General features: G+C 46.1%; 50 protein-coding genes, 1 tRNA gene, 1 other RNA gene and 1 pseudogene (1 of these 53 running past the window's edge). 33 read left to right on the plus strand and 20 right to left on the minus strand.

Going from position 1 to position 57,671, the window contains the following annotated elements; translation table 11 throughout:
• Window positions 1–35: 35 nt before the first annotated feature.
• The gene (gene clpP / locus HP401_RS03750) at window positions 36–638 is read right to left on the minus strand and encodes an ATP-dependent Clp endopeptidase proteolytic subunit ClpP (protein WP_007720441.1); all 603 of its coding nucleotides are present in this window, start codon (window positions 636–638) and stop codon (window positions 36–38) included.
• 131 nt (window positions 639–769) lie between these two features.
• Window positions 770–991, minus strand: a complete 222-nt coding sequence (locus HP401_RS03755) for a hypothetical protein (RefSeq protein WP_048034962.1) — start codon at window positions 989–991, stop codon at window positions 770–772.
• A 215-nt stretch (window positions 992–1,206) separates the two neighbouring features.
• On the opposite strand from HP401_RS03755, the gene HP401_RS03760 reads away from it, so the two are divergent.
• Both HP401_RS03760 and HP401_RS03765 read left to right on the plus strand, forming a co-directional pair.
• Window positions 1,207–1,680, plus strand: coding sequence for a copper amine oxidase N-terminal domain-containing protein (locus tag HP401_RS03760; RefSeq protein ID WP_041749676.1), 474 nt, complete (start codon window positions 1,207–1,209; stop codon window positions 1,678–1,680).
• A gap of 217 nt (window positions 1,681–1,897) precedes the next feature.
• Entirely contained in the window at window positions 1,898–3,133 is a 1,236-nt protein-coding gene (locus tag HP401_RS03765; RefSeq protein ID WP_173604123.1) for a branched-chain amino acid ABC transporter substrate-binding protein, read from the plus strand.
• A gap of 252 nt (window positions 3,134–3,385) precedes the next feature.
• Here the strand turns inward: HP401_RS03765 and HP401_RS03770 are convergent, their stop codons facing one another.
• Both HP401_RS03770 and HP401_RS03775 read right to left on the minus strand, forming a co-directional pair.
• Entirely contained in the window at window positions 3,386–3,520 is a 135-nt protein-coding gene (locus HP401_RS03770) for a DUF4023 domain-containing protein (RefSeq protein WP_015893478.1), read from the minus strand.
• Window positions 3,521–3,555: 35 nt separating this feature from the next.
• A complete protein-coding gene (locus HP401_RS03775) occupies window positions 3,556–5,424 on the minus strand; it encodes a PAS domain-containing sensor histidine kinase (protein ID WP_173604124.1) in 1,869 nt (622 codons plus the stop codon).
• Between the two features lie 193 nt (window positions 5,425–5,617).
• Here HP401_RS03775 and HP401_RS03780 point away from each other — a divergent pair, with 193 nt between their 5' ends.
• The gene (locus tag HP401_RS03780; protein WP_015893476.1) at window positions 5,618–5,776 is read left to right on the plus strand and encodes a hypothetical protein; all 159 of its coding nucleotides are present in this window, start codon (window positions 5,618–5,620) and stop codon (window positions 5,774–5,776) included.
• A gap of 57 nt (window positions 5,777–5,833) precedes the next feature.
• On the opposite strand, the gene HP401_RS03785 is transcribed toward HP401_RS03780, so the two are convergent.
• Window positions 5,834–6,844 carry an ABC transporter substrate-binding protein gene (locus HP401_RS03785; protein WP_173604125.1) on the minus strand — a complete coding sequence of 337 codons (1,011 nt, stop codon included), beginning with the start codon at window positions 6,842–6,844 and terminating at the stop codon, window positions 5,834–5,836.
• A gap of 263 nt (window positions 6,845–7,107) precedes the next feature.
• Here HP401_RS03785 and HP401_RS03790 point away from each other — a divergent pair, with 263 nt between their 5' ends.
• From HP401_RS03790 to HP401_RS03810, 5 genes are all read left to right on the plus strand, one after another.
• Complete coding sequence (locus HP401_RS03790; RefSeq protein ID WP_142498186.1) at window positions 7,108–8,124, plus strand: FecCD family ABC transporter permease; 1,017 nt, start codon at window positions 7,108–7,110, stop codon at window positions 8,122–8,124.
• Complete coding sequence (locus tag HP401_RS03795; RefSeq protein ID WP_064203205.1) at window positions 8,117–9,157, plus strand: FecCD family ABC transporter permease; 1,041 nt, start codon at window positions 8,117–8,119, stop codon at window positions 9,155–9,157. Before HP401_RS03790 ends, HP401_RS03795 begins: the two co-directional genes overlap by 8 nt.
• Before the next feature lie 392 nt (window positions 9,158–9,549).
• On the plus strand, window positions 9,550–10,029 hold the full coding sequence (locus HP401_RS03800) for a hypothetical protein (protein WP_173604126.1): 480 nt from the start codon (window positions 9,550–9,552) through the stop codon (window positions 10,027–10,029).
• Window positions 10,030–10,071: 42 nt separating this feature from the next.
• Window positions 10,072–10,566: a hypothetical protein gene (locus tag HP401_RS03805; protein WP_173604127.1), complete on the plus strand. Its 495-nt coding sequence runs from the start codon at window positions 10,072–10,074 to the stop codon at window positions 10,564–10,566.
• A 54-nt stretch (window positions 10,567–10,620) separates the two neighbouring features.
• The gene (locus tag HP401_RS03810; protein WP_173604128.1) at window positions 10,621–11,103 is read left to right on the plus strand and encodes a hypothetical protein; all 483 of its coding nucleotides are present in this window, start codon (window positions 10,621–10,623) and stop codon (window positions 11,101–11,103) included.
• Window positions 11,104–11,216: 113 nt separating this feature from the next.
• On the opposite strand, the gene HP401_RS03815 is transcribed toward HP401_RS03810, so the two are convergent.
• Window positions 11,217–11,291: transfer RNA gene (locus HP401_RS03815), tRNA-Arg, on the minus strand.
• Between the two features lie 242 nt (window positions 11,292–11,533).
• Here HP401_RS03815 and rpoN point away from each other — a divergent pair.
• The 9 genes from rpoN (at window position 11,534) to eno (ending at window position 22,085) form a co-directional block, all read left to right on the plus strand.
• Window positions 11,534–12,907, plus strand: coding sequence for an RNA polymerase factor sigma-54 (rpoN, locus tag HP401_RS03820; protein ID WP_172142323.1), 1,374 nt, complete (start codon window positions 11,534–11,536; stop codon window positions 12,905–12,907).
• A 6-nt stretch (window positions 12,908–12,913) separates the two neighbouring features.
• On the plus strand, window positions 12,914–13,186 hold the full coding sequence (locus HP401_RS03825; protein ID WP_173604129.1) for a glutaredoxin family protein: 273 nt from the start codon (window positions 12,914–12,916) through the stop codon (window positions 13,184–13,186).
• 474 nt (window positions 13,187–13,660) lie between these two features.
• Window positions 13,661–14,686: a sugar-binding transcriptional regulator gene (locus HP401_RS03830; protein WP_015893468.1), complete on the plus strand. Its 1,026-nt coding sequence runs from the start codon at window positions 13,661–13,663 to the stop codon at window positions 14,684–14,686.
• A gap of 18 nt (window positions 14,687–14,704) precedes the next feature.
• Window positions 14,705–16,069 carry a Na+/H+ antiporter NhaC family protein gene (locus HP401_RS03835; protein ID WP_173604130.1) on the plus strand — a complete coding sequence of 455 codons (1,365 nt, stop codon included), beginning with the start codon at window positions 14,705–14,707 and terminating at the stop codon, window positions 16,067–16,069.
• Between the two features lie 19 nt (window positions 16,070–16,088).
• Complete coding sequence (gap, locus tag HP401_RS03840) at window positions 16,089–17,093, plus strand: type I glyceraldehyde-3-phosphate dehydrogenase (protein WP_007720484.1); 1,005 nt, start codon at window positions 16,089–16,091, stop codon at window positions 17,091–17,093.
• Window positions 17,094–17,192: 99 nt separating this feature from the next.
• On the plus strand, window positions 17,193–18,377 hold the full coding sequence (locus HP401_RS03845) for a phosphoglycerate kinase (protein WP_173604131.1): 1,185 nt from the start codon (window positions 17,193–17,195) through the stop codon (window positions 18,375–18,377).
• Between the two features lie 21 nt (window positions 18,378–18,398).
• Entirely contained in the window at window positions 18,399–19,157 is a 759-nt protein-coding gene (tpiA, locus tag HP401_RS03850) for a triose-phosphate isomerase (protein ID WP_173604132.1), read from the plus strand.
• A 12-nt stretch (window positions 19,158–19,169) separates the two neighbouring features.
• Window positions 19,170–20,711, plus strand: coding sequence for a 2,3-bisphosphoglycerate-independent phosphoglycerate mutase (gene gpmI, locus HP401_RS03855; protein WP_173604133.1), 1,542 nt, complete (start codon window positions 19,170–19,172; stop codon window positions 20,709–20,711).
• Between the two features lie 87 nt (window positions 20,712–20,798).
• Window positions 20,799–22,085, plus strand: coding sequence for a phosphopyruvate hydratase (gene eno, locus HP401_RS03860; protein ID WP_015893463.1), 1,287 nt, complete (start codon window positions 20,799–20,801; stop codon window positions 22,083–22,085).
• A gap of 165 nt (window positions 22,086–22,250) precedes the next feature.
• Here the strand turns inward: eno and HP401_RS03865 are convergent, their stop codons facing one another.
• The 3 genes from HP401_RS03865 to HP401_RS03875 form a co-directional block, all read right to left on the minus strand.
• On the minus strand, window positions 22,251–23,078 hold the full coding sequence (locus HP401_RS03865; RefSeq protein ID WP_007729437.1) for an ABC transporter ATP-binding protein: 828 nt from the start codon (window positions 23,076–23,078) through the stop codon (window positions 22,251–22,253).
• A gap of 562 nt (window positions 23,079–23,640) precedes the next feature.
• Window positions 23,641–24,678 (minus strand): FecCD family ABC transporter permease, encoded by a 1,038-nt coding sequence (locus HP401_RS03870; RefSeq protein ID WP_173604134.1) that lies wholly within the window; start codon window positions 24,676–24,678, stop codon window positions 23,641–23,643.
• Window positions 24,678–25,685, minus strand: coding sequence for a FecCD family ABC transporter permease (locus tag HP401_RS03875; protein WP_087347813.1), 1,008 nt, complete (start codon window positions 25,683–25,685; stop codon window positions 24,678–24,680). Before HP401_RS03875 ends, HP401_RS03870 begins: the two co-directional genes overlap by 1 nt.
• Window positions 25,686–25,868: 183 nt before the next feature.
• On the opposite strand from HP401_RS03875, the gene HP401_RS03880 reads away from it, so the two are divergent.
• Window positions 25,869–26,864, plus strand: coding sequence for an ABC transporter substrate-binding protein (locus tag HP401_RS03880; protein WP_173604135.1), 996 nt, complete (start codon window positions 25,869–25,871; stop codon window positions 26,862–26,864).
• 41 nt (window positions 26,865–26,905) lie between these two features.
• On the opposite strand, the gene HP401_RS03885 is transcribed toward HP401_RS03880, so the two are convergent.
• The 5 genes and pseudogenes from HP401_RS03885 to HP401_RS03905 all read right to left on the minus strand — a co-directional run bounded on the left by HP401_RS03885 (window position 26,906) and on the right by HP401_RS03905 (window position 30,757).
• Window positions 26,906–28,144 carry a YjgB family protein gene (locus tag HP401_RS03885; RefSeq protein WP_173604136.1) on the minus strand — a complete coding sequence of 413 codons (1,239 nt, stop codon included), beginning with the start codon at window positions 28,142–28,144 and terminating at the stop codon, window positions 26,906–26,908.
• A complete protein-coding gene (locus HP401_RS03890) occupies window positions 28,134–28,658 on the minus strand; it encodes an RNA polymerase sigma factor (RefSeq protein WP_064203217.1) in 525 nt (174 codons plus the stop codon). Before HP401_RS03890 ends, HP401_RS03885 begins: the two co-directional genes overlap by 11 nt.
• A gap of 107 nt (window positions 28,659–28,765) precedes the next feature.
• Window positions 28,766–29,530 (minus strand): annotated as a pseudogene (locus tag HP401_RS03895) (ABC transporter permease).
• Window positions 29,527–30,279 carry an ABC transporter ATP-binding protein gene (locus tag HP401_RS03900; protein ID WP_173604137.1) on the minus strand — a complete coding sequence of 251 codons (753 nt, stop codon included), beginning with the start codon at window positions 30,277–30,279 and terminating at the stop codon, window positions 29,527–29,529. The pseudogene HP401_RS03895 and the gene HP401_RS03900 overlap by 4 nt, the downstream one beginning before the upstream one ends.
• Window positions 30,280–30,361: 82 nt before the next feature.
• Entirely contained in the window at window positions 30,362–30,757 is a 396-nt protein-coding gene (locus tag HP401_RS03905; protein ID WP_026134028.1) for a YqzM family protein, read from the minus strand.
• Window positions 30,758–31,038: 281 nt separating this feature from the next.
• Between HP401_RS03905 and secG the strand changes: the two genes are divergently transcribed.
• The 4 genes from secG to ssrA all read left to right on the plus strand — a co-directional run bounded on the left by secG (window position 31,039) and on the right by ssrA (window position 35,091).
• Entirely contained in the window at window positions 31,039–31,281 is a 243-nt protein-coding gene (secG, locus tag HP401_RS03910) for a preprotein translocase subunit SecG (protein WP_007728789.1), read from the plus strand.
• A gap of 142 nt (window positions 31,282–31,423) precedes the next feature.
• Window positions 31,424–33,955: a ribonuclease R gene (gene rnr / locus HP401_RS03915; RefSeq protein ID WP_173604138.1), complete on the plus strand. Its 2,532-nt coding sequence runs from the start codon at window positions 31,424–31,426 to the stop codon at window positions 33,953–33,955.
• Window positions 33,956–34,103: 148 nt separating this feature from the next.
• Window positions 34,104–34,577, plus strand: coding sequence for an SsrA-binding protein SmpB (smpB, locus tag HP401_RS03920; protein ID WP_173604139.1), 474 nt, complete (start codon window positions 34,104–34,106; stop codon window positions 34,575–34,577).
• Between the two features lie 158 nt (window positions 34,578–34,735).
• Window positions 34,736–35,091: a transfer-messenger RNA gene (gene ssrA, locus HP401_RS03925) on the plus strand.
• A 238-nt stretch (window positions 35,092–35,329) separates the two neighbouring features.
• Here the strand turns inward: ssrA and HP401_RS03930 are convergent.
• Together HP401_RS03930 and HP401_RS03935 are read right to left on the minus strand one after the other, a co-directional pair.
• Entirely contained in the window at window positions 35,330–36,379 is a 1,050-nt protein-coding gene (locus HP401_RS03930; RefSeq protein ID WP_142498173.1) for a DUF3231 family protein, read from the minus strand.
• 58 nt (window positions 36,380–36,437) lie between these two features.
• Window positions 36,438–36,923, minus strand: a complete 486-nt coding sequence (locus HP401_RS03935) for a hypothetical protein (protein ID WP_173604140.1) — start codon at window positions 36,921–36,923, stop codon at window positions 36,438–36,440.
• 750 nt (window positions 36,924–37,673) lie between these two features.
• Here HP401_RS03935 and HP401_RS03940 point away from each other — a divergent pair.
• Window positions 37,674–38,318: a hypothetical protein gene (locus HP401_RS03940; protein WP_173604141.1), complete on the plus strand. Its 645-nt coding sequence runs from the start codon at window positions 37,674–37,676 to the stop codon at window positions 38,316–38,318.
• Window positions 38,319–38,459: 141 nt separating this feature from the next.
• Here the strand turns inward: HP401_RS03940 and HP401_RS03945 are convergent, their stop codons facing one another.
• The 3 genes from HP401_RS03945 to HP401_RS03955 form a co-directional block, all read right to left on the minus strand.
• Window positions 38,460–39,083, minus strand: a complete 624-nt coding sequence (locus HP401_RS03945) for a DUF2306 domain-containing protein (RefSeq protein WP_173604142.1) — start codon at window positions 39,081–39,083, stop codon at window positions 38,460–38,462.
• A gap of 2 nt (window positions 39,084–39,085) precedes the next feature.
• Window positions 39,086–39,496 carry a DUF6220 domain-containing protein gene (locus HP401_RS29805; RefSeq protein WP_173604143.1) on the minus strand — a complete coding sequence of 137 codons (411 nt, stop codon included), beginning with the start codon at window positions 39,494–39,496 and terminating at the stop codon, window positions 39,086–39,088.
• Window positions 39,497–39,676: 180 nt separating this feature from the next.
• Window positions 39,677–41,155, minus strand: coding sequence for a hypothetical protein (locus HP401_RS03955; RefSeq protein ID WP_254456997.1), 1,479 nt, complete (start codon window positions 41,153–41,155; stop codon window positions 39,677–39,679).
• 698 nt (window positions 41,156–41,853) lie between these two features.
• Here HP401_RS03955 and brnQ point away from each other — a divergent pair.
• From brnQ to HP401_RS03975, 4 genes are all read left to right on the plus strand, one after another.
• Complete coding sequence (brnQ, locus tag HP401_RS03960) at window positions 41,854–43,200, plus strand: branched-chain amino acid transport system II carrier protein (RefSeq protein WP_142498167.1); 1,347 nt, start codon at window positions 41,854–41,856, stop codon at window positions 43,198–43,200.
• Window positions 43,201–43,403: 203 nt separating this feature from the next.
• A complete protein-coding gene (locus HP401_RS03965) occupies window positions 43,404–44,051 on the plus strand; it encodes a 2OG-Fe(II) oxygenase (RefSeq protein ID WP_015893438.1) in 648 nt (215 codons plus the stop codon).
• A gap of 166 nt (window positions 44,052–44,217) precedes the next feature.
• Window positions 44,218–45,810 carry a sensor domain-containing diguanylate cyclase gene (locus HP401_RS03970; RefSeq protein ID WP_173604145.1) on the plus strand — a complete coding sequence of 531 codons (1,593 nt, stop codon included), beginning with the start codon at window positions 44,218–44,220 and terminating at the stop codon, window positions 45,808–45,810.
• Between the two features lie 206 nt (window positions 45,811–46,016).
• Window positions 46,017–48,338, plus strand: coding sequence for a S9 family peptidase (locus HP401_RS03975; protein WP_173604146.1), 2,322 nt, complete (start codon window positions 46,017–46,019; stop codon window positions 48,336–48,338).
• 48 nt (window positions 48,339–48,386) lie between these two features.
• On the opposite strand, the gene HP401_RS03980 is transcribed toward HP401_RS03975, so the two are convergent.
• Window positions 48,387–49,460, minus strand: coding sequence for an RDD family protein (locus tag HP401_RS03980; RefSeq protein ID WP_173604147.1), 1,074 nt, complete (start codon window positions 49,458–49,460; stop codon window positions 48,387–48,389).
• Between the two features lie 139 nt (window positions 49,461–49,599).
• On the opposite strand from HP401_RS03980, the gene HP401_RS03985 reads away from it, so the two are divergent.
• The 6 genes from HP401_RS03985 to HP401_RS04010 form a co-directional block, all read left to right on the plus strand.
• A complete protein-coding gene (locus tag HP401_RS03985; RefSeq protein WP_173604148.1) occupies window positions 49,600–50,718 on the plus strand; it encodes a hypothetical protein in 1,119 nt (372 codons plus the stop codon).
• Between the two features lie 188 nt (window positions 50,719–50,906).
• Entirely contained in the window at window positions 50,907–53,477 is a 2,571-nt protein-coding gene (locus tag HP401_RS03990; RefSeq protein WP_173604149.1) for a winged helix-turn-helix domain-containing protein, read from the plus strand.
• Between the two features lie 298 nt (window positions 53,478–53,775).
• On the plus strand, window positions 53,776–54,456 hold the full coding sequence (locus HP401_RS03995; RefSeq protein ID WP_087347770.1) for a response regulator transcription factor: 681 nt from the start codon (window positions 53,776–53,778) through the stop codon (window positions 54,454–54,456).
• Window positions 54,453–56,237 carry a sensor histidine kinase gene (locus HP401_RS04000; RefSeq protein ID WP_173604150.1) on the plus strand — a complete coding sequence of 595 codons (1,785 nt, stop codon included), beginning with the start codon at window positions 54,453–54,455 and terminating at the stop codon, window positions 56,235–56,237. Before HP401_RS03995 ends, HP401_RS04000 begins: the two co-directional genes overlap by 4 nt.
• Window positions 56,218–56,745: a hypothetical protein gene (locus HP401_RS04005; protein ID WP_173604151.1), complete on the plus strand. Its 528-nt coding sequence runs from the start codon at window positions 56,218–56,220 to the stop codon at window positions 56,743–56,745. Before HP401_RS04000 ends, HP401_RS04005 begins: the two co-directional genes overlap by 20 nt.
• Before the next feature lie 223 nt (window positions 56,746–56,968).
• A protein-coding gene (locus HP401_RS04010) for an Ig-like domain-containing protein (protein ID WP_173604152.1) crosses the window boundary here: on the plus strand, window positions 56,969–57,671 show its 5' portion. The gene runs 4,262 nt beyond the window's last position; 703 of the gene's 4,965 nt are visible here — the first part of the coding sequence; the start codon lies at window positions 56,969–56,971; its stop codon lies off the right edge, out of view.

Consider the following 57,671-nt stretch of genomic DNA (forward strand, 5'->3'; position numbering starts at 1 on the left):
AGTTCAGGCACGAGTGCTTTTTTTTACGACAGCTCTTATTTTTTCGAAGACGGTTCGGACGTGATGACTTTGTCAATCAATCCGTACTCTACTGCTTCAGCGGCAGAGAGGAAGTTGTCGCGATCGGTATCCTTTTGGATGCGCTCCAAAGGCTGTCCAGTACGTTCAGCCAAGATGGTGTTCAGATGATCACGCATCTTCAAGATACGTTTTGCAGCAATCTCAATGTCGCTCGCTTGTCCTTGTGCGCCACCCAATGGTTGGTGGATCATGACTTCACTGTTTGGCAGAGCAAAGCGCTTGCCTTTTGCCCCAGCAGCCAGCAGGAATGCTCCCATGGAAGCAGCCATTCCGATACAAATGGTGGATACATCAGGCTTGATGAAGTGCATAGTATCGTAAATTGCCATACCAGCAGTAATAGAACCGCCTGGGCTGTTTATGTACAAGTGAATGTCTTTCTCCGGATCTTCCGCCTGAAGGAACAACAACTGTGCCACAACGATATTGGCTACGGTGTCGTTGATTGGGGTTCCCAGAAAGATGATGCGGTCTTTGAGCAGGCGGGAATAAATATCGTAAGCACGTTCCCCGCGGTTTGTCTGTTCAATGACGGTTGGAATTAAATTCATATGCATCTAGTCTTCCTCCTCTCTTTGTAACAATATCATACACAAAAGGTCAATGAAGGTCAAACACATAAGTGCGCGCCCTCACTACCATGTTTGCCAAATTCCCTTTGTCTAAACCTACTCGAAAAGGAAAACATTCATTCCTTGGAATTCTCATCGGCCTCGGTTAAATCGACGGCGAGTTTCAGCGTGGCTTTCATCTTTTTTCCCTTGATAATCGTATATTCATCGATTTGTTTGGCTTGCAGTTGATTGATGGCTTCCGCCAGCTCCTGTTGATCTTTGTATGGTTCGATGGTCAATAAGCATTCTTCATCACTGGCCTCTTGATAAATGAGAAAAAAACGTTCCCCTGCCATAGCAAGCCTCACTTTCGAAAGTTATCCACAATGTTATACACAGGTTGTGCACAAAAACATTTGTTCGCGGGATATTTATTTTTTTTCCTAGTCTTGTCATGTTTGGGGAGAGAATTACATAGGAAATGTATGGGATAAAAAAGAAGGAAAAAGTTGATTTATGTCGAATCATACAAAATTGGAATTCATTTCATGATATTTAAGGGGTGTTTATTATGCTTCGCAAGTTTTCTACAATGATGCTGACAGCAGCTCTTCTAACAGGAAGTGTAGCGGCAACGGCTGCGTTTGCCCAAACTTCTCCTGCTCCTGCACCAGCTGTACAACAAAAAATCAAAGTTCAGCTAAACGGCAAGGAGTTCCCATTCCCACAAGAAATCGTTACTGAAAATGGTGTTGCGTATGTGAATGCGAGCACATTGGCGATTGCTTTGGGTGGTAGTGCAGCATGGGATAGCACGACTAAATCTCTGTTGGTTGCCAAAGACAACAAGTACGCTCTGCGTATGTACGAAAACCAAAACTTTGCTTATAAAAACGGCAAAGAAACGAGTGTAGCAAATCCGCCACGTCCAGTGACCGGAGCAGTGCTCGTACCCCTCGTATTCATTGCCCAAGAATTGGGTGCAAAAGTAGAGTACGATGCAAAAACGCTCACTTACAAGCTGAGTATTCCAATTAATTCCTAATAATCAATGGGATACTTCTCATGAGGATAGCCACTTCTATGCGTAGAAGTGGCTATTTGCCTCAATACTACATGTGTACACCTCTATTAGCAGACAGCGATAGAGGGTTTTTTTATTGATTCTTCTTTCAATCATTTCTATTGCAAATTTTCTAAAATATCCTACAATAAGATTGTGATTCATAGTTTGCTCATAAATAAAGAGGGGGATTTTTGCTATGAAAAAACAGAAATCATTGTCGATACTGGCTGCAACATTTGCTCTGAGCACAATGCTCGCGGGCTGCGGTGGAGGTGCGGGGACTGGTAGCCAAAGCGCGACACCACAGCCGAGCAACAATAGCGGAGGAAGCACGGGCGGTGCAAGTGGCGCTACTGAGAAGCTCGTTGTTGCTGTAGTTGGTCCGATGTCTGGTCAGTATTCTGATTACGGAAGCACAGCAAAGGCTGGTGCTGAATATGCGTTGAAAGAAAAGGCAGAGGCATTCAAAGCACTTGGCTTTGACGTTCAATTGTCCGCGCAAGACGACCAAGCTGACCCGAAACAAGGGGTAGCAGTCGCACAAATGTTGATTTCGAATCCTGATGTAGTCGGAGTAGTAGGCCATGCTACAACAGGTGCTTCGATCACAGCAGCAGCGCAATACGAGCAAGAGAAGCTCGTAATGGTATCTCCTTCCGCAACGGGATCAGATTTGACTGAGCAAGGCAAACAGATTGTACACCGCATTTGTGCGCGTGATGATCAACAAGGCTCCAAGGCTGCGATTTTTGCCAAAAATCAGTTGAATGTAAGAACGGCATTCGTTATGCATGACAAGGCTGCTTATGGACAAGGTCTTGCGGAAGAAGTGAAAAAGCAATTTGAAAAAGACGGTGTACAAGTTCTCGGCTATGAAGGGGTAACAGCAGGCGAGAAGGATTATAGTGCGATCATCACCCAAATCCTTGCGAAAAATCCAGAGATGATTTACTTCGGTGGATACTACTCTGATGCAGGGATCATCGTGAAACAAGCGCGTGAAAAAGGCTTCAAAGGTGTCTTCATGGGTGGCGATGGCTACGACTCCGCTGACATGGTGAAAATTGCTGGTGCGGAAAATGCCAATAACGTAGTCTTTACTTCTACGGTTGGCGATATTGGTGCTACCGAAGACGGCAAGAAATGGATCACAGACTTCGAGAGCGCGACTGGCAACAAAGTAGGGATCTTCACTTCGTTTGGTTATGACTCCATGGGTGTTATGTTGAACGGTCTGGAAGAAGCGATCAAAGCAAACGGCGGCAAAAAGCCAACACGTGAACAAGTGCTGGAAGCGGTTCACAAAACCAAAGATTACAAAGGAAAATTTGTTAACGTAACATTCAATGAAAAAGGCGACAACGACTTTGCTTCCGTATACGTGTACAAGTATGAGGACGGAAAGAAAGTATTCATGGGTGAAGCGAAGTAATTCTTCATTATGAATAAGCCATTTGGGACATACTACGTTTGGCATGAATACCAGAATGAAAAGGAAGGGATTCTGATGTCAAACAATCGAAATACCAAGAATGGCGGAAACAAAGGACACAGCAGCAAGACCCAAGGCACCCAGAAGCAAAAGTCCGAAAGAGATCGTAACCTGAATAAACAGGATCCACAATAGCAATGACAAAAGCCCACCCGTTTTAGCCGAAGGAGCTAACGGGTGGGCTTTTGCTTGTTAAATACCTTGCTTGCTAGGCAACCGCTTTTCGGGATGACCGTAGCCCTGATGCTGTCTGCTTCGTAGGTTTTTCGCTTGGGATTCGCGAATTTTGGCCACGAACTCACTCGTGCTCATTTTGGTAAAATCCATAGGGCACCTCCACCGATGATGAGATGTACACCTTTCTAGGATGACCCAATTTGGTCTTGTACAATCGGCAGTGTTATCTCTACCATTGTACCTTCGCGCTCTCTGCTTTTGATTTCCAGGCTGCCGTTGTGGTCTTTCATGATTTTGCTGCTGATCATGAGGCCGAGGCCAGTTCCGTTTTCTTTTGTCGTGAAAAAGGGGGCACCCAGCTTGTGAATCATTTCTTCAGAGATTCCACAGCCAGTATCCGTGAGCGTAATGAGCACCTGATGATTGTCTTTTAGGGTGGTGGCAATAATAACCTCACCATGTCCATCGATTGCTTCGATAGCATTTTTAATGATGTTGATAAAGACCTGTTTGAGTTGGTTTTCTTCTCCCGCAATGATTGGATGGTAAGCAAATGCGGTCCGAAAATCGATGTTTTTCAAATTTGCTTCCGATCTCAAAAGTGTCAAAACGTTTTCCAGCAAAGGGATGAGCGGAAGAGGCTTGATTTGAATGCTGTGAGGCTTTGCCAAGACTAGCAATTCACTCACAATAAAATTGATTCGGTCCAGTTCAGAGAGCATGATGTCGGCGTACTGCTGGTTATCATTCATGCTCGGATAAAGAAATTGGATAAAGCCCTTCAAAGATGTGAGCGGGTTGCGAATCTCATGGGCGATTCCAGCAGCCAGCTCCCCAATCACAGACAGCTTCTCAGCCTTCCGTAATAGTTCCTCGTTATGTCGCCGTTCTGTAATATCCCGCGAAACAATGATAAAGCCATCACAATCTCCCGTTTTCGTCAGGATGGGGGCACCCTTTGATTCGAGAACGATCCATTTGTTATTTTTCGTCTGGAAACGGAATTCGCATATCTTTGCTTCCTTGGTCGCCAGCAAGTGATGAAAGTGGTCAATGACAGTTTGGCGATCTTCGGGATGAATCTCGGCAAAGGTGAGCTGACGGCAATGTTCACTCGTTTCGATTACACGTGAATGCGAAGGGGAGAGATAGAGGATATCCCCGTTTTTGTCCGTAATCAGAATAAGATCATCTGTGTATTCTGAGATGATTTTGTTCGTATTCTCGCTTTTAAATAAGGCGGCCTCTGAGTATTTGCGTTCGGTGATATTTCGCGAGACTAACATGACGTTTTGGACGTCCCCTACCGCGTTTAAAATGGGGATACCGCGTGTTTCGAAGGAGACCTCGTTTCCATTCCTATCCATAGAGCGCGTTTCGAAATGAACGGGTTGTTTCGTTGCCATGATCTCTTGAAATTTGTCCCGGAACATAGGGATATCCTCTGGATGTGTGAGCTGCAGATTGTTAGGGGAAGTAACCTCGGCTGGAACAAATCCCAATTGCTCGATTGATGGGGAGGCATAGATGCGTCGCATGGATAAATCATAAATCGTCACGATATCCTGGGTATGATCGATGAGGAGACGATATTTGGCTTCGGTTTGACGCAAGGCCTCTTCAATTTTTTTGCGGTCGGAAATGTCACGGGTAATGCAGGAAGCACCAATAATTTTTCCTGTTTCGTCTTTGATTGGAGCAGCTGACAGAATGACATCCATCTTCGTGCCATCTTTTCGCTGCCTGATGGTTTCGTAATTGGTTAGTAATACACCCATGCTCCTGACCGCATCAAATAACTGTTTGGTCTCGCTCTTGTACTCTTCTGGAATAAAGCAGAGCGGTGAAGCGTAAATCTCCTCCATGGACCAACCGTAGTATTGCTCAAACGCATGATTTACCAAGACGATATTGTTATCGAGATCACTAATCGAGATGGCATCCGTCGTAAAATGAAAAAATGCTTTTAATATTTGATCTGGAAATAACACTTGTGTGATTTCCTTTTTTGAGCGTTTCTTTTTCCATAAGAAAGGGGTTTTAAGCTTGTTCATCAGATTCCCCCGCATAGTCTATCAAGTATTTGAGTGAGATAGCATTGTCGTAACTATTCGAGATATAGGAGCCATTTTCCTATCAAAATTTGGAATAGTTTGTTATTCTATAATGAATTGGTTATGCCTGAAGGTTCTGACTCGCATGGAAATCAGCTATAATGAGAGTTAGAAAAAAGTCGGGGGTGTATGCATGACAACGGGTTTTATCGTTGCGCTGGTGCTCATTTTTATTGTCATCATCGGTGTGACGATTTTGGTTACAAACAAAGCTTATTCACGTAAACCTGAACAAATAGATCCGATTCTGCCCAGTAAGGATACTGCTGGTAGTAAGGAACTCGATCAATAATGCCAGCAGGCAAAAGAGCAGGAGTGGTTATCTCAACCACTCCTGCTTTTTTATAGCCTACAGTTTGGAGAAACGCTCTACGATGTCATCAACAAGCAGTTCGGCAGAAAGGATACCGCCGCCTACGTTCCAGATCACTTCGTCAACTTGGAATGCCTTATTGTTTTTCGCGACATTCAGCTTTTGATAGAGTGGATCTTTCATCCATTCCTCGGTGTATTTATTGGCAGATCCATCACCGGAATAATCGCCGATCCAGTAAAACATAACGTCACCATCCATTTCAGCCATGAGCTCTTTTGGAATGTCTTTTTTGAACTCATCGATGTCTTGGGAGGCTGGTCGAGCAAAGCCGAGCTGGCTCAGAACAACGCCAGAGAAAGTGTCTTTCAAGTAAAGACGGGTTGTGCCTGCTACGAAACGAGCGACAGAGACTTTCATCTTCGTCTTGTCACCCAATTTTCCTTTTGCATCCTCAATCTTCTTATCGAAATCAGCCATTAGCTTGTCGCCTTCAGCCTTTTTATTCAGCGCTTCTGAGTAAAGGGCAAAGTTTATTTTCCATCTGCCTACGAGATCCTCGGAGAAGACGGTTGGAGCAATCGCGGAAAGCTGAGCGTATACTTTTTCTTGCCCTTGACGTCCTTTCGTTCCCAGAATCAGGTCTGGCTTCAGGCTGGCGATCAGCTCGACGTTTGGTTGATTCTCGTCACCCAATTCTACTGCATCCTTCATTTTTTCTTTAATATGTGGATGCCATGGGTCACCGGGTTTACCGAGGCCACTCATGACAGCCCCAACTGGCGTAATCCCTAATGCGAGAACAGCCTCTGTGCTTTCACTGGTGAGAGTGACGACACGTTGCGGAGTTCCTTTTATTTTTGTTGACCCCATAAAGTGTTTTACTTCTCTCTCTTCAGACGCTGCCGGTGCTGATGGAGTTGTTGACGCGGCTGGTGTAGAAGAAGACGAGTCAGATGAAGGCGTTGCCTGTCCTCCGCAACCTGTTACGAACATGACAGCGGAAAGCATAGCCCCGAGCATCAAACGCAGGGAAGTTTTGCGCATGATGGAAAATCCCCCTTTAACTGATAATGATTATCATTTTTCTTCACTACTTTATATGCTCCTATGACAATGTGTCAATATATTTTTTGGAACCAGAGGAAAACTATAGATATTACTGTGATGGTTTTCCAATAGCGATAATAAAAATCAATATCATTGACTAGCCCTATCCGCAAGCTTAGACTGATTAGTGGGAGAAACTTACATACATAGGTAGCGAGTAGACAGAATAGGTAGAATGCAATGGAAAGAAGGGAACAGGCGTGAATGTGATTTTGTCCAGCCGACTGCAAAAGACTACTGTACTCATAGCAGGGCTCGTTGTCCTGGCAGTCGTGATGGTGGCTAGTATCCTTTTCGGAATCAATCGGTATTCGCTCACTACTGCAGTAGAGGCATACACTCAATTTTCCGGTTCGGAGGAACATTTGATTATTACGACTTCCCGAATGCCGCGTACACTGACAGCGGTAGCAGTGGGGAGCAGCCTCGCTGTAGCAGGTGTTTTGTTGCAGGCGTTGACTCGTAACCCTTTGGCTTCACCGTCTCTTATCGGCGTGAACGCTGGAGCTGCAGCAGCTATTGTGACGACGATTGTTGTTTTTGGCTCGCAATTCCCTGTGTCGCAAATGATGTGGGCAGGTTTTATCGGAGCGGGTGTGACTGCTCTGCTTGTATACGGATTGGCCTCCGCTGGGCGGGGAGGCATGACTCCGATTAAGCTGACACTTTCGGGTGCAGCGGTTGCCGCTTTTGCTTCGTCTGTGACTTCGCTGTTTATGCTGTTGCAAGAAAAGACGATGACTGAGGCTTTTTACTGGTTAGTTGGTTCTGTGGAGGGGAGACAGCTCGATCATTTTTTTATGATCATTCCTTATTTGCTCGTAGGCTGGTTAGGCGCTATGGTACTGACCGGCTCGTTAAACTTGATGGTACTTGGTGATGATGTAGCGACTGGCCTGGGTCAGAAGATTATCTTGGTAAAAGCTACTGCGTTATTGCTCGTGGTGCTCTTGGCAGGTGGGAGTGTCGCGCTCGCCGGACCAATTGCATTCGTGGGCATCATCATCCCGCATCTATGTCGTTTTTTAGTCGGGCTTGATCACCGATGGTTGGTTCCCTATTCGATTGTTTTCGGCGGAGCTTTTCTGGTTTGCGCTGACTTGCTGTCTCGCCTTGTATTGATGCCCATGCGTCTGGAAGTACCAGTAGGCGTAGCAACTGCTATGATCGGAGTGGCTTTTATCATCCCGCTGGTCAGGGGGAGGGCGTATGCATAGACATGTAGTCATTCGGACCAAAAAGCCAGCGCTTTCGTTTCATGTAGATAAGCGGGCGTTGGGAATTAATTTCATACTATTTTTGCTGTTATCTGTTGTGATTGTATTGAGTATTGGCTTAGGAAGCTTGCATATTCCTGTGTGGGAGGTCGTCAAAGCTTTTGTGGGAGCGGGCAGTGAACAGAATGAATTGATCGTGCTCGATTGGCGATTGCCTCGCGTTGTCGTTTCAGTCATGGTGGGGGCTTCCCTAGCGGTATCAGGGGCTATTTTGCAGTCCTTGGTACGAAATCCGTTAGCTTCGCCTGATTTGATCGGGACTACAGCGGGAGCAACGGCAGCAGCGGTAGCATTTATCACATTCGCAAAAGATGTAAGTGTACAATGGATGCCATTGGTGGCCTTGATCGGTGGATTGTTAACCGCGACGCTTACGTATCTCACTGCGTGGAAAGAGGGAGTCTCCCCTTTTCGCCTTGCGCTTGTCGGTGTATGTATCTCGGCAGGCATGGGGGCATTAACGATCTTTTTCCTGGTGATCACCCAAACCCACAAAGCATCAAACGCTCTCGGGTGGATGACTGGAACTGTGTACGGTATGTCGTGGGTAAATGTCATGACGTTGCTTCCGTGGACCGTTTTGTTTCTTGGCGCTACGATTTTCCAAATCCGTTATTTGAATGCCCAGGAGCTCGGTGATGATATCGCCAAAGGCATTGGCGTAGCGATTGATAAGAAGCGATTGCTCTTGATTGCGATCAGTGTGGCATTGGCAGGTGCTGCAGTCGGTGTGGCAGGAGGAATTAGTTTTATCGGGTTGATGGCCCCGCATATTGCGCGTAGGCTAGTAGGTTCTGCGTACGGTTACTTGCTGCCGGCTTCCGCTGTTTTGGGCGGGATGCTCGTTGTCTTGGCTGATTTGATTGGGAGAACGGTGTTTTTACCGCATGATTTGCCAGCTGGGATTTTTACCGCAGCGATTGGAGCGCCGTTCTTTGTTTATCTTTTGTATAAAACAAGGAACCATCAGTAGGAATTGGAAGTGTGTTTATCGATAGTTGAGTGAGGATCCCTGAAGGAGAATAGTGCTTCAGGGTTTTTGGTGTTGGCTATCTGTCAATTTATTACAAAATATTACACGATCCGAATTTACAAAACACTTTAAATATGGTAAAGATTAGTATAGATTACAATTATCATAACCTATGGAATTAATCGTTATGGGCTACTTTGTGCATGAGAACTCCTACTATACGGAGAGTAGCAAAGATCGATAATAACAGTGATTGTTCGATAAATGTAGACCTCATTCTAGCGTATTCATCAAATTATTACAAAAAAATACATAACTTATATTTACAATTTAGATATAAAATGGTAAAAATTAATAGTACTTACAATCACAGCTTTTGGAGGGATTTATTCGTGAAAAAAGTCGTAGCAAGCCTATTAAGCCTGTCACTCGTATTATCTGCTTCCGTATCTGCACTGGCAGCGGAACCTGTAAAAATCTCGAAATCATCTCAAAAAGCTGCGGCGGCAAACGATCCTTATGAGCCAAATGACGATCTCCAATTTGCTTCATTTGCTAATTCAAACGTTTCCTATTCAGCAGAGATTGGCCATAACAAAGATGTCGATTGGTTTAAATTTTACGCGAAACCAGGGACACTCCAATTAGCTCTTAGTAGCTTAACATCCGAAAAAGGGAACATTCGGGTTAATATCATGCATGAAAGTGATCTATCAGGGACTCCTTATAAAGCTCAAGATGGAAGGTTGAGCTTTACAAAAGATCTTACAAAAGAGGGCATTTACTATATTATGATTTATGACTACTCTGCATTTGATTCCAAGCCAATCAAACCGATTCCTTATGCATTTAAAGCTATTTATAACCAATAAAATCTCAGATTATTGCTACTAATCTATTCGGAGGGATAATTCATGAAAAAAGTCGTACTTAGTTTGTTGACTCTCGCAGTAGCTTTATCCGCATCTGCTTCCGCATTTGCAGCAGAACCAGCTAAAAATATGAAATCTTCCCAAAAAGCTGCTGCTTCCGTAACCGATCCTTATGAGCCAAATGATGATCCTGCATTTGCTCCTTATATTAATTCGAATACCTCATATACTGCAGCGATTGATCACAATAGAGATGCTGACTTTTTTAATTTTTATGCGAAACCTGGGGATTTTACATTGGCATTCAGTAGATTATCTGCAAGCAAGCACACGTTTAACATCCTTGTGAGAAAGCAAGGAGAGACAAAAGGAGAGACAATAAAAAGCCAATTTGGTATTAAGGGCAATACAACTTTATCAGTAAATATCCCAGAAGAAGGAAGATACTACATCTATATTGTATCTTCAGATGCAGCATTTGATACGACCCCAATCAACCCTATGCCTTACACATTCAAAGCTTTTTTTAACCAATAAAGATCACTTACAAATACTAACAATTCCGTACCTAGTTATTAGGAGGCAACATATATGAAAAAAGCCGTAATTAGCTTGTTAACCCTCGCAGTAGCTCTATCCGCATCTGCTTCTGCATTTGCAGCAGAACCAGCTAAAAATATGAAGTCTTCCCAAAAAGCTGCTGCTTCGGTGACCGATCCATATGAACCAAATGATAGTGTTGAATTCGCTCCATATATAAATTCGAATGTTTCATACACAGCTGCGATTAATCACCATAAAGATGTCGATTTCTACAATTTTTATGCAAAACCAGGAAGCTTTAATTTTGCTTTTAGTAGACAATCAACAAGTTCCGAACCGATTGTTATTTGGGTAAAGAAACAATCAGGGGGGCAAGTAGAAAGAGTTCGTATTACTGGCAATACATCTTTTTCAGTAAACATTCCTGAAGAAGGACAGTATCACATTCAGATTATGGCCCCTGATGCATTATTGGATAATAGACCAATCACCCCAATCCCTTATACTTTCAAAGCGATTTTTAACCAATAAATGTAGCTCAAGAAAAACAGTCCTTAATCGGGCTGTTTTTTTGTTCCCATGAGGGTTCAACATAAAAAAAGCGACCTCTTGAAATTCAAGAGATCGCTTTTGGTTTGAAAGTATGGTACGCCTGAAGGGAATCGAACCCCCGCACATGGTTCCGGAGACCATTGCTCTATCCACTGAGCTACAGGCGTATATTGTGACGACAACTTTTATTATAAAACATCGAGAATCTCAATGCAAACGAAAAAAAGTAGTTCAGCAGAAAAAACTAGCGATAAAATAAGCGAAAGTGAAAAAGTCCATTGGTGAAGATCTTTCGACATTTTTTGTGTTCTGTTTCATCAAATTGGCAGGAAAATTGCATGAGAGAACGAATATAATGAAAATAAAGAGTCATCGAGCAGCATGAGCAAGTGCGAAGGAGGCGAGCTTCATGAACATGGGATTGGGGTTATTTCAAGAACAAACACTGAAATTAGTGATGACGCCGGAATTACGCCAAGCGATTACCATATTGCAGTATTCAGCCATTGATCTCATCTCCTATTTGCAGGATCAGGCCAATGAAAATCCTGTTTTCGACCTTGAAGTGGCTGGAGAAGTCGCTTCTGCAAAAGCAGAGAAACCAGCTCCTGAGATTGACTGGAAAGAAATTGTGGGCAATCGCGCGACAGGTGAGTACGGTTCGTCGAAAAATGAAAGCACTTACAATCCGCTGGATTACGTCCAGCAAGGTGCGGAGACGCTGTACGAACATCTGGAGCGTCAACTCGGCTATGTAAAAGGATTCTCGTCGCTGCAAAAACAGATTGCTCTCTTTTTGATCGGGAATTTGGATGAGAAGGGATATTTGGAAATTACACTGGAGGAAGCAAGTGAGCGCTTAGGCGCTGAAATGCTGGAGATTGAAGACGTGTTGTCCGTTTTGCAGCATTTTGATCCAGTAGGCGTAGCTTCACGCAGCCTAGAAGAATGTCTTTTGCTGCAGCTTGAGCATTTGGCACTCGATGATGAAAAGATCGTGCAGGTCGTTCGTAACCATCTGCAAGATTTAGCGGACAATCGCTATCAGCGGATTGCAGACAAAATCGGATGTACACCGCAAGAGGTACAGACGATGGCAGATTTGATCCGTACGTTGAATCCGCGTCCTGGGGCGGCCTTTTCCTCCGTAGAGACAAGATATGTCATTCCAGATGTGACGGTAGAGAAAGTCGGGAATGATTATGTAGTATTGGTTAATGATGTCGCAGCACCGCGGCTGAAAATCAACAGCTTTTATGAAAAAATGCTGAGCCAGCAAAAAAGTCAGGATGAAGCCAAGCAGTTCATTCACGATAAGCTGAATGCCGCCATGTGGCTAGCAAAAAGCTTGGAGCAGCGCCGCCTGACGCTCATGCGTGTAACACAGGCCATCCTCGATATGCAACGGGAGTTTTTTGATCGGGGAATTCATTATTTAAAGCCTATGACGCAAAAGGAAATAGCAGAGCGGGTCAGCCTGCACGAATCGACAATCAGCCGGGCAACCAGCAACAAGTACGTCCAGACACCGCGCGGAATCTTTGAGTTGAAGTATTTCTTTACGTCAGCACTCTCTACTTCCAGCGGGGAAGCGACTTCTTCTGAGAGTGTTAAGCGCAGAATCAAAGCACTGATCGAGCAAGAAGATCGGAAAGCTCCGTTATCTGATCAAAAGCTGGGTGAGATGCTGCTTACAGAGGGGATTGAGATCTCCCGCCGAACGGTTGCCAAGTACCGGGAAGAAATGCTGATCCCATCGTCGGCTAAACGAAAGAGGTTTTAACGATATATGAATGAAAAGCTTTTTGAAATCGTTTTGTACGGGAGAAAAAAATGCCATTTGTGCGACGAGGTGGAGCTCTACATCCGTTCTCTGGCGGAGGAGTTCCCCCTTCGTATGCGCATGGTTGATATTGAAAGTGATCCGGCTTTGCATGAGGAAATGATGTTTGTCATTCCCGTAGTCGAGATAAATGGAGAGATCGTGTTTCGTTCCATAACGCATGTGGTGACGCTAAAAGAGCTGCACGAGGAACTACATAGACGTACCGCTCTATCATAAATGATTGCTATGGTATTGGCTGTTTTTTAGCTTTAGAAAGTACCGATGAACCAACAAAGCTGGTGAGAAGAAAAAGCACAGGGCTCGTAGACCTTGACAACGCCAACCCAGTCGGAACTTCCAAAAGGGGACCCGCTTGTCGAACACTTCTTCTCTGAGAAACTTCCGCCCGTAGGGTGGCTTTGGCTCGACGGTCCCCTTTTGGAATGGAGACGGACAGTGAATCTTCCCTGCTGGCGTGTCAGAGTCGAAGGGAACTGTGCTTTTTCTTCTCCTCCACAATGTTGACTCAAACCAAAACGACCTCATGATGGTTTGTCTTATAGGTAGAGGGGAACTTGCAAGATATGGTTAAATATGATACATTCAAGTTGTAGCAAGTGATCTTTTTTTTGCACCAAGCGGGACAAAAAATGTATATACAGGGACATAAAACGTCCCGATCAACAATTTGTAACCAAGGAAGAAGGTAAAATGCGACGTTTACTGGAACTGCAACAAAAATTGTTGCCTGACTTGATTCAAGTTTTGCGTCAGCGGTACATGTTGCTCCGATCCATCTATCATTTGCAGCCGATTGGCAGAAGAGGTCTTGCTCAAGCCATGGATACCACTGAACGTATTTTGCGGGCAGAAGTGGAACTGCTAAAAGAGACGGGGCTCCTTCATGTAACAGCTGCGGGAATGAGCCTGAGTGAAGAAGGACAACAAGTCTTGGACGACATGGAGCCTCTCGTCGGAGAGCTATTCGGCCTTACTGACTTGGCAGAGCGCCTGCAAAAAAAGCTGGGCATAGCAGAAGTCATTGTGGTGCAGGGCAATGCAGACCAGTCACCTTGGGTAAAGGAAGAGTTGGGACGGGTAGGGGCACGGGTCCTCAAACAAGTCGTGCAAGAAGGCGACATTGTAGCGGTAACAGGTGGTTCATCCATAGCCAGCGTAGCAAGTCATCTGACCCCTTCTGCTTCGTTCAAAAACGTTCAGTTTGTCCCTGCTCGCGGTGGATTGGGAGAACGCGTAGAGCTGCAAGCGAACACGCTCGCTTCCGCCATGGCAGCGAAAACAGGTGCTTCTTATCGGCTTCTTCACGTACCGGATCGCCTCCATCCAGAAGCCTTGCAGACATTGGTCAAAGAGCCACAGGTACAAGATGTGCTGTCACTATTGGGCGAAACTCGAATCGTTTTGCATGGAATCGGGGATGCCGTCACGATGGCGAGAAGGCGGAATTATTCGGAGGAAGAACTCGCGGAATTAGTGGAGACGGGTGCTGTATCAGAAGCATTCGGATACTACTTTAATGAAGCGGGAGAAACGGTCCACAGAATGCCGACAATTGGTTTACAGCTAGAGGAAGTGCACAAGGCAGAAACAGTGCTCTCTATTGCGGGGGGCGAAAGCAAGGCAAAAGCGATTCTTTCCTTTGCTAAGCAATCGTGTCAGAATGTACTCATTACGGACGAAGGGGCAGCTTATACGCTGTTGTCCGCACGATTGTAACGGAAGGAAGTCGGTCGCATGTCTATCACATCGGTAACACCCATCTTGGCAATGATCGCTGGTATCATTTTGAGCCTATCGCTCGGTTTTCCGATCGCATGGGGGATTGTTTTTGCGATCTTGGTCACACTGGTTAGTGTAAAAAGATTGGGTTATCCGTGGAAGCAGCAGTTCGTGTTTGGCTGGGAAGGTGTCCAAAAGGCAAAGCCTGTCCTTACGATTCTGTTTTTAGTAGGACTCTTGATTCCTCTATTAATGATGGGAGGAACCATTCCCGCCATCATTTACTACGGATTATCGATTGTGAATGTCGAGTATTTGTTCGTTCTCTCTTTTCTGTTGACCGCAGGCGTCAGTTATTTATTGGGTACATCAATCGGTACACTGAGTACGATTGGGCTGTCCTTGATGGGTATAGCGCACGCAGCAGGGATATCACCTGCGATCGTAGGTGGCGCGCTCATCTCTGGAGCGATGGTGGGGGAACGTTTCTCGCCGATATCCAGCAGTCGATTACTGGTGCTTTCCAATGTCGGTATGACAGAAGAGCAGGAAAGAAGAATGCGGCGTCCTGCTTTGCTTACGGTAGCGATTTGCGCGTTACTTTTCCTGATCCTTGATCTGTTTCGACCTCAAGCGAACTCGACGGATACCATTCAAATGTACCAGGAGCTGTTAGTCAGTCATTTTTCTGTACATTGGCTGCTCATGCTGCCTCTCGTGGTGTTAATTGCCTCTTTTGCACTGAGAGTAAAAGCGGTGAAGGCATTGTTTTTCGGTATCGGAGCCAGTGCGATTCTAGTCGGGATCAATGGGAATTTGGATGTGAAGACGTTTTTTACATCAATGCTAGTTGGATTTGAGCTTCATTCAGGAACGCCGCTGGATCAACTGGTCCATGGGGGCGGGATGTTCGCCATCTTCAGTGTTCTGGCGTTAATCATTCTCGCAGGCTTTTTAAACGGCATTTTGAACAGAGCCAATTTATTAACTCCCATCGTAGACAAAATGATGGGTCATACAAAAAATAAGACAGTATTGGTAGCGAAAGCAGCGGCATTGTCGTTGTTAGTGGTCATCATCAGCTGTAATCAAACCATTCCGATTCTGGTTCTCGGCGCGACTCTTCTCGGGAGGTTCTCCCAATGGGAGGGAGGGCGTGAGCTGTTGGGCAAGACGATGCTGGACTCCACAGTTGTCATGCCTGTATTGATTCCGTGGAACGGACTATCGATGATGATGGCGCTCACGTTAGGTGTTTCGACGATCCAGACATTGCCCTTTGTGTTTTTTCCAATCTTATTACCGATTGTGACGATATTATCGACCCGCTGGTTTTCGCCAGAGGGCAGGTTTCTCGCGATGAAGAATAAAGCTAGCTAATGAGCAGGAGGTATACATTATGGTAAAAGTAGGTATTAACGGATTTGGTCGTATCGGTCGTAACGTATTTCGTGCAGCACTGAACAATCCGAATGTAGAAATCGTGGCGGTCAATGACCTGACAGATGCGCACACACTGGCGCACCTTTTGAAATATGACACGGTTCATGGCGTTTTGAACGTGAGTGTTGAAGCTTCCGAAAACACGCTCATCGTAGACGGAAAAGAAATCAAGGTATTGGCAGAGCGCGATCCAGCTCAACTGAAGTGGGCAGATTACGGTGTTGAAATCGTAGTGGAATCGACTGGACGCTTCACGAAGCGCGAAGATGCAGCGAAGCACCTGGAAGGTGGCGCGAAAAAAGTCATCATCTCCGCTCCGGCAACAAACGAAGACATTACAGTCGTAATCGGTGTGAACGAAGACAAGTACGATCCAGCGCAACACACTGTGATCTCCAACGCATCCTGCACAACGAACTGCTTGGCACCATACGCGAAGGTTCTCAATGAAAAATTCGGGATCGTACGCGGTTTGATGACAACCGTTCACTCTTACACCAATGACCAACAAATTCTCGACCTGCCGCACAAAGATTTGCGCCGTGCCCGTGCAGCTGCGGAAAACATCATTCCAACCTCTACAGGAGCGGCAAAAGCGGTAGCACTCGTACTGCCTGAGCTGAAAGGCAAGCTGAATGGTTTCGCTATGCGCGTACCAACTCCAAACGTATCCGTAGTGGACTTGGTCGTTGAGCTGAAGACAGACGCAACTGTTGAAGAAATCAACAACGCGCTGAAAGAAGCGGCAGAAGGCCCTCTCAAAGGCATTCTCGGCTACTCCGAAGAGCCACTCGTTTCCTCTGATTACAATGGAAACCCTGCATCCTCCACAATCGATGCTTTGTCTACAATGGTACTGGAAGGAAACATGGTGAAAGTCGTTTCCTGGTACGATAACGAGTGGGGTTACTCCAATCGTGTCGTAGACTTGTGTCATTATGTTGCACAGCGCGGCTTCTAACACGTAAAATAGAACTGTTGTGGAAAAAAAGGGAGAGCAATCTCCCTTTTCCCATATCTTTTTTCCGAATAAAAAGCCAATGATTTGGGAGGATCGTTCATGAACAAGAAATCTATCCGCGATGTTGAGCTGGCAGGCAAGCGCGTATTCTGCCGTGTCGACTTTAACGTGCCGATGCAGGACGGGGTAATCACCGACGATACACGCATTCGTGCTGCTGTACCAACCATCCGTTTCATGATGGAAGCAGGAGCCAAAGTAATCCTGGCGAGCCATTTTGGTCGTCCTAAAGGCCAAGTGGTGGAAGAGATGCGTCTTACTCCTGTCGCAGCCCATCTGTCCTCGCTCTTGGGCAAGGACGTGCGTAAGCTGGAGGATTGCCAAGGTGCTGACGTAGAAGCGGCAGTAGAACGAATGGAGTCTGGCGACGTCCTCCTGTTGGAAAACGTGCGCTTCCATGCGGGAGAAGAAAAGAACGATCCAGAACTGGCAAAAAGCTTTGCGGCCTTGGCTGATCTGTTTGTCAATGATGCATTCGGGACAGCTCACCGGGCACATGCTTCTACAGCGGGAATCGCTGAGTACATACCAGCCGTTGCAGGCTTGCTGATGGAAAAGGAAATTCGCTTCATGGGCGGAGCCTTGTCCAATCCGGAGCGTCCGTTTACAGCGATTGTCGGCGGTGCAAAAGTAAAAGATAAAATTGCTGTCATTGAAAATTTGTTGACCAAAGTCGATCACCTGATTATCGGCGGCGGTATGGCGAATACATTCCTCAAAGCACAAGGTTATGGCATTGGTGCTTCTCTGTGTGAAGACGACAAGCTCGACCTCGCACGTACATTGATGGAGCAGGCAAAAGAGCGCGGCGTTCAATTGCTGATGCCAGTTGATGTTGTGGTAGCTGACCGTTTTGCGGCAGATGCAGAAAAGCAGGTTGTGGCAATCGATGCAATTCCAGAGGGCTGGATGGCACTCGATATCGGTCCAAAAACAGTGGAACAGTACCACAGCGTCATTGTAGATTCGAAAACGGTTGTATGGAACGGTCCGATGGGCGTATTTGAAATGGATGCTTTTGCAGGCGGCACGATTGGCGTAGCCAAGGCGATGGCCGCATGCAGCGGTACGACGATCATCGGTGGCGGTGATTCCGTAGCGGCTGTGGAAAAAGCAGGCGTTGCCGAGCAGATGACACACATTTCTACAGGCGGCGGAGCGTCCCTGGAATTCATGGAAGGCAAGGAACTGCCAGGCGTAGCTGTGTTGGCAGATAACCAATAAGAGCGAAGAGGGGGAGTTTGCATGCGAACACCAATTATCGCGGGAAACTGGAAGATGTTCAAGACAATGGCCGAGGCAAGAGCGTTTGCGAAGGAAGCCAAGGCAAGCAATAATACTTCCGGAGTACAAAAAGTCATTTGCGCACCTTTTACAGCGTTGACCGCACTTAAAGAAGAGCTGGCGGGCACGGATATTGCCATCGGGGCGCAAAACATGCATTTTGAAGAGCAAGGTGCTTATACAGGAGAAATCAGCGCGTCCATGCTGAAAGAAATCGGTGTGGAGTACGTGATTCTTGGTCACTCCGAGCGTCGGCAATATTTCAATGAAACAGATGAGACGGTGAATAAAAAGGTTGTAGCTGCATTAGCAGCAGGTCTCGTACCGATTGTGTGCGTAGGCGAGAGTCTGGAGCAGCGGGAAGCGGGCGAGACAGCTAACGTAGTCCGTACGCAGACTGAAGGTGCTTTTGCTGGAGTAGATGCTGCACAAGTGGCGGATACCGTTATTGCATACGAGCCGATCTGGGCGATTGGCACAGGCAAGTCTTCCACGGCAGAGGATGCTAATGAAACGATTGCCATTATTCGTAGCGTAATCGGTGAACGCTTTGGACAAGCGACAGCGGAGAAAGTGCGCATTCAATACGGCGGAAGCGTAAAGCCGGAAAACATCGCAAGCTACATGGCACAGCCTGACATTGACGGAGCATTGGTCGGTGGAGCGAGTCTCGTAGCTAATAGCTACTTGCAGCTTGTGGCAGGAGCAACGTCGCGATAGGAGGAGAAAGCAATGGCACAAAGACCAAAACCGGTTGCCCTTTTGATTGTGGATGGTTTTGCTCTGCGGAACGAAACGTATGGAAACGCAGTAGCGCAAGCCAACAAGCCGAATTTTGACCGTTACTGGAACCAATACCCTCACGCGACACTAGAGGCAAGTGGGTTGGCTGTTGGGCTGCCAGAAGGACAGATGGGGAACTCCGAAGTAGGCCATCTCAATATCGGGGCAGGGCGTGTCGTTTATCAGGATTTGACGCGCATTACCAAGTCGATTAAAGAAGGCGCTTTTTTTGAGAACGAAACACTGATTGCTGCTTTCCAGCACGCGAAGCAAAACGGCAAGCAGCTCCATCTGTTCGGACTTTTGTCCGATGGTGGTGTACACAGTCATATTGACCACCTGTTTGCGATGCTCGAGTTGGCGAAAAAGCAGGACTTTGCGGATGTGTTCATTCACGGTTTCCTCGATGGCCGCGATGTATCGCCTGACAGTGCAGTGGGTTATATCGAGCAGCTACAAGCCAAAATCGCTGAGCTGGGTGTTGGCCATATTGCTACCGTACAAGGTCGCTACTATGCGATGGATCGTGACAAACGCTGGGAGCGCGTAGAGAAGGCGTATCGCGCCATGGTGTATGCAGATGCTCCGGCTTATCGTGATCCGGTTCAGGCGGTTAAGGAATCCTACGAAAAGTCCATTATGGATGAGTTCGTCATGCCAACCGTGATTCTCAATGAAAACGGAAAACCAGTGACGACCGTTCAAAGCGGCGATTCGATTATTTTTTATAATTTCCGCCCGGATCGTGCGATTCAAATGTCGCAGGCATTTACGAATGAAGATTTCCGTGGATTTGACCGCGGAGATGAGCGCCCGCGCGATCTGCATTTTGTGTGCCTGACGCATTTTTCCGAGACGGTTAATGGGTATGTCGCTTACAAGCCTTCCAATCTGGATAACACATTGGGAGAGGTACTTTCCCAGCATGGCTTGAAGCAGCTACGCATTGCCGAGACGGAGAAATATCCGCATGTGACGTTCTTCTTTAGTGGCGGGCGTGAGAAAGAGTTTCCTGGTGAGAAACGCATCCTGATTCCTTCGCCAAAAGTGGCGACGTACGACCTCCAGCCGGAGATGAGTGCACCAGAGCTGACAGACGCTGTTGTCGCTGAGATCGAGGCAGATAATTTTGACGCGATCATCCTGAACTTTGCCAACTGCGACATGGTTGGTCATTCCGGAATGATGGAGCCAACAATCAAAGCAGTCGAGACGGTGGATGCATGCTTGGGCCGAGTAGTCGATGCCATCGTAGCAAAAGGCGGCGTAGCCGTCATCACAGCTGACCACGGCAACGCAGATCTGATGCTGGATGAAGCGGGACGACCAATTACTTCACACAGTACGTATCCGGTGCCTGTAATTGTGACAAAAGACGGGGCTGCCCTGCGCGAAGACGGTATTTTGGCCGACTTGTCGCCAACGCTTTTGGAGCTTTTGGGAGTAGCGCAACCCGTTGAAATGACAGGTAAATCGTTACTTGCAAAATAGGCTTCGCTGGGACACACTGTAAGGGTAGCTTGGCGTTTAAATCGAAATAGATTGTAAGTGCACTTGAAAAAAGGAGATGGACGAGAAATGGCAATGATTACTGACATTTATGCACGCGAAATTATGGACTCTCGCGGTAATCCAACTGTGGAAGTAGAAGTATATCTCGAGGATGGCTCGATGGGTCGCGCAGATGTTCCATCTGGAGCATCTACAGGTGCGTATGAAGCGGTTGAGCTTCGCGACGGTGACAAATCCCGTTACTTGGGAAAAGGTGTTCTGAAAGCCGTAGAAAACGTGAATGAAATCATTGCTCCTGAACTGATCGGCATGGATGCCCTGGATCAAGTTGGCATCGATATGGCGATGATTCAGCTCGACGGCACGCCAAACAAAGGCAAGCTGGGCGCAAACGCGATTCTTGGTGTGTCCATGGCAGTAGCACGTGCGGCTGCAGAATCTCTCGGCGTTCCTCTCTACAACTACCTCGGCGGCTTCAACGCGAGAATGCTGCCAGTTCCTATGATGAACATCCTGAATGGTGGTAAGCACGCAGACAACACTGTAGACATTCAGGAATTCATGGTTATGCCAGTAGGTGCTACTTCCTTCAAGGAAGCGCTGCGTACAGGTGCGGAAATTTTCCACTCCCTGAAAAAAGTATTGGGTGAAAAAGGCTTGAGCACAGCAGTAGGGGATGAGGGCGGTTTTGCTCCAAACCTGAAATCCAACGAAGAAGCGATCACAACTATTTTGGATGCGATCAAGGCAGCAGGCTATGAGCCAGGCAAAGACGTGTTCCTTGCGTTGGACGTAGCAGCTACGGAAATGTTTAAAGACGGCAAATACCACTTCGAAGGCGAAGGCGTTGTGAAAACAACAGAAGAAATGATCGCGTTCTACGAAGATCTGGTAAACAAATACCCAATCATCTCCATCGAAGACGGTCTGTCTGAAGATGACTGGGATGGCTGGAAAGCGCTGACTGACAAGTTGGGCAGTAAAGTTCAGCTGGTAGGTGACGACTTGTTCGTAACCAACACCGAGCGTCTGGCTCGCGGAATCGAGACCTCTACAGGTAACTCCATTCTGGTAAAAGTAAACCAAATCGGTACGCTGACAGAAACCTTCGAAGCAATCGAAATGGCGAAGCTGGCTGGTTATACTGCGGTGATTTCGCACCGTTCCGGTGAAACCGAAGACTCCACAATCTCTGATATCGCAGTGGCTACAAATGCGGGTCAAATCAAGACTGGTGCGCCTTCCCGCACAGACCGCGTAGCGAAGTACAACCAATTGCTGCGTATTGAAGACGAACTAGCTGATACAGCTCGCTTTGGTGGTCGTTCTGCATTCTACAACTTGAAGAAATAAGCTTGCATGCGGCAGTTCAGGACGCAAAAAAGTCCGGGACTGCCGCTGTTTTTTGGATGAAAGACATATGCCACCAGAAGCCTCGATTCTTGCATGTTCAAGCTTTTATCTACGAAAAAAGACTGCCCATACTACGCGATGGACAGTCTCTTTGCTGTTTGAGGCTTATGACATGGCGAATGCTTTTCGTTCGGTTTGCACAGTGCCCAGACGGCTTTTACTGTACGGGATGCACATAGGAGTTCCGTACAGGGGGTCTTGCGTAATTTGGCAATCCATATCGAAAACGGTACGGACAAGGTCGGTCGTCAGCACTTCGTTCGGAGCTCCTTCTGCCACGACGGTCTGATTGTGAACGGCAACGATATGATGGGCATAGCGGCAAGCGAGATTTAGATCGTGGAGAACCATGACGATGGTGCGCTGCTCCGTTTGATTGAGTTCAAACAACAGGTCCAAAATCTCAATCTGATGGGACATATCCAAATAAGTCGTAGGCTCATCCAGCAAAATGGTTTCGGTTCCTTGAGCGAGCGTCATCGCAATCCAGGCGCGCTGACGTTGGCCGCCAGAGAGACTATCGACGGCGCGGTTAGCCATATCTGTGAGTTGAGTAGCTGCCAATGCTTTGTTGACCATCTGCTCGTCTTCTTCCGACCATTGCTGTAGCCAGTTTTGATAGGGATAACGTCCTTGTTTGACTAATTGCAGGATCGTCAATCCTTCTGGTGCAGATGGGCCTTGAGGAAGGATGGCAAGACGCTTGGCTACCTCTTTGGTAGAGCGTTTCGCGATCGATTCTCCTTCAAGCAGGATGGCGCCTTCCTTTGGTTTGAGTAAACGTGCCAGAGAGCGCAGTAATGTCGATTTGCCACTGCCGTTACTGCCGATGAAAACGGTGATTTTTCCACGCGGGATGTTTAAATCTAAAGCTTCAATGATGTTGCGTTCTCCGTACGATAACGTAAGCCGTTGGGTTTCCAAAGCTTGCATATGGGTTGGACTCCTTTCAACGTATAGGAATTAAAAAATATATTCAGGGTCGCATGTGGCTGCAGTGGGGAGAAGAATATTTCCAGTCTAGGCTCAGTGCTCCGTCCCGCTGAGGGTTGGGACTGTCCGCTCCGAAGGGATTCGCGGGGAAACGCAAAAGTGGTAGCCGCTACGTCGTATAGGCACGGTTGCGTTTCTTTTGCCCGCGAATCCCTTCTCCGCTCGGTCGGACTCCACAAGTCGCTACGTCTGGAAATATTCTTCTCTGGCGTAACTGAGCACATTCTTCAATCTTTTAAAGGCTTTTTAAAATTCGTTTAGCACGAAAGCTCGTAGAGGAAACAGGAGAAAACAGCGAAGATCTTTGGTACACCGACCGAGACGGAATGCAAAAAGTGAAACACGCTCTTAAGCGTCCACCTCTGAAAAACATCCTGAAAGAACTACTTTGGACGCGGTTTCGCTTTTTGCATGGAGTCGGGCAGTGAATCCCTCAGCGGGTGGGACAAGAATCTGAGCGTTTTCTCCTGTTTCCTCCCCACCACAGCGGGACTAAGTTCTTCTAGCGATTTCGGTTTTTATACAGCAAGTAGATGAAAAACGGAGCGCCGATGGCAGAGGTGAATACTCCTACAGGCACTTCGATTGGTGAAAAAGCCATGCGGGCAATCAAATCCGCAAGCAATACGATAATGGCACCCAAGAAAGCCGAGAGTGTCATGGCACCGCCAAAGGAAGGACCAATCAGTTGCTTGGCAATGTGGGGGGCCAGCAAAGCCACAAAGCTGATATCGCCTCCAACAGAGACGGCTGTTCCCGTCAAAGCCGCGCAAATCATGAGGAGGAGGAAGCGATCCAATTGTAAGGAACTGCCGAGACTCGTCGCCAGATCATCGCCGAGCTGTTGAATGTTCACGCGCCTTGCAAGCAAGCACGCTACGAGAATCAGTCCGACTACCCACGGCAAAATCATGAATACGTCATTCCAGTCAACGCCGTAGATGCTTCCAGTCAGCCAGAGCAATGCCTTATTTTGCAGCAAAAACGGACTGAACATGATCAGCATGGTGACAATGGCACCCGCTGCGATTTTGATTCCAACGCCGATCATGACGAGACGAAGCGGTGTGACGCCTTTTTTCCAAGAGAGGGCGTACAGCAGGAATGTCGTCAATGTTGCTCCCAAAAAAGCGATGGGAGGAAGCCACTTGATGCTCACTGTTTCAAATAGCATCAAGAAGCCGACTGCAAAAACAGATGCTCCACCCGATATCCCAAGAATATCCGGAGAAGCCAATGGGTTGCGGACGAGACCCTGCATGATGGCACCGGCGACTGCGAGTGCGGCACCTACCAGAATGGCAATGACGATGCGTGGCAGGCGAAACTGCTCTACAATCAAAGCATTTTCTTCTGAACCGATTCCCAACAAAACCTTTACCACATCGAGCGGAGCAATTTTCATTTCACCCATTCCGAGACTGACAACCGCTACGGTGATGACGATCAGCAAGGCGAGTAGCGAAAACCAGAGCGTCTTTTTATGTAGCTGAAACGATGAAAAGCGCTTACCGATGCGAAGAGACAGGTAGTCTTTCATTATTTATCCAGCCCCTTGCGTGCGACATAGATGAAGAACGGAATCCCGATCAGGGCTGTCATTACTCCAATAGGAACTTCAGCAGGCATTGCAATATAACGAGCGCCGATGTCTGCTAACAGCAGCAGGATGGAACCAAGCAGACCGCTGTACAAAAGTACCCAGCGAGTGTCTATTCCGACGAGATAGCGGGCCAGATGCGGCGTGACCAAACCGACAAAACCAATAGGTCCAGCAACAGCAACTGCGCAACCGGATAAGAGAACAATGACGATTCCGACACTGAATTTGACCAATAATGTGCGCTGTCCGAGACCTTTTGCTACGTCATCACCCATCAACAACGTTTGAATTGGGCGTGCGAGGACAAATGCAGCGATCCAGGCGATGATCATATAAGGAAAGACAGTGGCTAAATACTCCAGCTTTCTGCCTCCGACTGACCCTGCCAGCCAGAAAAGCACCTCGTCTGTGGCCTTTTCATTCAGGACCATCATGCCGTGTCGGATCGAGGAAGCCAAAGCGGTGATAGCTGCACCCGCCAGAACCAGCTTCACAGGCGAAAGTCCATCTCTGCCGAATGAACCGAGCAAGTAGACGATCAAACCTGCTACAGCGGCTCCTAAAAAGGAAATCCACGTAAACTGGGTCAAGGAGCTGATCCCGACAAATGTAACGGCGAACACAACAAAAAGAGAAGCACCTGCATTAAGACCGAACAGTTCAACGTCTGCAACAGGGTTTCTCGTCAAGGATTGGAGCAGAGTTCCGGCCAAGCCGAGGCAGAAACCGACCGTTAGCGCATTGAGCACACGCGGTACTCGCACTTCTTTAATGACGATGTGTTCATTAGAGCCGTTGAAATTCGTGTAGGCATCAATCGCAGTTTGCCAACTCGTGTCAACGACGCCAAAGATGAGGCTGGCATAACTGAGGTATGTCATGAGGAGAAGGGCGAATACCAGTCCCAGAATTTTACGAAAGTTGCTAGCTAAAAAAGTATTCATGATGGCTACATCCTTATTTCTTAGATGGTTTCATAGTTAAGTGTAGAGCTACATAAAGGAAGTGTCAATGACGTTGATAGTCATTATCAATTTGTGATTGACTTTTGACAGGCAGGGGAGTAGGATAGACTCTGTCATTGATATGAATTCTCATTATAGAAAAGGGAAAGGGGTCCTTTCATCATGTTTTCTCGTACATATCGGACCGCAGGCGGTAAAGCTTTCTTTGCTGTCTTAATGGCGACCTTGTTGGTTGTTACCGGTTGCGGTACTCCGCAAGCAACTGAACAAAAGCCTGCTGATCAAGCCAAAGGCAATTCGGAGGGTTCCGGCCAAAGCTATACAGTAAAACACGCGATGGGCGAAACGACCATCAAAGGTACACCAGAACGTATCGTCATGTTGACCAACCAAGGTACTGAAACTCTGATGGCTCTCGGTGTGAAACCAGTAGGGGCTGTAGGTGCAGCTAATGATCCAACACAATTCTACGATTTCACCAAGTCCTTCCTTGAGGGTACAAAATCAGTTGGTACAGAAGGACAACCTAATCTGGAAGCAATCGCGGCACTGAAACCTGATCTGATTCTGGGTATGAAATTCCGTCATGAAAAAATTTATCAACAATTGACTGCAATTGCTCCAACCGTATTCGTGGAAGAGCCACGCGGCGACTGGAAAGAAAACTTCTCCTTGTTCGCAGAAGCAGTAAACAAAAAGGCTGAGGGTGAAAAAATCCTCGCTGATTGGAACAAGCGCGTAGAAGAGTTTAAAGCAAAAGCGGGCGACAAGCTGAATACAAAAGTATCCGTTGTACGCTTCATGCCTGGTAAAGTTCGCATCTACTACAAAAATACCTTCACTGGCGCGATTTTCAAAGACCTTGGCCTGGCACGTCCAGCTTCCCAAGACAAAGACGATTTCGCAGCAGAAGTAACCAAAGAGCGCATTCCAGAAATGGACGGCGACATCATGTTCTACTTCACGTACGAAACAGGCAAAGGCGATGCTTCCAAGCTGGAGCAGGAGTGGACAAACGATTCACTCTGGAAAAACCTGAACGTCGTGAAAGCAGGCAAAGCGTTCAAAGTGGATGACACTATCTGGAATACTTCCGGTGGCGTAATCGCAGCGAATAAAGTACTGGATGAGCTGGAAGGCTACATCATCGGTAAATAATGAGAAAAGACGGGACTGATGCTCCCGTCTTTTTTGTGTGGTTACCCCGCCATGTTGTTGAAAGTTCCACGTGGGTAGTAAATGTTTACGTGATCGATGTAGATTGTGTTTGGATCATCGGTCATGATGCCTGAGAAAATGAATTTCAATTCGTAATCAGGAGTCACCTTGTAGGTGTAGATGGTTTGGCCGCCCGTTGTGGCTTTGCTTGTTGGCTCTCCAAGTGTTTTACGCACCTCGGCAAGTGTGATTGCTTGCAAGCGTGGGTCATAGGAACGAATATCGACGATCTGCATTCCTTTGTTAAAGGCAAAGACAAGATTGAGATTCCGGTACGTATTGTACGTGATGCCTTTGACGAAAGAGACGACATCCGGTTTGCCCAGCTCTTTTTCCGCGTCATCGAATACATCCTTTTCTAAACGATACTGACTGCCAAAGATTTGGCCTTTCCCTGCGAGATCACGCACGCTTTGTAACAAATCGGCATTGTTCCCATAAAGCATGAGATTTTTATTTCCTTGCGGGTAATACAGCTGGTATTCAACAAGAATCTGGTCTTCCTTGCTCGTGCTTTTTGTTCCTTGGAAGATTAGCTTGACCTGATAGTTGCTCGTCACGTCATAGGTATAAATCGTACGATCGCCAAACTCGCTGATACGGCTCGGTTTTCCCCAGCTCTTTTCGACGGCAGACAGGCTAATTTGCTGCAAGCGAGAATCTGTCCTGTGCATGTCTACGAGCTGCATGCCTTTGTTGTAGCCAAACACGACTTCTTTTTTCGGATAGGCGGAGTAGATCAGTCCATTTGCTGTGTAGGTTTTCTCAGGCTTTCCCCAGCCCTTTTCTATATCATCTATCGTTTTTTCCAGAACGAATGGAAGGGAGATGACTCTGCCTTCTTGAGCATTTGAGCGAATTTGTGACAAGAGCTCCTCTGACTGCGGAATAGGCTGTGTTGTTACGCTGTTGTTTTGAGCTGGTCCCGGAGAAGCGGTAGGAGAGCCAGGAGCAATAGGCCCAACGGTGTCTGGCATTGTACTCTGCGGTTGATTCGTAAGGAGTGAGGCTCCCAGCCAGACGGTCACAGCAAGTACCGAGCAGAGGGCCAATCCCTTGCCAAGCGCAGAGAAACCACGAAAAGAAGCAGTCCCCCCAGATTTGCTCACATTTGTTTGGCGAATAGCAGAAACGATCTCGTGCTTTTGTTCTCCGTTCATTTTCATATCAGGCATCCCCTTCAATTTAGCTAGTAAGTCATGGTCTGAATTAGATTGCATCGCCAATCATCTCCTTTTTCTCACGCTCAAGTATTTCTCTGACGGCTTTCATGGCACGGTGCAATGTCACGTTGACTTTGTTTTCGGACCACCCCAGTATTTCAGCAGTCTCCTTGGAGGACAGTCCTTTGACTCCACGCAAAATGAGCACCTCCCGAAAAGCGGGTTTTACGTCACGGATTGCATGGTAAAGTGCCTGCTGTTCCTCATGTACGTGCAGAATTTCTTCCGGTGTTTTTTCTTCCGTTTCTACATTCGCCAGCCATTTATCTGGCAGCCAGTTACGTAGACGTTGCTTTCGTTTATGATCGATGGCGGTATTCCTCGCGATCGTCAATAGCCAAGTTTTCGGTTGCGATCTGCCTTCGAATGCGTCCAGAGACCGAAGCGCTTTTAAAAAGACATCTTGAACGAGGTCCTCTACATCGCGGGTTCCTGTGTAGTAAATAAGAAATTTGTAAATATCATCGCCATAGCGAAGGAACCATTGCTCCATTAAACCGTTTTTGTCCATAGCTGAACCACCTTCTGTACGTTCTACTTGTAATTTGACGACTCAGGGTGCATTTCATTACAAAAACAAAAAAACTGCCGGAAACAAAGGTCCGACAGTGTGTGCATTTAAGAGTGGAGCATGGAGTCCCGCGTAAACCAGAGCTGATAGCTGAGCATGCTGATGAGAACCGCCGAAATGGCAGCAGAGGAGCTGAAGCTGAGCATAATGAGGATTTGGTAGCGTACGGCCTCGATGGGACTGGCACCCGCGACAATCATGCCGGTCATCATCCCTGGCAATTGGACGAGTCCGATTGTTTTCATCGTGTCAAAGGTAGGGATCATGCTCGCTTTGACGGCGCGCTTCAACACCACATGCACGGCTTGGCGAGTAGTGGCTCACAGACACAGCAGTGTTTCAATTTCCCCACGAGAGGCTTCAACTTCTCTGTTCATATGCGTGAGAAAAAGGCTCGTGACGATCATAGAGCTGCCTATAATCATGCCGCTCATCGGAATGAGGTACTGCGGCGTGGGAGAGACAAGCCCGAGTATAACCAACAGTCCCAGCGTGATGATTTGTGTTATCGCAAGTGAAAGGGAGATCCGCCAAAAGATCCCCGTTAATTGCTTCGCTCTGCTGGCAGCGTTCCACGAAGCGACCAAGATCATCATGAGAATGATCAATAATATAAACCAGACACTGTCGGCAGCAAAGACAAAATGTAGGACGTAGCCGATCGCAAGCAATTGAACAGTAGAGCGGATGGTGCCAATCAAAATGTCTTTTTCCAAACCGAGCTTCTGCCAAACAGAAAGCAGGAGGGCAATGAAAACAAAGGCATAGGCAAAGAGTAGCCACATGTATGAACCCGTAAACGTATGTGTCATCGCTGCACCTCACTCAGGGCAGCATGGACATTTCCATCTTGCAAAAATTCACGAGCTTCCACGGATTGGGGCGAGTGGAAAAACGCTTCACATTCCGTGTCCTCTGCGAGCTGGTGGTTGGCCATGAACCAAATGCGCTTGCAAGCGACTCGTGCTTCTTCTAAATCGTGCGTGACCCAAATTAAGGTCGTGCCCATTTGGTGGTGCAAATCGACGAGGAGCCGCTCAGCTGCCTGCTTGCTTTTCGTATCGAGGGAAGCGGTGACCTCATCTAGCAGCAGGACAGATGGCTGTAGCATCAGGCTGCGAACGAGAGCGAGCCGTTGCTTTTCGCCGCCGGACAGTTGAGTGGCTGGTTTTGACCAATCGATTTCTTCCATATATAACTGCTCCATCAAATCGGAGGCGAGCTTCATATCAAAAGGACGCTGATGCAGGGTACTTACTGTCCGCAGGTTATCTTCCACGCTGCCTGGCAGCATAACAGCCTGCTGTGCCACATAGCTGATTTTCATTCGCCAAGCTCTCGGGTCCCACAGTGACATTTCTTTCTTTTCCAAGAAAACCGTACCGGCGTCAGGTTGCAGAAGACGACCTAAAATACGAAGCAAGGTGCTTTTTCCTTGGCCTGATTTTCCCAGAATTCCAATAATCGTAGGCTCCATAATGCTAGCGTTTACGTCACGGAACAACCATGTACTCGTAGAGGAGTGGATTTGTTTCCCCAAAGCTTCAATCTGGATGGTCATATATAAAAGCCTCCCCATTAACGCGGAAAACACCGAAGAGGACAAGTCTTCGGTGTTTCTTTCTTACAGGCTATCTATGTACTTATTTCTTCTCCGACAGCCACTGTGAAACCGCTTGAATTTCTGGTTGTTTCTTTAGCATTCCAGGGGGCATGCCGCCTTTACCTTCTTTGATGATTTTAGCAATGTCGTCAGCGCTGAGCGTTGCTCCAATTTTTGTCAGGTTTGGACCTGCAATGCCTTCGAGATTTTGGCCATGACAGGAAGAGCAATTTTGTTTAAATACAGCAGCAGCGTCAATTTGTGCAGTTGGTGCGCCGCCACCATTTGCTTCTTCGCCATGTTTTGGTGGGAAAATGATTGATCCTACGAGTGCAATGAGAAAAACAAGAAACAAGATACCAAACGAAGTGAAAAAGGCCTTCGCGGAATCAATTACATCGTTTTGATTCATGTCTTTTTTGTTGGACCCAGCCATCTGACAAAGACCTCCCAAAGCGAATTATAAAGTTTCATTGTAATTTTACGGCAAAAGTTTGACAATATCAAGGCGACTACCCAACAAGACAAAGAAAGTACACAATTTGCCATTTTTTCGTAAAAACACGTTGCTCTTAGTCTACCTTATAACAGTCAATATTATTTGAGAGAATTTCTCTTATAATGGAAGGGTTAGCGGGTTGCTGTTACCAGACAAGTGTGATAAAGTTGTTGTATTGGTTTTTTCCGCCTTGGAAATACGTTTTGAGGTGAATGAAAATGGCATTGGCTGCGAAAATTTTACTTGTGATCGCAAGTATTGGCTTAATTATCGTCGTGTTGCTGCAATCGGGAAAAAGTGCCGGCCTTTCCGGAGCGATTGGTGGCGGCGCAGAGCAACTGATGGGCAAACAAAAAGCCCGCGGGATTGACGCACTTTTAGGGAAACTGACCGTTGTATTTGCGGTTGGCTTCATGATTTTTGCGATTTTGCTCGGGTATTTCTTGAAATCAGGAGCGTAATAGACGAATGGCCGGAAGACAGCGAGTGCAACTTGCTGTCTTTTTCTCTATTCCGATTGCGATATGCGGGAACGGTGAATACTACATAATAGGATGGTCATAGAGAAACGCGGGAATGCCACGCGAAAAAGGAGGTTTGTGAATGGAAGATCAAGAAAAAATACTCGCGTTTATGCGAGAGCAAGCATACCACCCGATGACGGTGAGGGAACTGGAAGAAGCATTTGGAATCAAGGATTCTGCTAAGTTCAAGGAGCTTGTGAAAACACTGAATGCACTGGAAGCGAGCGGAGAGGTGATCCGCACCAGGGCGAATCGGTATGGTGTGCCTGAAAAAATGAATCTGGTACGTGGACGTCTGCAAAGTCATCCGAAGGGCTTCGGATTTGTAATCCCGGAGACACCTGACTCGGATGACGTATATGTACATGCGAATGATATGAATGGGGCGCTCCATGGCGATACGGTTTTTGTCCGCGTGGAAAAAGAAGCGGGCGGCAATCGTCTGGAAGGGCAGATCATCCGCATTGTCGAGCGCGGGATCAAGCAGGTCGTAGGGACATTTAAGGACGAGAGGCATTACGCGTTTGTAATCCCCGACGAAAAGCGAATCGGCAAAGATATTTTTATCCCGAAAGACTCCTTCAACGGAGCTGTAGATGGTCATAAGGTAGTCGTGAACATCGTTCGTTATCCAGAGGGGCGAGTGAATCCTGAGGGTGAGGTCGTCGAGATTCTTGGCCATAAGAACGATCCGGGCGTCGATATCCTGTCGATCATCCGCAAGTTCAACCTGCCAGAAGCATTTCCAGAGGACGTGTTAGCAGAGGCAGAGGCAGCACCAGATGAGATTTCCGAGGAGGAAATCAGCGGTCGTCGTGACTTGCGTGAGCGAATGATGGTTACGATCGACGGTGCGGATGCCAAAGACTTGGACGATGCCGTTTCCCTGGAGAGGCTGCCAAACGGAAACCTAAGACTCGGCGTGCATATCGCTGACGTCAGCTACTATGTTCGTGAAAAGTCTCAGCTGGACAATGAGGCGTATCGTCGCGGTACCAGTGTCTACTTAGTTGACCGCGTGATCCCGATGCTGCCACATCGCTTGTCCAACGGCATATGCAGTCTCAATCCGCAGGTAGATCGATTAACGATTTCCTGCGATATGGAGATGGATGCGGGCGGAAACACCGTCAAGTACGACCTCTTTTTGAGCGTGATTCGTACAGATGAGCGCATGACGTATGCAGATGTACGCAGCATTTTGGAAGATAAGGACGAAGCCTTGACCGAGAAGTACAGCAGACTCGTTCCGATGTTTGAGGATATGAAAGAGCTGGCCTTGAAGCTGCGTAAAAAACGGATGCAGCGAGGCGCCATTGACTTCGACTTCCGTGAAGCGAAAATTTACGTCGATGAAGAGGGAACCCCTACAGAAATCGGCTTCCGTACGAGATCGATTGCGGAGCAGATCATCGAGGAGTTCATGCTCGCTGCCAACGAAACAGTGGCGGAGCATTTCCACTGGATGAAGCAGCCGTTCATGTACCGGATTCACGAAGACCCGAATGCTGAAAAGCTCATGGCCTTCATGGAGTTCATCACGAATTTTGGTTACTCGATCCGCGGGAAGGGCAATTCTGTTCATCCACGTGCATTGCAACAGTTGCTGGAAGAGGTAAAAGGAACGCCGGAAGAAATTATTATCAGCACCGTCATGCTCCGTTCGATGAAGCAAGCGCGCTACGACGCGGAAAGCCTGGGGCATTACGGCTTGTCTACGGAGTTTTATACCCATTTTACTTCACCGATTCGCCGTTATCCCGACCTAATCGTCCACCGACGCATTCGCGAATGGATCGAGCTGGGGAACCAAATCTCAGAAAAACGTCTCGGGTACTGGGCAGAGCAAATGCCAGTAATCGCGGAGCATACGTCACAGCGTGAACGGTTGGCTGTGGATGCCGAGCGTGAAACAGACGATCTGAAAAAAGCGGAGTTCATGCTGGAGCGAGTGGGAGAAGAATTCGAAGGCGTCATCTCCAGCGTCACTTCGTTTGGGATTTTCGTCGAGTTACCTAATACCATTGAAGGCTTGGTGCACGTCAGCTTTTTGACCGACGACTACTATCATTACCATGAGAAAATATTTGCACTGGTTGGTGAGCGTACAGGCAAGCAGTATCGAATCGGGGATGTCGTTGAGGTACGTGTAGCGAATGTCAACGTGGATGAGCGCACCATCGACTTCGAAATCGTCGGGATGCCGAAGGCTGGCTTCCGCGGTAGCCGTGAGCGTACGCCTCGCGTAATAGATGGTCGCGGCGGGGATCGTAAGCCGACACGTGGCAAGCAACAAGATCGTTCACGTACAGGCCGTCCAGATCGTCCAGATCGTCCAGATCGCCCAGGCAGACCAGATCGACAAAAGGACAAAAAGCATCCAGCGGAAATCCGTCAGAAATACAAGGATCGCCGCAAAGCGGAAGGGAACAAACCACCTAGCCGCGCTGGATCGGGCAAAGCATCGAGCGGTGAAGAAGTGCTGCCAATTGGTGCAGGAGAAGGAGATACCCCAGCGAAACGCCAGAAGGGATTCTGGGAGGATCTCGTCAAGTCCAAGAAAAAGACCCGTAAAAATGTAGCCAGTCAGGTGAAACGGAAACGCCGTTAAACAGTTGTTTAAACCCCGAAAAGCACGCGGAGCGATCTGTTTCCCTTTTCGGGGTTGCCTATTTACCGGGTAAATGACTTGCCACAATGGGCAAAATTTGCTAGACTAACTGGTACGAAACGCAGTACGTACAAGTGAGGTGATCTCCATGTCAAAAGATAAGGCCGGAACCAAGACAATCGCCCAAAACCGAAAAGCGCGCCACGATTACCACATCGAGCAAGTATACGAGGCAGGCATTGAGCTGACCGGTACGGAGATCAAGTCCGTGCGTGCGTCACGTGTCCAGCTCAAGGACAGCTTCGCCCGTGTGCAGAATGGCGAATTGCTACTGTACAATGTGCACATCAGTCCGTACGAGCAGGGAAATCGCTTTAACCATGAGCCAGAGCGGACACGCAAGCTGCTGATGCGTCGCTTGGAAATCCTCAAGCTCAATGGTCTGATTCGCGAAAGAGGGTACTCGCTGGTCCCGCTTAGCATTTATTTGAAGGGCGGCTGGGCCAAGGTCGAGCTCGCACTTGTCAAAGGGAAAAAGAACTACGACAAGCGTGAAGACCTCAAGAAAAAAGAGTCTGCGCGTGATATCGAGCGTGCTCTGCGCGAACGCCAAAAAGGCTGATTGGATCGCACTGGCAGGCTTGGCAGCAATCAACGTTGAGTTTTGGTTGTCGCCTGTGCTATATTTAATAAGCAACAAAAAGCCAATACACTGTTTGTTACAATACAGTCTAGGTGCGGATTTAATGGCTCTTCACTTAGACTTTTTCTTACCTACCTGGGGGCGTTCTGGATTCGACGGGGATGGTAGAGCATGAGAAGCGAGCCGGGGGGCTGCGGACCTCGTCAACAACGCGGAACGCCATTAACTGGCAACAAACAACTTTCTCTCGCTGCTTAATAACCAGTGAGGCGCTACCATTCCATCGCCCATGTGGCATGACTAGCGCTCAACTTTAGTGGGATACGCCGGAGGCTTCCGCCTGGAGCCAAAGGAAGAAGATCAATCAGGCTAGGTAACGGGTCAGCGCGTCACTCCGCGAATCCGGTACCGAAATTTAAATGAGTGACTGCGCTCGGAGATGCTCATGTATCGCTGTTTTCGGACGGGGGTTCGAATCCCCCCGCCTCCACCTTACATATCAATTATGCACCCCTTGTGGGTGTTTTTTTATATATTACAGTTTGCTAGTGTTGGAGAGGTCGTTTTTTCAATCCTGAAGAACTTCAAACGGTTAAAAATAAAACTATGGCTCCTTCCCAAACCGGGTAGGAGCCATAGCTTTATTTGGCGTCATTGGATTAGGCAGCAAGTGGTGAAAGAGCTATCAGAATGGGCACTTCTTCCTCAAATTTCACCACTCGGCGGAAGGATTAATGCCTATTAGAGGCAAGGGCATTTCGATCGACAGCTTGAGGCGGCTGCTCCAGCCAACCATTTTCAATCAAGAGATTTGATCCATCCTCGACATAATTTCCAACTTCGACAAGAAAACGAGCGTATTTCGTTGCCACATCATGCCTTGCGCACATAGATATTGCATTACCATAAGCCCTTATTCTAACTGCATACATATCCAACTTATGAAACAGCATTAATCGATCTGAGAAAGGTGCAGAAGTGGAGGTGGTCACCAACTGATCAAGAATGGGAGGGGATGTTAAACCTTCCTCCTGCAGAATCCCGCTAAAAGTATCGTAATGCTTGGAAGCTATTTCTTCCCCTCGCCGAAAATAAGCCTTTGACTGATTAGATTTCGCAGCCTGACTAAAGCCAACCAATACGGCTTTGCTTGTCGCATTATTTTCAACGTTATCGTAAAGATGCGTAATCTCAAGAGCCTGCAGGGGGCGAACACGACCAAAAAAACCATTATGATAACTGTGTTTCTCTACAAAATCCACTGCTTCCGGATACGGAATATAAGGTGGTTTGATTAACAGTCCTTTTTTAAGCAATGCAGTATTTACGATATTAATGAGGTTGACTGTTTGATTGATACATGAAGTAAAAAACTCTCGAGTATCATCTCTTGTAACTAAAGGGATTGCGATCCCATATAGGCTTATTCCTGCCTTAGCAACATATTTCAGGTAATGAAGGTAAAATTCATCTTCAAATAATCTTGGTGCGGTTATATTGACATCTTCATTTGTGAATCCTACGGGAAGCGGGTAGTTTTCTTTTGCAAATATTCCTTTTAGCGATTGTAAAAATTGGTTAGACAATTGTAAAGAGTGTTCGAGTATTTTCTTGACCTCTTGATCCTCAACATGATTTAGCATATAACTCAACACGCAAACCGACATGGTATTTCCAACATATGTAGCCCAAAGCTTTCCTTGCTCGGCGGACGTTAATTTATCATGTTCATTGTTTAATTGTTGAAATGGAGTCGTTTGCTCCTCCACTATGGTTTCCATAAAGAACCCCTCCGTCCAATGAATGTTTCCTTTAAATTTTCGCCAATAATGAACCAAACTATGTTTCCTGTTTATGGATGCCCTGAGTTAGTTTTCTGAAAATAAACTGCAAAATACTTCCTACAAGAATACCCAAAAAGCAACATAACATGGGTAACCATACAGGACCCAATAGTACCCCAAAGATCCAGAAAATAGGGGAATAAATAACACCTATTGTTGCGAAAAAGGCAGCCAAGGCAAACGGAAAAACGGAGTACGGGGGAATATCAGCTGAAAAGGTATCCCGGTATGCATCATAGATAGCAAACATGTATACACATGGATAAAACATCAGCCATTGATAATCTGTCAATCGAATGGCAGTCGGGATGTCACCTTGAAAACTTGCGACGATGATCTGGTTTAAGTGGGATTTCTGATTGATGATGAATTCTAGTGCCAGCATGGTTAATCCCTTTACGTACTTTCCGTTCAATAATTGACCAAACCCTGGTAAGGCAATACTCCACAACATTTTTTCAATTGCTGCGCTTCTAATCAAATTTCCTTCCCTACCTTGCTATTTCAGATACCCTCGTATGACCTTCTTATGCTTCACCTCCTTGTGTGTTAGGATTCCAGAATGGTTTTATTTTATTTATGAAAAAAGGTGACTCATCGCTTACTGAGAAAGAAAAAGGGCACTACAAAAGATCAGGGATTCAATTGGAAGGAGGAATGGGGAAAAAGGCTTCCTAATTTAGGAAGCCTTTTTTACAGTCACTTAATACTTAATGTAACTTCTTTTGTTTTATTCTCTTTTTGCTGCCATTGTTTAAGTGTTTCAAACGAATAGTCAGCCAGATCAGGCATGCCTATCTTTAATGTTGTGTCATTCTCCCAATTTAACGAAAGTATTGGGATACTAAATCATTACACTATTTCGGACAACATCTGTACCTTCATTTTTTCCAAGTAAGATTGCGAGATTCTTTTCATTTGGAGAAAATGCATGATCAGAGAAATTCGTTTTAACTCGGTTTCCCGATCACTTTGATCGAGTTGTTCAAGGTATCTATTAATGGAGTCAACCTTTTGAATAGGGATTGAGTATTCTTTTGAATCTAATGAAAAAGTTAATCGTTCTGCTTCTTTCTGCATGTTTTGAACCTGGGTACCATTGGGGTTAGAAGAAATATTGAGTGAAGAATCGCAATCCGGAAATGACCCTTGCCCTAATTTTTGGATGCATGTTCTTTCTCTTATGCTAGACTAAAAGAATACTTCCAAAAAGAAAAGGAGCACCACCCTCATGTCTTCCACTCTACGAAGCCTACTAACCATGCTCCTCCTCGGAGCCGCAGGTGGCTTAACGATCTTCTTCCTAGACATAGAACCTACCCCAATCGTATGGATCACCTTTTTCATAATCGCTTTCGTCCCTCTCATTGGCAAAGACCTGTACATTTTTAAATTCAGCACCAACATGAATACAGTTGAACGCTACGTCAAACATTCAAAACAACCTTACTATCGTTTTTTGTACGCCTATCTACACGACAACGAAGCGGAAGCCGAGAAGGAACTAGCCAAAATCACATCCGATAAGCTTCGCGCCTACATCACCGTAGTGGTAGAACTCCATCGCGGCAACAACGATTTAGTAGAAAAAGCACTCGGAAAGATTGATTCAATCGAGCATCGACATTATTATTTCGCACATTTATCGCTACTAAAAAACAACCAAGATACCTACAACCAACACCGATCCGCGATCAAAAGCCGTATCTACCAGTTATTACTCAATGCTGAAGTGGCCTATCATCAAGGAAACATGGCAGAAGCAGAACATTACGGCCAACGGGCTATTGCCGAATCTAAGGGCGTACAAAAGTATTTGCTGATCAAGACACTTGAAAAAAGCAAACGTAGTCAGTATCGAAACTCGTATTTCTAGGTGACTTTCCTAATTCGGTTTCTGATTCCTGAAGGGAAAGCCGTGTCTCACGAATATAAGAAGGACTATCCCGATTCAACGATCGAGATAGTCCTTCTTTGCGCTACCACTCCACAGCTGATGTGGCGTGACGAAGCCAACTTATTTCTTCAAAATAACCCACTCGACAATAACAAAATTAAGAATAAGCCCAGCCCAAATGTTTACATTCAATACGTCTCCAATAACGGTTTCCATACCATGCGGAAGAGAAAAACCGTGTAAAATAAAGTACAGAAGCAGTAATACTGGCACCAACAGACGCGCACTTACGGCAACTAATGTCATTCCAAAACTGCGAATCATCCATTTTCGGTGTTCCTCATATTGCCTGTTGATGGCGGTACGGTACCCTTTCCAGCAAGTGAATAACCAAGCCAAGGATAAGATCAGGAAGCTTGTTGCCTTCATGAAATTTTCTGCATAAAAGATACTCGCTAAAGAGAGTAGTCCACTAATAAACACACTGTACACATAAACCCTTCCAAGAAAACGATGTATCCTTGGGTTCTTCAGGCGAATTCGATCGACAAACTGGAAAAAACCAGTGAGAAGAGCAATGAAAGCAGACACGATATGAGCAACTAATAAAGGATATTGAAAAGAACCGGAAATAATCGTGATGCGACTGTTTGCAGGATCGAATGTTAAATAGGGAGCCATAAATGGAACGATAACCACTAGAGATACAAGAAATAACGCCCACCAAATTTTAGGAAGTTTCATGCCTATTTCCCCCCTAAATGATGAGCATGTTTTACGGTGGTAAGAGATCCCCAGAAGAGAAACAAGGCAATGACCGGGTGAAGCGCAGAGAGGATTCCTAAGTGAGAGGAGTAAATAACGGTAAGGAACTGCGCAACGATCATGAGGTACAATCCGAGACAAATCCACCGAAGATGTACGGGCAGCTTTCCAAGGAAAGAGAGAACCAACATGCCGACAGGAAGCAGTGCAAAATATTGAGCCAAGGTTCTATGCATTTCCCAATGTTCTCCGTTGACGAATAGCCCAAGACCTGCCAGTGATACCTGAACAATAATGAAAGCAAAAAACACCCATGCGAGGACAAGAAACATGTACCTCACTATTATCACACGAGGAGGGGGAAGGGGAATCTTCTCATTCATCTCAAGCATGTAAAAACCGCTCCCATCTGAATAATTTGTCTTACCCCCATCCTAAACGCAAGTTCAAAACAAACCCTAAACGATTTCTTAAAAAAGGATAAAATCTGAATGTCATCGCGGGATATGTATACATAAAAAAACAAAGACCAACATAGGAAATATCGCCGGTCTTTGATTCATAGTCAGCTATTAATTGGGTTCTAACACAAAGTAATAGGGTTTGGAGAGAAGATTGTGCAAGTGGTCGCGTACTTCCACGTTAGGCAATCGGTTTAATGCTTCGCTAATTTCTCGTTTCATGTCCGCGTACTGGCTCTCATGCTGCTCTGCTGGGCCCTCTTTTTGTTTCTCCTCGTGAATGACTCTAGCTAAACGATTTGCTATCTGAAACAGCTCTTGATTGGTCTCACCGTAACCAGGTTCATTCGCGTTTGCCAAATAACCGCGCATTTCTGCCAAGCGAGACAGGGTATCACGCCAGTTCCATACGTGAATATTCTTTTCCCTTGTTTGCGAGCATATCTCATCGAACGGATTTTTTGATAACAAATCCTCTAATGTCCCCCATGAATCTGGTCGCATAGATTCTTCGAGTTTTTGCATACAGTACGCATCAGGGGAGAGTAGCTCTACCACTTCACGAAACGCTGGGATCGAGTTTCGTCGATAGCTTTTGATTCCCCACAAGCTATGTACCTGCAATGCCGTAGCAAATGCCTTGCAGTGAGTATCGAGCTCTTCTAATCTTTCCTCATCTAGCTTATGGCTAGCAAGAATCTTCGCTTTTACCTCATTATCAGGGATGTTTTCATTCGCTTCGCCTAATTGCATGTTTCTTTTGATGTAAGTGCGAACCGTGTCTTTTGGTATCGAATGATTCTCTTGCGCACCAAGAATTCCAAAGCGATAAGAGATAAAATCCTCGAAACCTTTACTGCTTCCGAATCCATCATCGATGGCATGCAAATCTGGTTGGACTTCCATCATTTCAGCGAGCACCTGCTCCTCAAGTCCGTAAATGCAAGCCTCGATATGTGTCCAGTAGCTTCTACATTCGTCTTCGCTCCCTAATACACGTTGATAGACGTCATGGAAGAAGAGGATATGAGCAATTTCGTGGAAGTAATTTTGAAAAGGAAACTTGATGTGCGTTCCCTCCAAATAGGATCCTGCATTTTGATAGATCCGTCCATGCTCGGGTCGGAATAACGTGGGTAGCGTCGAATGTAAATCTAAATATAATCCAATGCCTTCATTGTAACTATGTGCCCAAACAGCTAAGTAGGTTGGACTTAACAACAAAGCGATGGAGTGATTGGTAATTTGAACAGGCAAGTTGAAATAGCTGCCGTTTATTTGAGGCTGTAAGCTCAACCAGGTCATCCCAACTGCTAGAGCCTGGTATAAAGGAAATTCACCATCCGCAGATGCTTCTCTACAATAACGTTGAAATTGAAGAATCGTGTTAACAATTTCATGGCTCTTAAAACCATAGCTACTCTCGAATCGCTCAAGTCCCTCAATGAAATCCTCTGGTGATACCGTTAAAAATACGTTAATTCCATCCACCCAAAGATCGGAACCGATCTCTGATTCTAGCCATGTGTCTGCATCCTCGGCAAGTTCTCTCAACTGATGGTATCTTTCCAACAAAACCGCTTGGTTCATAATCTGCACCGTCCCGTCATGTTTGCTTACTGCCTGGAAAGCGAGAACCTTATGTAAAAAATTCAAGAGCACACGAGGTGCTCTTGAACGATCGATTACTTTTTACACGCAAGTGTCATAATTGGATGGAAAAGCAATTTCATTTCTTGAACGTTTTGATTGTTAGAAAGTTGTGCTTTCACTACCTTTTTCATGGGCAATCCCCTCCTTCCTAACGTTTTTCATTTATGGAAAACATGTATGCTTTTTGACTCTCTTACAAGCAAACATCAACAACTACGCGCCATTTCAATGCTTTCATTTCTTGCACTTGTTTGTTCTTGTTTACTGCTACTTTTACGACCTTTTTCATGAGTGTACACCTCCTTTCTAGAGGAATGGAACTAATAGGTTTGAATGTAATTATAAGGAAGATTGCTAATTGATTTCAAGTTAAGAAAAATAAATATTTTCTGAAATATTTTTAAAGTCCTTGATGCTTTGGTTTCTAGGGAAGGTACTTCCAGATGCGATATGGGGGTACTTATAGTAAACTGTAACAGGGATGTAAGTTTGCGAGCGGTACTTTGAAGTATGATGTGTTTGAAAAGAATGTTTATTTGGAGTATAGTATCAGAATGAATAAATGAGGGTTGGGTAAGCAGTCATCTGAACGAACATTTATGATTGAGAGATAGAGAACAATTAGGAGGATTATTGTGTCACAGAAAGCACCAGTTTCTTTTGTCGTTACGATCGGATTCATGTTATTTGCTTTGTTTTTTGGAGCGGGTAATTTAATTTTTCCGCCAATGCTTGGGCAATTAGCCGGAACAAATGTATGGATAGCCAATGCAGGTTTTTTGGTTACAGGGGTTGGGTTGCCTTTACTAGCGATCACAGCCTTTGTTTTTTCGGGAGCAGACGACTTGCGCTCCTTGGCCAGTCGCGTGCACCCCGTATTCGGAATGGTATTCACGATTGTTTTGTATCTGGCAATCGGTCCGTTTTTTGCGATACCTAGATCCGGCAATGTATCGTTTGATATTGGGGTAAAGCCTTTTCTATCAGAACAGGCAGGTCCGGCACCCTTGATTCTGTTTACCATCCTATTTTTTGCCATTGCGTGCTTCTTATCGCTCAATCCTATGAAAATTATCCATGTAGTCGGAAAAATCTTAACTCCGATTAAATTGACATTTATCGGAATTATTGCGTTAACGGCTATTATCTATCCAATTGGAGCCCTTCAAGCCCCGCAAGCAGATTACACGTCCCATGTATTTTTCAAGGGCTTTCAAGAAGGGTATTTGACCTTGGATGCGCTTGTAGCTTTTGTTTTTGGAATGATCATTGTGAATGCGATTAAAGAAAAAGGTATTACTGCCAAAAAACGAGTTTTGGCTACGTGCGCAAAAGCAACAATGATAGCCGGTTTACTCCTCGCCCTTTTTTATACCGCACTTTCCTTTATGGGTGCCTCTAGTGTAGAAAAGTTGGGCTACTTAGAAAATGGCGCTCAGGTTTTGGCGAAAGTCTCCAATTACTACTTTGGTTCTTACGGTGCCATTTTATTGGGATTAATGATTACAGTGGCGTGTTTGACGACAAGTGTAGGGCTTATTACAGCTTGCTCTACTTTTTTTCATTCGTTGTTTCCAAAGATCTCTTACAAAAAATTTGCGGTTATTTTGTCTGTTTTCAGTACACTCGTTGCTAATATTGGATTAACGCAACTCATTAAGGTCTCCGTTCCGGTCTTAATGACCATGTACCCGATTGCGATCTCGTTACTCTTCTTGACGTTTCTGCACAAAGCATTCAATGGCAGACCAGAAGTGTATCAAGGGAGTTTGTTTTTCACTTTTCTGATTAGTCTGTTTGATGGCTTAAAGGCTGCTGGAGTCGAAAATAGTTTTGTTTATCATTATTTTTCTCAGTACCTTCCACTGTATGACGTTGGTTTGGGCTGGCTGTTGCCTTCTATTATAGGTGGGGTATGCGGATACATGATCAGTGTATTCCGGAAGAATATGTACCACGTTCAAAAACAAAAGGAAGCATGAAAATAACCTTTCATATAGAAAGATGTCACTTAGAAGGTGCTTTCAATAGGGCAAACCCGTCTCTTCACATATAGGAGACGGGTTTTGTTTATGATGAGGGTGTTAAAAATATTTTGATTTTTCTAAAGTTTATTGATTGGTTTTACCCATTTTATGGTATTCTGTTTTTTGCGACGGATGTCATATATATGGGGTGCATAGCGATGATAGGGCACACGACTGGGAAAGAACGGACGATATTTGATCAGACTGGAAATAGGATCAAGACAGAAGATCGAGAGATTCGAATTCTTGCCAAGTATGAGGAACCGCTGGTTGTCGTGTTAGGAAATGTGCTTAGCGATAGCGAATGCGATGAGCTAATTGAACATTCCAGAGAACGATTGCAACGCTCAAAAATAGGCGAAGATCGTTCAGTCAATTCTATTCGAACGAGCAGCGGGGTGTTCTGCGAGCAGACGGAGACAATTACAAGGATCGAGAAGCGAATCTCTCAAATCATGAACATTCCGATTGAGCATGGAGATGGCTTACAAGTTCTACGATATACTCCTGGCCAAGAATATAAACCTCATTATGATTTCTTTGCAGAAACGAGTCGCGCAAGTACGAACAATCGCATTAGTACGCTCGTGATGTATTTGAATGATGTGGAACAAGGCGGAGAAACGGTGTTCCCTTTGCTTCATTTATCTGTTTTTCCCACTAAAGGCATGGCTGTCTACTTTGAATATTTTTATAGAAATCAAGAAGTAAACGAGTTCACTTTGCATGCAGGTGCACAAGTGATCCATGGAGAAAAGTGGGTTGCAACGATGTGGATGAGAAGACAAAGCTTTCGGGTCTCCTAGATGATATATGCGGAAACTACCACCTGACAAAGGTGGCCTTTTTATGTCCCCAAGCCAAGGTCGGCTACTTGAACTTTCTTGTATACTTGAAATGAATATTATCAAGTGTTAGACTATTTTTTATTTGTTGCATAATAGCTATATGCCAAATACAAGGGGGCATCCAATGCCTGTCTTACAAAAAAGAGCAAGCCGCCCGAAAAGGATTAGCCTGGTGACACTTTTAACAGGACTAGTCTCTTTATCCGTTATCCTGACTGTCACCATCCTACTTCTCTCATTCTATCAATCCAAAAAACAGGCACTAATTAACACGACGCTGACCTTAAATCACACGAGTGCAATCAAAATGAGTCATACCCTAGACGCCTTGATTAAATCCATGCGCAGTAGCTTACAGTATTCGGCGAGCATCTTTTCCAATCGGAACGAGATGACTGCGGATGAGGTATATTCCAAGCTTGAGTTGATCCGTCGTACAAACAACTATTTTAATTCGGTTACCGTGGTAGATGAAACGGGACGTGTTCAAAGTGTGTCTCCCGGATCTATTGGTACAGTAGGAAGCTATGTTAAAACGGAAACGGCGAAAATGGCATTAGCTGTAAAAAAGCCATACATTTCCAAACCTTACGTAACATCAAGTACGAAGCGACTCATTGTATTGATGAGCGAACCCATATTTGATAAAGACGGGATTTACCGGGGGGTTATCGGGGGAACGATTTATCTTCATGAAGATAACATTTTGAATACGATCTTTGGAAGTAATCCAACAGATGAACTAGGTTCCTCTTTTTACATCGTAGGTTCTGATGGTCATTTGTTGTTCCACCGTGATTCAAACCGGATCGGAGAGGATATCAGTGCCAATCCAGCCGTACGCAAGCTGATCCAAGGGAAAAATGGCTATGAACAGATGGTCAACTTGAGGGGACAGACAGTATTAGCTGCGTACGTAAAGGTTCCAGAGAATGACTGGGGTGTCGTTGTCGTGTCACCTATCAGTGTTGTTCAAGAACAAGTAAATCGTGATATTCAATCCGTTTTGTTGTATATGTTGCCTTCCTTTTTATTATTAATGCTGGTTGTGATCGGGCTTGCGCGCAAAATAGCCAAACCCTTCGTATCTTTGGCCAATCTTGTGAGTAAGGCCGGGAGACAAGAGGTGGAACTCTCTGAGGGTAGCCAGCATTGGAATCGAGAGGCTGAGCTGTTATCTCGTGCTATTCGCTTTGCCTTAACCAATATCAAAAAGAAGACGGAGCAATTGACCCACGATGCTCGAACAGATCCTTTGACAGGGCTAACGAACCGAAGAACACTCGAGGAAACCATGCAAAAATGGATGGCGGAGCAAATCCCCTTTTCTATTATGATGATGGACCTTGATCGATTTAAAGCCATTAATGACACATATGGCCATCAGGCTGGAGATGAAGTGTTGAGGCATTTTGCGAAAATCATTTCTTCCTCCCTTCGGCCTGAGGATGTCAGCTGTCGCTTTGGCGGTGAGGAATTTGTTGTCCTCGTTTCTCATACTGGTTTGGAGGAGGCCTATCAGGTAGCCGAACGAATACGTCGTGCCTTGGAAACACGGACAAACCCAATCGGGCAGCGACTAACCGTATCACAAGGCATTGCGCACTATCCTTCTCATGCTGTTTCTCCAGAAGGTCTGCTGCATGTAGCTGACGAGGCCATGTACAAGGCGAAGAGAGCGGGTAGGAACCAAACCATGATTGCGGAAGAGGAATAAAATCTATGTTAGGAGCGAAGAGGCGAGAGATCGCCTCTTTCTTCATTTGAAAAAATTCACGTGTCAGGTGCTAAAATAGTAAATTTGGAGATATATTATCGCGCTCTTTACGTATGTATGTAACAAATGGATAATTAAGGAAATTTTTCGTTCGAAAATGTGAAGCACATGATTCTTGTATCTCACTTTGAAAGAGGGGGATTGGCATGGAGAATGTTGTCACATGGGAACAGTATGAGAGGGCACAACGCTTGCATCCCGCCAATTATTACGATGCAATATTCAATGCTTTTATCAGGCCAAACTGGATCAGTGGGAATCAGTTCTGGTACATCCGTGAACTACGTCTGGAAAAGGGGACTGGCAGGCAATATGTGATCGTGGATGCTGAACAGAATACGAGTCAGCCAGCATTCGATCACGGACGCTTAGCTGTCTGTTTGTCAGGTAATGCAGGCAAAACGTATAGCGCAGAAACGTTGCCACTTGGGGAACTTATGTTTACTGAGAGTGGATCGGTATTCCAGTTTGAGATGGACGGTACGGTTTGGAACTGTGATTTACAGGAATACAGCTGCAAGCCCATCGATCATTTTAAAAAGCCGTCGATGGATGAACGGCCGTCTCCAGATGGAAAATGGGTGGCGTTCGTATATGATCACAACTTGTATGTTCGATCGCTCGAAACCGGAAGGCGTATCAGGCTTACCTATGACGGCCAGGCTTACTATGATTACGGAACCCAACCTGAATGTAGGCTCTCGACCGTGGCGGAGCGATTGAATGGCAGTAAGCTTCCTCCAGTGGTGATTTGGTCACCCGATTCCAAGATGCTGCTGACCCATAGGCTTGACCAAAGAAAGGTGCGCGAGATGCATCTGATCCAATCTGTTCCGAAAGGGGAGGGGGCCAGACCGGTACTGCACTCGTACCGTTATCCACTAGTTGGCGATCAATACGTACCATTGGCAGAGCTGGTCATCTGTAATCTGGAAAGTCGAACCGTAGTCCGGATTGAAAGCGAGCCTTTACAGGCATGCCCAGTCTCACCCCTCACTCCGGGGATGCAAATGGCCGGATGGTCATCCGACAGCAAACAGATCTATATCACCCGGATGTCCCGTGATGCCCGTTCGGTCGATTTTTCCGTAGCGGATGCTTGCACTGGTGAGGTTTGCACGCTACTGCGAGAACAAAGCGATACGTTTTTGAACCAAGACCTGCATAATCTCGGAGCGTCTAATCCGAATATTCGATTATTGGCCGATGGCTCGTTCATCTGGCATTCAGAGCGTGATGGATGGAGCCACCTCTACCATTGCGATGGCAAAACGGGAGCGATTCGCAATCCGATCACATCGGGCCCCTGGACGGTACGTAGGCTGATGGCAGTGGACGAGCAGCAGGGATGGGTGTACATCACTGGAGGGGGGCTTGAGGAAGGACGCGATCCTTATTATCAACACCTGTATCGCGTTCGTCTGGATGGAACTGGTTTGTCGTTGCTAACACCTGAAGATGCAGAGCATGATATTGTGTTTTCTCCCACTATGAAGTATTTCGTCGATACGTTTTCGCGGGTTGATTTCCCGCCAGTAACTGTTCTCCGCTCGGTAGATGGCAGCCTCATTCGAGAATTGGAGTACGCTGATGTGGAAATGCTGCTCGAGATGGGGTACCAATTTCCAGAAAGGATTACCGTCAAGGCACGAGATGGCGTGACTGATCTTTATGGGGTGATGCTGCGTCCATTCCCGTTTGATTCTTCCCGCAAGTATCCGGTTGTCGATTACATTTACGGGGGACCACAGATCATCAACACACCGAAAGCTTTCGCACTCGATCCAGGCCGAAACCATGACCCGCTGGGTGGTGGACAGTCATTAGCGCAGCTGGGCTTTATCGTATTGATTCTGGATGGAATGGGAACACCTTATCGTTCGAAAGCATTCCATGACGTCTCAGACAGAAAGTTGGAGGAAGCAGGAGGCTTGCTTGACCATGTGGCAGCGGTAAGGCAATTGGCTGAGCGCCACCAGTATGTGGATGTTGACCGGGTAGGCATCTGGGGCTCGTCAGGGGGAGGCTACGCTTCGACAAGGGCCATTCTCTCATTTCCTGACTGTTACAAGGTTGCTGTTTCCGCGTGTGGGAATCATGATCAACGGCTGTATATAGCAGCATGGGCAGAACGCTATCAAGGATTGTATGATCCGGTCTTGTACAGAGATCAAGACAATGCTCGTCTGGCAGCGAATCTGAAAGGAAAGCTCTTGCTGGTGAGTGGCGATATGGATGATAATGTGCATCCTTCCCAAACGATTCGGATGGCGGATGCATTGGTTAAAGCGGATAAAGACTTTGACATGCTGATATTGCCCAACCGACATCACGGATTTTCTATGGAGCCTTATTTTATACGCAGAAAATGGGATTATTTTATACGGCACTTGATGAGAGCCGAACCTCCATGGGGAAATCAAATAGCCAACAAAAAGGCCAGTGATAAAGAGCCGATAGAGAAGTAGTGCAAGAGGAAGAAGCCACCTGATGAAGGTGGCTTCTGTGTTCTGTCACTATTTTACCTCGCGAAAACTTGCGCTGACCTTTTGCAGTTCTTGCTTGAGGGATGCAAATCTTTTTTCTTCTGTCCAAGCCATGATTTGATGAAAATGTGTAGGCGTTTCGACTAATGTCACAATATAAGCGACCTTAATGCCGTCTACTTCGCCTTTGGCATTGAATTGGATGGCCACCTGGTTGTCGACTACAGTACGAATCTGTTTATCAATGGATACATTATCTACTCCCTCTTGAAGGTTTGCTTCAATGACTTGGGCATATTCTTGAAGCGTCAATGAACTGTCTACATCCTGTTTCGATTCTGACAGTACCAATAAATACTTTTCGCGACTACGATTGGAGATTCCTATATCAAGTTCATCGTGAAGGGTTGAATCCTTGCTCCAATCCGAAGGGGCCGATATTTGAAACTGTTTATCCTTGCTATAGAAAATTTCTTCGGTAGGCGGTCTTGATGCGATATCGATCATTCCAAAAATGAAACCAACGATGGATAAAACGGCTACGATGGAAAAGACAATAGCGAGTACGGTGGTTTGCTTTTTGCTGACGTTGTTCAGATCCTTCACTTTCACGACGTATGTATTCGCTGCCAGGTCGCCTAACCGTTGCTTTTTGTCGGAAGCCAACACACTGATACCGGCTGGCAATCCGCCTAGAAGAAACACATTTGTTTCGAATAGACGAATGAGGGAACGGATAAATGATTTCCATAACCCCGGTGGTCTTCCTTCTGCATTAACAGCAATGATGCGGAACGTAAATTTTCCGATCGTATATCCGGTAAGTCCTTCTAACAGTACATAATAAGAACATAGGATAATTGCGGCTAAGATGAAGAAAAAGAGACTGTAGACGTCTTTGGTGATGGAAACCCCAAACGAGAGAAAGCCGGTTAGAAAGCAAGCGAGAAGAATATAATCAAGAACATGGGCTCCCCATCTCATAAAAAAAATCGTCGCCCTGTCGTACGATTTCGATAAATCTCCCATGTTTTTGGGTGGCTCCTGCTGGGCAAGCGGAGAAAACTCTGTTGGTACCGATGATGATGGTGGTTGTTGCTCCAATTTTGTGCACCTCCTGAAGAAATGTAAACATATTACATTTAACCATTTTGAAAATTGTATTGTCAATTGTAGACGATTAGAATGGGAAAAGAGAAGCAAGGCACGCAGATATCCCATGCAGGGGAGAGGAGAATAGCATATGGAAATCCACCAAATACCCGAGCAATTGCCATTGATCAAACATTCCAAAGACCTTTGGGGCTCTTTTGCATACAGCAAATGTAAGGATGCATACGGTTATGACAAAAATGGGCTGAAAAGATACGCACTGATCGTTCAGCTTCAATACGATCAGACTGTGACAGAAGCAGACAAGGAGCTCCTGTACTATTTGATGAGCCAAGAGATTGAGATGCATAAGTTCCATCCGTATCAGGGATTACATGAATCGATGGACATCGTGGCTTACCTGTTGGCGAAGTATAAGGATGTCAGCCATATCCCTCTCTTTGAGCAGGCAAAATTAAGCAATTTTGATACCTATTATGGTTTTGATACCGAGTATATTATTTCGGCTGGGATTGAAGAGGCTATCACGTATATCGAAGAGAATGATCTGTACCGAATCAGCTCTTTCTTTCAGAATAAGAAAGAGGAGCTGGCAACGATGTATTCGGCTGAACATATGGAGCGATGGTTTCAATCCAAGGCGAGGAATTACCCCGCCAATCCCGAGGATGAGTCCTTGATTACGTTAATGGACAGAGCATGTGATTTCGGTAACATGGCAGAAGCCAGAAAATTACTGGAGAAGCTAGAGGAGCAGCTCGGCTCTGACAAAAAGAATTATTCTCTGCTGTATCATCAGGCAAAACAATTGGAAGAGTACGACAAGGCACTTCACTACCTCACACTAGATCTCCCGGAGCAGGAAGATTCGTTTGACAAAGTATTCCTTTGGTTAAAAATCGCCGAAATCCATTTGCTCAAACAGGACTGGGTCCAAGCTTTTGCGAGCGTCAAGCAGTGCGAACCAGAGCTCAAACTCTTTTCTTCCTGGAGGAGTGCAGGTTTGGGCAGAAGCTTGAGCGAGACCTTGTTGGATATCAGCTTGAAGGCAAAGGATAGCAACGAGGTTTTGGCTAGAGAAGCGTACCACTGGGCTAATCAGATGTTGAAAGCGACAAACAACTACAGCAAGAACGTTTTGAGAAAGGCGCACCAGTGTGCCAAGGTGCTGCAACTCAAACAGGATAAAAGGCTGTACAGTAAAAAGGTTGCGATAGAAGCCAGACGAATCAACAGAATGGTTAGATGACTTTCATAAAAAAAATACCCACGCAGGAGCGACTTTGCTGTATCTTTAATCTGAGCAATATTTCCTATCATTATATGATCCCATTTTCCCCCGTTAGCCAACCTCATTACGCTTCCAGTCATCAATAGAAAGGCTACGCTCCATGTTTCCTTCATGAATGTCATTTTACTTCTAGGCAGGAGATGCGTATGGATTTATTAACGTACAGTCCACTTATCGCAACCAAGCTTCATGTTCCGAAGTATGGTTCGGACTTGTTACTTCGGCATCAGATATGGAAAGAAATCGATGACGCTGGCGCCGCAAGATTGATTCTCGTGTGTGCGCCAGCCGGTTTCGGTAAAACGACTGCAGTCAGTCAATGGACGCAAAATTCCGGCAAACCGACCGGTTGGATCTCCCTGGATGAATCAGATAATGATCCCGTGCGCTTTTGGCGATATTTTGCTAGGGCAATTGATATGGCACAGGAAGGCGTGGGCAAAGAATCTTCCTCGGTGCTTCACCCACAGTACACAGCTTCTGCTGAACAGTTGATGTCCGTGTTACTCGAAGAAATTGCCGGGTTTGAACGTGATTTTTATCTGGTATTGGACGATTACCACCTCATAAAGGAGCCTTCTATTCATGAAGGATTGCAGACACTGATCCAGCATGCTTCCTTCTATATGCATGTCGTCCTGATTACGCGGGAGGAACCTCCTTTTGCCTTACACCGTCTACGCGTTCGGAAACAGTTAAAGCAACTGGGCTCAGACACTCTTCGCTTCAATGAGGAGGAGTGCCGGCGCTTATTCTGCGAGCAACTGGGTCTGAGTTTGTCAGAACAAGCCATTGGCCTGCTAAGCAAACGAACGGAGGGATGGGTAGCCGGTTTGCAGTTAGCAGCGCTTTCCATGCAAGGAAAGCCCGAAGCGTCTAAGGTCATTCATCATTTTTCCGGTAACGACAAGTACGTCGGAGAATATTTGACGGAAGAAGTATTGAAACGACTTCCAGAAAAGGTGCAGATGTTTTTGCTGAAAACGTCGATACTGCCGCGTCTGACAGGCGATCTATGCGCAGCTGTTACCGGAGAGGCGGACGCTCACGACATTCTTCGCATGCTGGAGCGAACGAATTCATTTGTGATCGCGCTGGATGGCGTAAATGAGTGGTATCGTTATCACCATTTGTTCGCAGAACTTCTACTTTCCCACGTAAGGAAAACATATAACGAACTGCTTCCTGCCCTACATATCTCTGCAAGCTGTTGGTTTGAAAGTCACGGGTGGATCATGGAGGCGACTGAGCATGCGTTTCTCGGAAAGGATTGGAACCGGGCGAGCCGTTTGATCGTAACACATGCACCGTGGATGTTGAAACAGTACGAAAATATTACACTGCGCAGATGGATGAAATACTTTGATTCGTCCTGGTTGGAAAGCAACCCCGAGCTGTGCATTGCTTTTGCCTGGCTGCATGCTGTGTCCAATGAAATTGATCAGGCAGAAATCCTCCTTCAATTGGCTGACGAAGCAACTCGGATCAATCATGGGAGCTATGACGACTGCCGCGTAGAAATGTGTGTGCTTCGGGGATATATCGAAGTGATGCGGGGAAATGTAGACCTTTCCCTCAAATACATGGAAGAATCCGTTCACATGAAGCCAAAATTCAGCCGCTACTTCATCGTCGGCATTGAACTTAATTCGGATGAGCCATACGTCCTGCGCAGTCGTGTGGCCATGAGCGGGTATTTGTCTAACGTGAATGAATACTATCCAAAACTAAGGGCGATCTGGAAGCACAGTGGTCTTGGTATATTGGCCTACGGTTCTATCGTTTTGGGCGAGCTTTATTATGAGCAAAATGATTTTGAGCAGTTGAAATATTTCGTACCTCGTGCGATTCAGTTAGGCACGATCTCTTTGAACTTCGGTGTGTTGGTCCCGGTTTATCTGACGTTGGCTCGATGGAGAAAAGCAGAGCACCGTAACGACGAGATGTGGCTGGCCATGGAGGAAATCACTTCGCTATGCCGCCAGCATGATGCGCCTCCTCATTGGATGTCTTTTGTAGAAACGTTCCGCGTCCGATTATGGATCGAAGAAAATCGACGGGAAGAAATAGAAAAATGGGTCGAGCCCTATGCGAAAATGAATGTAGATATTGTCGCTTCCCGGCATGAATTTGAGCGAATGACGTTGGCCCGGGTATACCTCTATTTAAAAAACGACAGTGCAGCCATTATGCTGCTAACCAGCTTAAAGCACGAGGCGGAAATAAAGGATCGGCTCGGGAGTCGGATTGAAGCCTTTCTTCTGCTCAGCCAAGCTTACATGATCCAAAAACAGCAGCATGAAGCGATGGAGTGTATGCGCATGGCGGTGACGTTAGCCGCGCCAGAAGGCTATGTACGCACTTTTTTGGATGAAGGCCCTGGCGTTGCCAAAATGCTCTATTCACTCTATAAAAGCAAAAACGTATCCAAGCAAGAGATGGCCTATCTTTCGATGCTGCTCAAAAGTGTGGAGAAGGAATTTCCTACGCTTGATATTCAAATTCGGGTATCCCCTGCATTGGAAAAATTGACGGAAAGAGAGTCGGAAGTGCTGTCACTGATCGGTGAAGGGTTATCGAATTCGGATATTGCGGACAAGCTGCATCTCACACTGGGGACGGTAAAAGGGCATGTGCATCAAATTTTTAGCAAGCTCCAGGTAAAAAATCGTGCACAAGCAATCGTCAGATTAAGAGAAAGTGAGATCGACCAGTAAATCCCCCGCCTATACGGAGGCCACTGAAAAAGTCCCAACGAAAGAAAACGAGCCGTTAGAATCGATTCTAAGGCTCGTTTTGCATGTTTTCAGTGGCCTAAGCCATTTTCGGGTGTTTGTTTTTCTTCGTAAATCCATCTCAAGTACACACAACGGTCACATCAGCCATCTATACTCATCTTGTAAAAACAAGGTTGGCGGTCATAGGAATGGTAACGGTGAGATACAGGTTCGTAAATTTCACGATAAATTGGTAATCTATGCAATAAATGCACAACCACGAGTAAGGAGCGCGGAAATGAAACGGAAAGTGTTACTCGTAGAGGACGACGAGCTCATACGTGAATTTGTATCGGATTATTTTAAAAAAGAAGCTTGGGAAGTGTACGAAGCGCAGCACGGTAAAATGGCGATGGAGCTTTTCGCTTTGCACCCTGTCGATTTAGTTGTGCTAGATATTATGATGCCCGAGATGGATGGCTGGTCGGTGTGCAGAAAAATCCGCCAGCAATCCGACATTCCCATCATAATCATTACAGCAAGAGTAGACGACGATGACCAGTTGATGGGTTTCGAGCTCGGTGCAGACGAATATGTCACCAAACCGTTTAGCCCAAAAGTATTAGTGGCCCGTGCCAAAGCTCTGATGAAAAGAGCAGAAGGGAGTATCGGGAGGGGAGATGATATCGCTCAGTTTGGAGCATTGACGGTAAACAAACGAGCTCACACTGTTACGATTGCCGGCGTCCCGGTTTCATTGACACCAAAAGAGTATGAGCTGCTTCTGTTCTTCATCAAGCATGAAGGGACGGTCTTGTCCCGAGATAGCATATTGAATGGGGTTTGGGGGATGGACTACTTTGGCGACCATCGCACTGTTGATACCCATGTGAAAAAACTGCGGGCCAAGCTGGATACAGAGCAGCATCTGATTCAGACGATGATCCGTTTTGGATATAAGTTTGAGGCAAAGCGATGAAACGACTTCGACTAAACGTTGTGACAAAATTATTTGCCGCCACTTTTGTTTTTGTCTTTTTGCTCTACGCTTTGATATTGATAGGGGAAAAGTTTTTCTTTGAGCGCTTTTATTTAAATGCGAAAGTAAGCGAGCTCTCGCAAGCAATGGCATCTTTCCCAGATGAGTACGCCAAACTCCCTCCCGACAAGCACAAGCTGGATAAGCTGGTGGGTACATTGATGAATCGCACAGATGCCAGCATCGCGATCGTAGATGAGCAGCTCAGGCAATTGAATCTCGACCCCTATTTTCTGGAAATGAAAGTAGCAAATAAAAATCAAGTGATTACCTTACCGCTAAAAGAAATGAAAAGCACCGATCTTCCTGAAGGACTCCATGTTGGAGACACGATTACCATCGACGGAATCTATATGGATGAGAAGAATACGATCATGAAGCCGATACGGATTGCGAGGCAAAGTCCATCCACAAATGTGACCGAAAATGGACTAACCCGGGTTACGGCAGTTATTTCTGAACTCATGCTGCCTAGTCAGCAGCGGGCACATAACCCTTTTTATCAGGATTCTCTCGTAGCTGATCAAATCGGACAATGGCTGACGCAGCAATCCGACGAGATTACACAGATGAAAAGCGGATCATTCATCCAGCGGAAGTGGACTGATCCGTGGAGTGGTGTAAACTATGCCATCGTGATTCATCGATTCTCCTATCAGGGCGGGGCGAATTATATACTGGCGGTGACGACGTTGCAACCAGTGAGCGATGCGGTAAGTATGCTGACCAGCTATTCCCTATACGCGACGCCAGTCATCCTCGTCATCTTACTGCTGCTGTCCTTTGTCTTTTCGAAGATCATCACGCAACCATTAGTTACGTTGAGTCATTCCGCTTCACGTATGGCTAATCTGGACTTCACAGAACTTGCTTCGATTCATTCGCGGGATGAATTCGGTGAGCTCTCTCGCCATCTGAATACGTTAGCTGGTAAGCTGGATCAGACATTAAAAGATCTGAAAAGTGCCAATGTCACTCTTCGCGAGGATTTAGAGCATAAGGAAAAAATGGAGCAGCTTCGCAAAGAATTGATTGCAAACATCTCTCATGAACTCAAGACCCCGCTTGGTATTGTGAAGGGCTTTGCGGAAGGATTAAAAGATGATGTCGCACATGAAAAGCGGGAGCGATACATGGACGTCATTTTAAGCGAAGTCGACAAGATGAACGAGCTCATTATGGATATGCTGGAGTTGTCCAAATTCGAAGCCAAAGCCATTTTGCTTCGTAGACAATCGTGTTCCGTATCGGAAATAATAGATCGCGTAGCCGCTTCCTTTCAACTACAGCTGGCAAACAAGCAGGTACGATTATGGCTTGCCTTACCTGAAGAGTTCAACGTATGGGCAGATCCAAGACGTATTGAGCAAGTGATCGTGAATTTGCTCGGTAATGCAGTCCGGCACGCCAATCCATCAAGTGAGATTCGGATTACCGGGGTCCTCGAGCGGGAGTGCATCCGATTTCGAATCGAAAATGAAGGAGCGCACATCCCAGACGATCAACTAACGCGGATATGGGAGCAATTTTATCGAGTAGATAGCTCTCGCTGGCGGAAGTCTGGCGGCACGGGTCTCGGCTTGGCGATCTGTAAACATATCCTCGATCTGCATGGCAGTGATTATGGTGCGGAAAATACCGTGAATGGAGTCGCTTTTTCCTTCACGTTGGATGAAAATGAAAACAAAGGTGGAAATGACAATGAATTTGAAAAAGAATAATATGAAAAGCTTACTGGCTGTATTGGTTCTATCACTCGTTACTAGTGCTTGTGGCACACCGGTCCCTTCAGAATCGACTGGTCAAGTGCCGCAGCAAGCTCCTCAGGAAAACAAAGAAAACACGGAGAAACAACCGGAGAAAGTTGCAAAAGACATTGCCACAGAACAGCAGGAAAAAGAAATTCTCGTCGTGGTCGACCAGGAACCGAAACCCATCGAGGGGAATAGCTTCGATTTCTTTATTGAACAGCTACCTGCCGGCTATTCGTTAGCTAGCATGCAGTGGAAGTCTGAGAAAACTGACATCGTAAACACGATAGAGCAAGCGATCAAAAACGACACAGAGGGTATCTCTGGTGGGAATGGCTTTTACATTAGCGGCAATGGACAGTTTACCGGTTTCTTTTACAAGGATGAGTTGAAGGGGGAAAAGGGGAAATTGATCTTGGTCTTTCAAAATGAGCAAGGCAATAAAAAGACATGGGAGAAGGAGCTAACCCTTAAATAACACCCGCTAAATTGGAACCCCATTTTTGGGGTTCCTTTTGCTTGCAACAGTACGGTGGGGTTTTTTATTGAAAAAAATCAATCACGAAAAGACATAACTTTAGTTAGTATTTTTTGCAAAAGACTGTTGTTACCATATTTTTGTTTCACCTAGATGTTTTGCTGGGGGAATGTGTCGACAGTAGGGGAGTTGAAATGAAGAAGGAAGGAGGACAACGTTATTGATGAAAAGAATGATGGCTCGTTTGTTGGTATTTACTTTGCTGTTTGCAATTGTCCAACCTATGCTTATTCAAGAAAAAGCCAACGCAGCGGAACTTCTAGAGATTGGAGTAGAGGCAGACAAGTTCGTGGATGCGTTTGGTGCCTATCCTGATGGCTTGGATTATCAGGGTGTTCCCAATACGCTGATCGTCGGCTATGCGCGAGACTCTGGTGGGGATTATGGGGCTGCGAATGCTGCTCTAAGTTTTGACCTGAGCGGCGTGAAAAGTGAGAGGAAAATTCAGTCTGCTGTTCTGAAAATTTATGTGCATAAGGTAGAAGCAACAGGCGGAGATATGCCTTTCATTGATCTATGGGGCTCGTTTGATGACAATTGGAAAGATGATTTTGCGACTGTGCTGCCCTCGCATCAGGAAAGAATCATAACAAATGAGTTTATTCCCACTAATTTCACAGGGTGGAAATCGTTTGATGTAACCAGCTTTGTCATGAGTAATATTCCAGACAAAAAAGCTACCTTTGTTTTAAGAGGAAGACAAACAGCACCACCTGTTCCTGTCTTGTATCAGCCTCAAATCATTTTCTACGACAAAAGAAATGCTAGCTATGCTTCTCAGCTAGAAATCACGTATGCTCCTAACACTCCACCAACCGATATCCTCTTATCGTCCAATTCGATTCCCGAAAACAATCAAATAGGAG

It is taken from the genome of Brevibacillus sp. HB2.2 (genome assembly GCF_013284275.1).
In the GTDB taxonomy this organism is placed as follows: domain Bacteria; phylum Bacillota; class Bacilli; order Brevibacillales; family Brevibacillaceae; genus Brevibacillus; species Brevibacillus brevis_D.

Coding starts and splice junctions, on each gene's coding strand:
- clpP (WP_007720441.1), bottom strand. CDS start 638: ATGCATATGAATTTAATTCCAACCGTCATTGAACAGACAAACCGCGGG.
- HP401_RS03755 (WP_048034962.1), bottom strand. CDS start 991: ATGGCAGGGGAACGTTTTTTTCTCATTTATCAAGAGGCCAGTGATGAA.
- HP401_RS03760 (WP_041749676.1), top strand. CDS start 1,207: ATGCTTCGCAAGTTTTCTACAATGATGCTGACAGCAGCTCTTCTAACA.
- HP401_RS03765 (WP_173604123.1), top strand. CDS start 1,898: ATGAAAAAACAGAAATCATTGTCGATACTGGCTGCAACATTTGCTCTG.
- HP401_RS03770 (WP_015893478.1), bottom strand. CDS start 3,520: ATGGATTTTACCAAAATGAGCACGAGTGAGTTCGTGGCCAAAATTCGC.
- HP401_RS03775 (WP_173604124.1), bottom strand. CDS start 5,424: ATGAACAAGCTTAAAACCCCTTTCTTATGGAAAAAGAAACGCTCAAAA.
- HP401_RS03780 (WP_015893476.1), top strand. CDS start 5,618: ATGACAACGGGTTTTATCGTTGCGCTGGTGCTCATTTTTATTGTCATC.
- HP401_RS03785 (WP_173604125.1), bottom strand. CDS start 6,844: ATGCGCAAAACTTCCCTGCGTTTGATGCTCGGGGCTATGCTTTCCGCT.
- HP401_RS03795 (WP_064203205.1), top strand. CDS start 8,117: ATGCATAGACATGTAGTCATTCGGACCAAAAAGCCAGCGCTTTCGTTT.
- HP401_RS03805 (WP_173604127.1), top strand. CDS start 10,072: ATGAAAAAAGTCGTACTTAGTTTGTTGACTCTCGCAGTAGCTTTATCC.
- HP401_RS03810 (WP_173604128.1), top strand. CDS start 10,621: ATGAAAAAAGCCGTAATTAGCTTGTTAACCCTCGCAGTAGCTCTATCC.
- rpoN (WP_172142323.1), top strand. CDS start 11,534: ATGAACATGGGATTGGGGTTATTTCAAGAACAAACACTGAAATTAGTG.
- HP401_RS03825 (WP_173604129.1), top strand. CDS start 12,914: ATGAATGAAAAGCTTTTTGAAATCGTTTTGTACGGGAGAAAAAAATGC.
- HP401_RS03830 (WP_015893468.1), top strand. CDS start 13,661: ATGCGACGTTTACTGGAACTGCAACAAAAATTGTTGCCTGACTTGATT.
- HP401_RS03835 (WP_173604130.1), top strand. CDS start 14,705: ATGTCTATCACATCGGTAACACCCATCTTGGCAATGATCGCTGGTATC.
- gap (WP_007720484.1), top strand. CDS start 16,089: ATGGTAAAAGTAGGTATTAACGGATTTGGTCGTATCGGTCGTAACGTA.
- HP401_RS03845 (WP_173604131.1), top strand. CDS start 17,193: ATGAACAAGAAATCTATCCGCGATGTTGAGCTGGCAGGCAAGCGCGTA.
- tpiA (WP_173604132.1), top strand. CDS start 18,399: ATGCGAACACCAATTATCGCGGGAAACTGGAAGATGTTCAAGACAATG.
- gpmI (WP_173604133.1), top strand. CDS start 19,170: ATGGCACAAAGACCAAAACCGGTTGCCCTTTTGATTGTGGATGGTTTT.
- eno (WP_015893463.1), top strand. CDS start 20,799: ATGGCAATGATTACTGACATTTATGCACGCGAAATTATGGACTCTCGC.
- HP401_RS03865 (WP_007729437.1), bottom strand. CDS start 23,078: ATGCAAGCTTTGGAAACCCAACGGCTTACGTTATCGTACGGAGAACGC.
- HP401_RS03870 (WP_173604134.1), bottom strand. CDS start 24,678: ATGAAAGACTACCTGTCTCTTCGCATCGGTAAGCGCTTTTCATCGTTT.
- HP401_RS03875 (WP_087347813.1), bottom strand. CDS start 25,685: ATGAATACTTTTTTAGCTAGCAACTTTCGTAAAATTCTGGGACTGGTA.
- HP401_RS03880 (WP_173604135.1), top strand. CDS start 25,869: ATGTTTTCTCGTACATATCGGACCGCAGGCGGTAAAGCTTTCTTTGCT.
- HP401_RS03885 (WP_173604136.1), bottom strand. CDS start 28,144: ATGCAATCTAATTCAGACCATGACTTACTAGCTAAATTGAAGGGGATG.
- HP401_RS03890 (WP_064203217.1), bottom strand. CDS start 28,658: ATGGACAAAAACGGTTTAATGGAGCAATGGTTCCTTCGCTATGGCGAT.
- HP401_RS03900 (WP_173604137.1), bottom strand. CDS start 30,279: ATGACCATCCAGATTGAAGCTTTGGGGAAACAAATCCACTCCTCTACG.
- HP401_RS03905 (WP_026134028.1), bottom strand. CDS start 30,757: ATGGCTGGGTCCAACAAAAAAGACATGAATCAAAACGATGTAATTGAT.
- secG (WP_007728789.1), top strand. CDS start 31,039: ATGGCATTGGCTGCGAAAATTTTACTTGTGATCGCAAGTATTGGCTTA.
- rnr (WP_173604138.1), top strand. CDS start 31,424: ATGGAAGATCAAGAAAAAATACTCGCGTTTATGCGAGAGCAAGCATAC.
- smpB (WP_173604139.1), top strand. CDS start 34,104: ATGTCAAAAGATAAGGCCGGAACCAAGACAATCGCCCAAAACCGAAAA.
- HP401_RS03930 (WP_142498173.1), bottom strand. CDS start 36,379: ATGGAAACCATAGTGGAGGAGCAAACGACTCCATTTCAACAATTAAAC.
- HP401_RS03940 (WP_173604141.1), top strand. CDS start 37,674: ATGTCTTCCACTCTACGAAGCCTACTAACCATGCTCCTCCTCGGAGCC.
- HP401_RS03945 (WP_173604142.1), bottom strand. CDS start 39,083: ATGAAACTTCCTAAAATTTGGTGGGCGTTATTTCTTGTATCTCTAGTG.
- HP401_RS29805 (WP_173604143.1), bottom strand. CDS start 39,496: ATGCTTGAGATGAATGAGAAGATTCCCCTTCCCCCTCCTCGTGTGATA.
- HP401_RS03955 (WP_254456997.1), bottom strand. CDS start 41,155: ATGAACCAAGCGGTTTTGTTGGAAAGATACCATCAGTTGAGAGAACTT.
- HP401_RS03965 (WP_015893438.1), top strand. CDS start 43,404: ATGATAGGGCACACGACTGGGAAAGAACGGACGATATTTGATCAGACT.
- HP401_RS03970 (WP_173604145.1), top strand. CDS start 44,218: ATGCCTGTCTTACAAAAAAGAGCAAGCCGCCCGAAAAGGATTAGCCTG.
- HP401_RS03975 (WP_173604146.1), top strand. CDS start 46,017: ATGGAGAATGTTGTCACATGGGAACAGTATGAGAGGGCACAACGCTTG.
- HP401_RS03985 (WP_173604148.1), top strand. CDS start 49,600: ATGGAAATCCACCAAATACCCGAGCAATTGCCATTGATCAAACATTCC.
- HP401_RS03990 (WP_173604149.1), top strand. CDS start 50,907: ATGGATTTATTAACGTACAGTCCACTTATCGCAACCAAGCTTCATGTT.
- HP401_RS03995 (WP_087347770.1), top strand. CDS start 53,776: ATGAAACGGAAAGTGTTACTCGTAGAGGACGACGAGCTCATACGTGAA.
- HP401_RS04000 (WP_173604150.1), top strand. CDS start 54,453: ATGAAACGACTTCGACTAAACGTTGTGACAAAATTATTTGCCGCCACT.
- HP401_RS04005 (WP_173604151.1), top strand. CDS start 56,218: ATGAATTTGAAAAAGAATAATATGAAAAGCTTACTGGCTGTATTGGTT.